Origin of the sequence: Lysinibacillus sp. FJAT-14745 (assembly GCF_001275675.1) — a bacterium.
GTDB lineage: Bacteria > Bacillota > Bacilli > Bacillales_A > Planococcaceae > Lysinibacillus.
Window position 1 is genome coordinate 43,148 of sequence record NZ_LITM01000011.1, and the last position, 57,671, is coordinate 100,818.

A 57,671-nucleotide genomic window follows, 5' to 3' on the forward strand; every position below is an offset into this window, starting at 1 on the left:
CTTCAGCAATGGATTGCCAGCCTTCCTAATTATATCAAGGCTTATTTGTCGATTTCAGTCTGCGAAGTTTGAGTTATTTACTAATCGCTTCAGACAAAAGTTTTTTCGCCCGATTCTTTTCCATATTTTTATATTAAAGGCCGCAACAAAATACCATAAAGGGTATAAAAAGTGAGCTCGTCCGTTTATCAATTTAAATACCTTCCGTGTTCATCAATACAAGACGCCAGCCATCGGGGTCTTCAATTGTGACACCTTTTTCAGCCCAATATTCATTTTCTGGCTCTACCTCAGGGTAACCCATTTGCAATAAGCGTTCTGCAATACGTTGTATGGTTGAACGATTTGGAATATACAATACAAGCAGGTTATCCTTTGTTGGTGCTGGGCAAGGGCTTCCTTCAATATGCTCTGTAAATTCTAAATGATAGTCAGCATTCGGAAGACCAATCATGATACCAGTATAGCCTTGATGTCCTGAAAAAGAGCCGATTTTTTCTAATCCTACGCCTTCACAATAAAATTCTTCAATTTCTGTTAATTTATCAGTAGGCCGTGCAACGCGCACCTGTGCCACCTGTAATTCATCTGACCATTGTTGTCTCATAGTTATTTTCCTCCTTTTCAATCATTGTATAATTGCAAAATAGAGCTAGAGAACAGCCAATAGTCTGAAAAATCACAATCAATCTTCATGCTCATTTGAAATACACGCGGATGAAGGCAAAATACCCGCGATGTTGGCTGAAATACCCGCGAATTGGAGACAAATACCCGCGAAACGACAATACTACTTTCAAAAATCACAAATATATCCTTTGATTGACTCTCCGAATGAAAAATAACCAGCCCTTTCAAAGAACTGGTTACATTCAATCACTTTATCCCGCATTTACGGCAGTAATTGTGTACTGAAAATGAAGCGTCGAGTACAACCTCGAGATTAAGCGGAAGCAATGAAGTTATGGGTGGTTAACTGCCCGTAAACGCCCGATTGGTGAACACTAATAATCAGTGGGCATGAAGAAAATCCCCACTGATTAACGTTTCACTTTATACTGTTAAGGCGACACTAAAGGAAGCAGCTGTCTTCTCTGTTACTTCCTCTAACGTGACACCTTCTGCTAATTCTATAAGCTGCATCCCTTTCTCCGTAAAGTCGAAAACAGCCAAATCTGTAATTAACCTATGCACAACGCCTTTCCCAGTTAACGGTAGCTCACATTGTTTTTTTATTTTTGACTCACCATTTTTATTGACATGTTCCATCACGACGACTACTCTTTTCGCCCCGACTACAAGGTCCATGGCGCCTCCCATACCTTTCACCATTTTCCCTGGAATCATCCAGTTCGCAAGGTCACCCATTTCAGATACTTCCATACCACCTAAAATAGCAAGATCGATATGACCACCACGAATCATGGCAAATGATTCGGCACTATCAAAGAAGGAAGCGCCAGGAACAACCGTTACCGTTTCTTTACCCGCATTAATCAAATCAGGATCGACCGCTTCTTCTGCTGGGTATGGACCAATGCCAAGAAGTCCGTTTTCTGATTGTAAAAGGACGTCATAATCAGCCGGAATTGCATTGGCCACTAGCGTTGGGATACCAATTCCTAAATTGACGTTCATGCCGTTTTGTATTTCTTTTACCGCTCTATTTACGATTCTTTGTCTTGTATCAGCCATCACGCGTCCCCCCTTTTCACCGTCAAACGCTCGATACGCTTCTCATAATGTTCACCTAGTAAAATGCGTTGCACGAACACTCCTGGCGTGTGAATATGATCTGGATCTAACTCTCCTACTTCAACAATTTCCTCTACTTCAGCAATCGTAATTTTCCCTGCCATTGCAGCTAAAGGATTAAAATTACGCGATGTTTTTTTGAAAACTAAATTTCCTAGCTTGTCTGCCTTCCATGCTTTGACAAGGGCAAACTCTGCGACAATACCTTTTTCTAAAATATATTCCTTGCCATCGAAAACCTTTACTTCTTTTCCATCAGCAATTGGTGTTCCAACTCCAGTAGCCGTGTAAAAGCCCGGAATTCCTGCTCCGCCAGCTCGCATACGTTCCGCCAACGTACCTTGTGGTGTCAATTCTACTTCAAGCTCCCCACTTAAAAATTGCTGCTCGAAAATTTTATTTTCACCTACATAGGATGCAATCATTTTTTTGATTTGTTTATTTGCTAATAAAAGCCCTAAACCCCAATCATCCACACCGCAGTTATTGCTGACAACCGTTAAGTCCTTTGTTCCCCTTTGTACTAGCGCTGCAATTGATTTTTCAGGGATACCACATAGACCGAAGCCCCCTACCGCTAACGTATCCCCATCTTTAATATCTGCGACGGCTTCCTCAAACGAATTCCACACTTTCCCCTTCCCCATATCAAAACCCCCTAAAATTGCTCACTTATTAAGAAAAATTCTACCTTAATACCATTTTATAAGTAAAGGAATTAATTAGAATACTATTTATTCTAAAAGTGCATAAATCATTTTTCAGAACGTATTGTATTGAGTAACTGCTTTAAGGCAAAAGATTGATATGTATTTTTCTTCGTAATAACGCCTAAACGCCATGGCATGTCAAAATTAAGTAATGGAATAATTTTGACATTTTTATTCGTCTGCTTTGCGGCTATTGAATATGGTAAAAGTGTCACTCCTAAATTCGAGGATACGAGCTCGACTATTAAATCCCATTGCGAGCTTTTATAGCCGATTATTGGTGTAAATCCTACGCTTTTACACGATTTAATCACATAATCATGCAGTGTGAATTCCTCTGTGAAGATGATGAAAGTCTCATTTTTTAAATCTTGTAATAAAATATGTTCTTGCGTAGCCAATGGATGGGACTCATTAATAAAGACAAAAAATTGGTCTTCCACAAATGATTGGACAGAAAATTTCCTTTCATCCGTAGGTATAACGACAATCCCCATATCAACATCGCCATTTTCTACTAATGTTCCGATCATTTTAGCCCCACGTTCCACAAGCTCTAAATGTACCTTTGGATACTGCTTATGAAACTTTCGAGCGATTTCAGGAAAAAATAGTGTGCCAATGAGCGGGGGAATCCCTAATTTAATCGTACCTGTTTTGATGTTCGATAAATCATCCAGTAACATATGTAAATCGTGTACAGAACGTATTATTTTTTGTCCTTGTTTATAGACAATACTACCTGCGTCTGTTAATTCTATATTGCGTGTAGAGCGGTTTAATAACTCTACATGAAGAGCATTCTCCAACTTTTTAATGCTTTTGCTTAACGAAGGCTGTGATACAAAGGATTCACTAGCTGCCTTTGTAAAGCTTCCATGTTCAACAACATTCATAAAGGCTTTTAAATCTCGCAACTCCATCTAGATACCCCCTATTTATTCTAATTTGTTATAAATAATATTCCAGACTTTCCTATTTAGTAATAAATTCTCCTCATTTCCCACTAATCCTTCTTCTTAATAAATATGTAGACAAATACAATAGCAATAAGGCTTTGTTAGGATTTTAATACTATTTAATTACGCAATATCCGCGATAACAGTCGTAAATTTATTTCTACTTTACGTCGGTTTTATTGTGCTTAATACCACTTTCATCTTCCTTTATTCATTTTTCTATGTACAATTAGCCATAAGGGATGGCAGAAAAGGAAGGGGGATTTCTAACATGAAAACGTTAACAAGAATTTCAAATGCTATCATGGAAAAATATTTACCTGATCCATACATTTTTGTCACTATACTCACAGTTTTAACATTATTATTAGGTGTTTCATTAACAGATTCTTCTCCGCTCGATATGGTGACCTATTGGGGAGATGGTTTTTGGGGTCTATTAGCATTTACAATGCAAATGGTCATTGTCTTGGCTGCAGGTCACATTTTAGCGAACAGTCCCGTCTTTAAAAAAGGATTAGCAGCCATTGCAAGTAAAATAAAAACACCAAGCATGGCAATTATCATTGTGACATTCGTATCATTAATAGCTTGCTGGATTAATTGGGGATTCGGACTTGTCATTGGTGCTCTCTTTGCAAAGGAAATTGCTCGTCATGTTAAAAAGGTAGATTATCGTTTATTAATTGCTAGTGCTTACTCAGGCTTTGTTATTTGGCATGGTGGATTAGCTGGCTCCATTCCATTATCCATTGCGACTGAAGGTCATGCGTTTGCTGACATTATGGGTATCATCCCAACAAATGTTACACTCTTTTCAACATATAACTTATTTATTGTTATTGTTATCGTCTTCACTTTACCGTTATTTAATCGTTGGATGATGCCAAAGGAAGAAGATACGGTTGAGGTTGATCCTTCTTTATTAGTGGAAGAAAAAACAGAGTTGCCTAAGCCCGAAAACAACTTTGCCAGCCGCTCTGAACGTAGTTATATTTTAACGATTTTAATTGCTATTATCGGACTAGTATATTTAGTACATCATTTTATGACGAAAGGCTTTGTTCTTGATTTAAATGTGATTAATACGATTTTTATTGTGTTAGGGATTCTTTTCCACGGGACACCACAGCGTTTCCTTGCTGCTGCACAAGATGCTATTAAAACAACAACAGGCATCGTTTTTCAATTTCCGTTTTATGCAGGGATCATGGGCATGATGACCGCTTCTGGTTTAGCTGCTGTATTCTCAGAATGGTTCGTTAATATTTCCAATGAACATACATTCTATTTGTTTACATTTTACTCAGCGGGACTTGTTAACTTCTTTATACCGTCAGGTGGTGGACAATGGGCGGTACAAGCTCCTATTATGCTAGATGCTGCAACCACTTTAGGTGCCGACTATGCCAAAACCGCTATGGCTATTGCGTGGGGTGACGCTTGGACGAATATGGTTCAACCGTTCTGGGCATTACCAGCTCTTGCAATCGCTGGCTTAAAGGCTAGAGATATAATGGGCTTCTGTTTATTCGTTTTAATCTTTACGGGCATTATTATTAGCATTGGCTTCCTTTTCTTCTAGCTGAATATAGAGTATTTAAGCTTCACGAAGATGTATATGACCATACATTTTCGTGAAGTTTTTTTACCTTTTGAAAACTAAGAGATCTTTTAAATCATGAAAACAAATCTTGGTTCATCACCAAAAGTTGCATTCATCTCACCACCTATAGAGGTAGGAGACTTCTATAGCTGACGCTTTGCTTTCGCTACAGAAAATAATTGTAACTGCCGTTTCACTTTCGTTACATAACACAATTGCTGAAAGAAGTTAAACTTTTACTGAAAGTGCCTGCAAAATTTTTGTATATTCATGTGGTTTAGTATTTGCATTCGAGTGCAAGAGGTTACTCTTCTTCGTTTTCCAGAAAAACGAAACCACCGTTAATAAGATCCTGTAAATACTCATCAAAGCTGTTTGCAATCACTTCATATTGATCAGGGTCGTGCAAAAAGCGAATTATTTGACCGTATTTGCCTTCATCAGAAGGGTTAAAATCAATATAGAGTCTCGATGACCCACCATTGTTCATACAGTCTGAAAAATGAATATACGTACCCGGGAGAAGTCCCTCCGAATTTATCTTAGGATCAACAGCCTCCTCGTCATCTTGGTATTCTAAAAGATAGGAGATGTCTTCTTCTTCTTTTGAACTTTCGAGCATCTGTTGTGTAGACAGTAAATAATATGGATATTTACCTTCTTCAACATCTGATCCTAAAATACAAACCGCAATTTTGTTTTCTCCATATTTCCGCCAATATGTACCATCAATATTTTCAAGTAGACAGATTAGTGATTCTGGACAATTTGGATATTCTGACCTTAGTTTATCAATATCCTCTTTTGTAGCACCGTAAGCTGTATTTAGTTCCTCGAACTCATCTGTTGATAATGCTGCTCTCAAGCCGTTTAAAAATTTGTTTACCAAATCCATTATTTCGTCCCCCAATAATAAAATTTAAAAATTTATTTGTTAGGCAATATACCTAGTAGTATAGAAGAATATTACACTTTTCTCAAAAGCCTTATTGCAGCCTTTTATTCAAGCACATAAAAAAATCACCTCAAGGAAAAACTAAAGAGGTGATTTACATCAAACTTTATATCTTTTTTTACTTTTAATAAAATCTTAGTGAGCCTTTTCTAATGCCAATTTAATGCCAAAGCCAATTAACACTGCACCTGTCAATCCTTCGATAACAGCCTTCGTCGTTGGCTTTTTCATAAATGCGCTGATTTTATCCAACAAATAAACATAAAAGACAAACCAAAATCCTGTTAACGCCGTATAAATAAGCCCCATGATAAGAAACGGCATGAATGTACCACTCTTACCATCTACAAACTGAGGTAAAAATGTTAGAAAAAATACGGCCACCTTTGGGTTTGTTACGTTCGTTAAGAAGCCTTGCTTAAAGCATGATTGCTGCGAATATTTGTGATCAATTTGGGTCTCGTCTTGTAAAACAGGAGGCTGCGTACGTATTGCTCGTAAGGCCCATAAAGTTTTGATACCTAAATAACATAAATAGACCGCTCCGACGTATTTTAAAATGGCAAATACATATGCTGACTTTACAATAATCGCAGAAAGTCCAACAACTGCTGCAAAAGTATGGATCAATAAACCACAGCACGAACCTAGTAAAGTCTGTAAGCCTCCCTTTCTGCTTACGGTAAGTGTATTTTTTGTGGCGATCGCCGTATCAGGGCCAGGCAAAATAATTAATAAAATGCACATTAATAAAAAGACAGATACATTCACCATTTAAAAACCCTCCTTTTAGTCAGAAAATTATAAAAATAATTTTAACATATGTAAGACTATACAAAAAGACTTGATGCAAATTTATCCAAGGAATTAATAATTGACATATAACCTTAAGGTGTTATATATTCATAACACCTTAAGGTTATATTTTTTTTGTAAAGGAGTTCATTTTAAATGACTGAAAAACTAGAGAATATTGTTAAAACCGTTACACTTGATGCACCAATTGAAAAAGTATGGGAAACAGTAACAGACGCTGAAAAGATTGCTTCTTGGCTTATGCCAAACGATTTTAAGGCAATTGAAGGTCATGAATTTACAATACAATCACCGTTCGGTCCTTCACCATGTCGAGTAGAACAAGTAGATGCTCCACATTTTGTTCGTTTTGCATGGGATATAGACGGCTGGTTTATCACATTTGAACTGAAAGAAATTGGTGAGCAAACAGAATTTACGTTGACTCATGGTGGCTGGAAAGAAGCTTCGCATATCATTCCTAAAGCTAACATGCCTGCTGCAGCTATTCGTACAACAATGGATGGCGGCTGGACAATGCTTGTCGGCAAAAAATTAAAAGAAGTTGTGGAATCACAATGACACAGCTTGCTGTAAAGTATGATGTTTTTCAAGCAATCGCTGATCCAACAAGACGTCATGTCCTACAGCTACTTGCCTCAAGTGATAAACCCATCTCACTTATTTCTGAAAATTTTTCTATAAGCCGAACTGCTGTCGTGAAGCATTTAAAAATTTTAGAACAGGCAGAGCTAGTTTCTGCTCAGAAAAAAGGAAGAGAAAAAATATACACATTACATGCTGACAAACTAAAAGAAATTGAAGACTGGTTACAATACTTTGATTTATTTTGGGATAATAATTTGGCACAATTACAAAGTATTTTCGAGGATGATTAAATGACAAGGAGCTGTCCCTACTATTAGGACAGCTCCTTGTTTAATAAAGATAAAATAATCCACCATTAATAATCTCTATTTTAATTTTCGTATCGTATTGTTCCTCTAATGCCTTCTTTTCGATGTCATAGCATTCTGGCTTGTCTTCTTCCTCTTCATAAAAATAATCGAGTACTCGCTGATCACGTTGCCATCGTTTTTTTGCCTCAGTAGCCCATGAATGGTCATCTCGTTCAATGATCTTTTCAATAGTCGCATTTAATCTTTCAAGTGCTCTAACGGGCTTAATGATACACTGTACATGAAAAGCATTGTCTGCTGGAACAGTGTCAAATTCGGATTCACATATCGTCTCGTGAAAATCCTCTTTTATGATCCCAGTTAGCAAGTTTATGCCAAATGAATAAAGCATTTCTTTCGTTCGATCGCAGCAATACGACACTTTAAAATTAACACCAAGCCAAGGAGTAAGGATAACCTGCCCTATTGCGTTATCCACCTTTTCAAAAAGCTGAACATAAGCTCCTAGCTCCCTTGTTGCTAGAAAAAGTTGGTTCATTCTCGGAGAACCGAAATGAATAACTTCGCCATAAAGGCTCCCAGGTGATACTGTTTGATTTGTAATGAAAGTTACTTGGGCTGGATTTGCCTCACTATTTGTAGCTTCTACGTATTGCCAATAAAAGGGTCTATTCATTATTCTTTTATCGATATCAACGGTTAATTGTACTGTAAGATAATGATGGTCTTCTCCTAAAATACGGCAATCATTTTCAATAAAAAATTGTCGTAAATAACTATGAACTTGCTGTGGATACATAGTCCTTCTCCCTTACACTATACAGATTCTTTAAAGTTAGATAGAATCGCATCTAAGTCGCCCACTACCTTTTCGAAAACATCAATTTTCGTATGAAGTAATGCTAATATGTTCTCTTCAATCGTATTGGCAATAGCCAAATTATAAATATGAACATCATGCTCTTGCCCTAATCGATGTACACGACCAATCCGTTGCTCTAGCTTCATAGGGTTCCAGGGCAAATCATAGTTAATGACATGATGACAAAATTGAAGGTTAATCCCCTCTCCACCTGCCTCTGTTGCGATTAGAACCTGTGCCCTTTCCTTAAAAAGATGCTTCATATAATCACGTTTGCTTTTATTGAATTTACCGTTGAACAGGACACTCGTGATACCGTTAGAATGTAAATACCATTGCAAATAAATTTGAGTAGCTCTATACTCTGTAAAAATAATCACTTTATCCTTGGCCTGTTCGATTATTTCAAGTGCCTTTTGCGCCTTTGAATTCACTTCTAAGGCCATTAGCTTTGCTAGTATTTCTTCAATTTCTTGTGATTGTGCATTGTCTTCTAGCATTTTAGACAATGTTAAAGCTGTTGCTTCTTTGCTACTACACATTTCCTTCTGTAATGTAATCATTGAAAAAGAGCCTGTATTTTGCAGTGTTCCGAGTAGGTTATAAACTTCCTCTTCTTCCTTCGTAAATCGGATAGGAACAATTTGAACACGGCGATTTGTCCATTCAATACCCGTGTCCTCTCTCCTATTCCTCACCATCACCTGATTCACTAATTCCTTTAAATAATCATTATGCTCTAAATCATGCTTACTTGCCGAGAATGCAGATTGAAATGTATCATAATTACCAAGATGACCAGGCTTAAGTAAAGAAATAAGATAAAATAATTCAAAGACATCGTTTTGAATCGGTGTTGCCGTTAATAATAAACAAAACTTTTTCTTTAAACCTTGTACGAATTCATAAATTTGAGTTTTATGATTCTTTAGTTTATGAGCCTCATCGATAATAATCATGTCGTAATCCTGCTCATAAATGCGCTCTTTATGAGGACTCTTCTTTGCCGTATCTAGACTCATAATAAGGACATCGTAGCGCTCTATCGGAACATTTCTTTTATAGGCTATTGCCGGAATGTGAAACTTTATATTTAATTCTTCAACCCACTGATTAATAAGAGATGCTGGAGCTAATATTAACGCTCTTTTTACGAGTCCTCGAATCAAATATTCCTTTAAAATTAAACCTGCTTCAATTGTTTTACCCAGACCTACCTCATCAGCCAAAATCGCTTTACCATTCATACGTTCAATCACTGTTTCTGCTGCTTCCAACTGATGCTTAAGCGGTTTTAAATTTGGTAAATACTTTGTCGCCTGTAAACCTGTGAAATCAGTAATTAACTTCATTTTCACAATGTCATAATTCATCTTGTACAATGTCCAACTATCCCATTTTTCAAGTGGATTTAGTTTATTTATAAAGCCTTCTTCCCATTCGGACGACCTTTCTATTTTCATGATCATCACCTCATGCCATTTTTTCTAGTTTAGGTTGTCCAAAAAAGAGAAAGCTATGTTAAGGTTTTGCGAAAGAAAAAACCATTCATGAATTTTTTTTTGCATTCCAAAAGTGAACGCTATGACTTATCACTATATTCGAACGAATAGACTTATAACAGTGACGCGAGTAAAGAGCACTACGCAAAATCCAACCCCATTTAAGCAAATTAAACATAGGACCTTAATTTCGTACAATTTAAAAGGATAATGGTATTAAGATAGTCTTTTTATTTTCTTCCTTTTTTCATACAATTAAAGAAGCATTCCTTTCCAAAAAATTACGTTTTTAGAAGAACGAGATTATGCTCCAATTTAACAGAGCTTACATATACCGAGGAGGTTACAATGAAAATTCTTGAAGCATTAACAATGTCAATGCCTTACATTCATTTAGCTATGAAGGGCGAGTCCATGATTGGATTAGTAGATAAAGAAAGTGAGAGTATTATTGCTTATTTACCTGGGAAACGGATAGATTCTGGTTATAAAATTGGACAAAAAATTCTCCCAGGTGATGCAATTTTACATCTTCCACTTAAAGGAAAAAGCACTGATGAACCTGTACCAAAAGAAATTTATGGTGTGGAATTTAACGCATTTTCTTTTCCTATTCGTGAAAATGGGCATATCGTAGGCGCGCTAGCCTTTGGATTACCTATTGACCATTCTCTCCAAATGGAAAAATATATTTTTACTATGAATGATATTATCCAAAACCTACAGGATAAAGTACATACAATTGCCTCTCATTCGGAGGAGCTAGCTGCAACTAGTGAGGAAATTAATAAACAGACCCAGTTCGCTTTAGAGGACGCTGAAAAAACAAATGGTATTACCGATTTAATAAAAAATATTTCTCGTCAAACAAATCTACTCGGATTAAATGCATCAATTGAGGCAGCACGAGCAGGTCAGCATGGTGCCGGATTTAATATAGTCGCACAAGAAGTTCGCAAGCTTTCTACTGAAACAACGACTGCTACTGATAACATTGAATCCTCACTTCGAAGCATCAATCATAATCTAGAAAATTTAAAGCAAAACATGACTCAAATAAATGGTGCTACAAACGAACAGGCACAACTTGTTCAGGACTTTAGTGAAATTATTGATGAGCTTAATACGCTAAGTATGGAAATGAAAGGTTTTATGTCTAACGTAATGAAATAAAGGCTTATATCAATGGAAAATCCGCCTCGCTTTCTGTGGTCAAATCAAGAGCCACATACGTCTGTGCGGATTTTTTACTTTTGGGCATTTTTTTTGAAATAATTACCGAAACAACGAAATTAATCCCAATAATTTACAAAATAACGATATGATAACTTTTTGGTACACTATTAATAAAAGCAAAAATGAGGTCAACATGAAAAGAAAGATATTTATTTTACATGAGATTTATGGCGTCAATAATTTTATAAAAATGCAAGCTGAGGCATACAGGAACGCCAACACTACCGTTGAGTGCATTTCTTTATATTCAGACAATAGAATATTTCCATATGTACAAGAGCAGGAAGCCTATGAGTATTTCATAAATGAAATTGGCTTTGATGCTCCCCTCGAAGAACTAACAAAAAAAATAGTAGCAGCTATGATACATTATGATGAAGTACTGTTAATCGGATTTAGTGTAGGTGCAACTTTGGCTTGGAAACTATCAACGCTCCCATTACAAGGAGTCGTTTGCGTTTATGGTTCACGCATTCGCCAATACTTGGATGTAATCCCCTCTTGTCCGACACTCGTTATTTTACCAAGTCATGAGAAAAGTTTTGATGTCCATGAATTAAAAGAAACACTCGATACATTACCAGCTGTTCATACGAGACTATATCTAGGTCAGCATGGTTTTATGGACTTCAATAATGCAAACTATTGTTATGAAAGTTATTTACAGTCGCAAGCTGAAATCTCGCAATTTTTTGACATTAAAATAGTCAAGGAGGACTAAGTAATGAACCAAATTGAAAGCATAATTATTGACCCTTACATAGAAGGAGGAAATGTAATTTACCCAAACTTCCACCTACCTATGCAACCTGGCATTATTATTGGTATCTATACGGATGTGTCAAAAATACATACATTAACACAATGGTTTTCAAAGCAAAGTAATACGTATACACATTTTCGTGAAAATGCCTTGTATGAGCGACTGACGGTTCGAGAATATATCAATTTTTGCTTAAAACTTTTCAATGCTTCTACTGAAAAGATGGAGGATCTATTAAAATTATTCGCTTTTACGGACCAAAAAAGCATTAAAATCAGCAAGCTTTCGAATGGAGAAAAGCAACGTTTAAAACTGATTCATACATATCTCAATCAGGCACAGATACATGTTTTAGAAGAGCCATTCCAAAATCTAGATGAGTTTTCCAAGCAAACAGTCATTCAGTTATTGGATACCCTTCAAAAACAGAATAAAACAGTCATTTTATTATCTAACAATCTTGAGGATTTAATTATTTCGAGTACAGAAATACATAGACTGGATACAATGGGCATACATGCATTAGATGTTAAAGAGGATGAAACAGAATCACCTTCCCCCTCTCTAGAAATCGCACCGATTCGACTTGATAAAATCCCTACAAAGAAAAATGATAAGATCATTTTATTTAATCCCCCTGAAATCGATTATATCGAAAGTATTGAGGGTGTTGTTTCACTATATGTTGCGGGTGAAGCCTATCCATGTACATTATCATTAAATGAGCTTGAGCAAAAATTGACACCGTTCGGCTTCTTTAGAAGTCATCGCTCTTATATCGTTAACTTACAAAAGGTACGGGAAATCATTACGTGGACTCGCAATAGCTACAGCCTAGCCTTAAATAGCAATGAAAAGACCGTAGTACCTTTGTCGAAAAATAAGCTCGCAGATTTAAAGGAAATACTCGGAATTTAGTAGATTTCCCAGGAAATAAACGACTCCTGTCAGCTGAAATATTGCTCCGCTAAAGGTCATTTTACTGCCTTTCACCTGTTATTTAATGTTGCGATTCTTATTGTCCCTTATAGTGTAGATATCAACAACAACACAGGGAGGTTTTCAAATGAACGCAGTGATCGATGTTCAGCATTTGAAAAAAACATTTAATAAGGAAGTAGCTTTACAGGATGTTTCATTTACCATTCAAAAAGGAGAAATATTCGGCTTTCTTGGACCTAGCGGCTCCGGAAAAACGACTACTATTAAAATATTAACAGCACAAACTGAAAAAACTGATGGCGACGTTTTATTATTTGGCCGTCCAGCAAATGAGATGAAACAAAGTAACAATCGTAAACGCTTCGGTATTTTAACAGATAATAGCGGACTATATACACGACTTTCAATCGAGGAGAATTTATTACTATTTAGTAATTTATATCAATTACCTAAATCAGCCGTCAAAGAGGCTTTGGATTTTGTTAACCTATACAGTGATCGTAAAAAGAAAATCAGTCAGCTCTCTAAAGGAATGATGCAACGTGTTACGCTAGCACGTGCCATCATGCATAAACCAGAACTATTATTTTTAGATGAACCAACTTCTGCACTTGATCCTGTTAATACACAACATATTTATAATGGCTTGCGCAAATTAAACGAGATGGGTACGACAATATTTTTAACAACCCACGATATGAGTGAAGCAGAAATACTTTGTGATCGTGTAGCCTTCTTACATAAAGGGAAGATTCGAGCAATTGGTTCGCCAAAGGATTTGAAAAAAGAGTTTGGTGATGAATCTATTACAGTTGAATTAAAAAATGGTGCTTGTGAAGTTATTCAAACTGGAGAACAAGATGCTGAAAAACTGTTTCATTGGATGCAATCTAACGAAGTTTCTCGCATTTATACAAACGAGCCAACACTAGGTAATATTTTTATGCAAATAACAGGGAGTGATTTAGTATGAACCTTTCAATGACACGTATTCAGGCTATTTTAATAAAGGATTATAAGGAATTTTCACGTAACTATGCGGTATCTCTTATGGTACTTATGCCACTTTTTTTAGCATTTTTATATAGTAAATCGGGCTCAGCTACTATCGCCACCTATTTCCTTTCAATTAATATAGCATTTTCTATGGTAACTACCTATGTACAATGCTGTCTAATTGCTGAAGAGAAAGAAAAAAATACGCTTCGTAGTCTCATGCTTTCGCCTGCTTCACTTGGTGATATTTTAATTGGTAAAAGCTTGTTTGTCTTTATCATTACAATGGTAATTGTAGCATTGATTATTTTCATTGTTGGCTATAGCCCAGCTAATCTTTTCATCTTAGCTATTGCTTTAATACTTTCGACTGTGTTCTATATTGCAATAGGAACATTATGTGGATTATTCGCTAAAACGGTTATGGAAGGATCTCTTATCATTCTACCTGTTATCCTTATTTTCTCATTCGGTCCTCTTGCACTAGCTTTATCTTCTTCTAGTCCGATTTCAAAGATTGCTGAATGGTTACCAAGTTCACAATTGGTACTATTAGCTGAGGCTTTAGAAGGCACATACACAACAATGGACGTCATTATTCCAATGGTTGCAATCATTGTTTGGTCACTAGTAACTTGGATTGCAGCAGGATTTATTTATAAAAAAAGAATGGTCGACTAATGACCATTCTTTTTTTATACAAGAATGTCTCGCCATCATATTTTGGGGTTGATTTCCACTGCGGCTGAGCGCTTTCCTGGGGGCGTTCAGTCTTCACTCCAATCAACTCATCCACATGGCATACGTTTTAACAAAATGTCATCCTCAACTTTCGGTGATGAACTATAATATGTTCTCCATTAATATTTTTTAGTAAAATCGAATAGCAACTGCTGCAAATGGTTTTTCACTTGTGGCCATTCTTGTAGAGTAATGCTGTACATCACTGTATGACGAATTGTACCATCCTTCCGCACCATATGATTACGTAAGACCCCCTCCTTTGTTGCGCCTAAACGTTCAATTGCCTTTTGAGAACGTAAATTTTCGTGGTCTGTTTTAATTTGAACACGCTGTAATTTGAGTACTTCAAAGCAGTATTGTAATAATAAATATTTGCAATTCGTATTAATGGCCGAACGCCAAAAAGCAGGTGTAATCCATGTAGTACCTATTTCAAGCCGTTTATGCGTTTCATCAATATCCATAAACCGAGTCGAACCGATGATTTGTTCAGACTTTTTATCCACAATTACAAATGGGAACTCAGTTTTCTCATGTTTTTTTTCTAATGCCTTATCCACAAAGTTATTCACATCGTCCATCTTATCAACTGTTGTGGACATATGTGACCAAATCTCTGGATAACTTCCTGCCTCCAATAATCCTTGCGTATCCTCTTGTTGTAATGGCTTAAGTAATACGACCTCATTTTCTAATGCTAAAAAATTCATGTGGATTCACTCCTTTTTTTATATTTAACGGCATTTTTGATATGATAGATAGAACCAATTTTCAAAAAATACACCATACCAGGAGGTGCAATGTTTTGGAGTTATCGATTTCATTTACTGGAAATGCATCGAAATACGTGCAAATTTACGAAGAAATAAAACAAGCAATTTTAAGAAAAAAACTACTGGCCCATGAGCAATTACCTTCTAAACGAACACTTGCTAAAACGCTCGATGTTAGTATCCATACGATTAAGGAAGCTTATGAGCAATTACTAGCTGAAGGCTATATCTATAGCAAGGAACGCTCTGGCTATTTTATAGCACCCTTTGAATTTGAATGGGGACAGCAGCGAAAACAGCACATATCCACAGCTATAACATCAACTACATATACTATAAAATTTGATTTTGATAACGGACATGTGGATAAGGAAGCTTTTCCATTTTCAATCTGGCATAAGCTGTTGAAAAAGCACTCCAATGTGGATAATTTAACGACAAGTCCTTGGCAAGGAGAAGCTCTTTTGCGGACGGAAATCGCTCGCTATGTTGAACGATCAAGGGGAGTTACTTGTGAAGCATCACAAGTATTTGTTTATAGCGGTACACAAAATCAACTTCAAGCTCTATGTCACTTTTTTGGACCAAAAGCAGACGTCGGCTTAGAGGAACCTGGCTTTAAAAGAGTACGTGCAACATTGCAACAATGCGGATTAACAACTCATGCCATTCCTGTTGATAACTCCGGGGTTACCGTACCGGAAAAATCAATCCACATGTTATACACAACACCCGCACACCAATTTCCGCTTGGTATGGTCATGCCGGTTGAACGGCGTGTAGCACTTCTGCAATGGGCTACTTCTGAGAAGGCATATATTATTGAGGATGACTATGACTCAGAATTTCGTTATAAAGGGCTCCCTATTCCCTCTTTAGCGAAGATGGATCAGCTTCAACGTGTTATTTATTTCGGAACCTTTTCTAAAACACTTATCCCATCGTTGCGCATTAGTTATATGATTTTGCCTAAATCGTTAGTCAAAGAATTTACGCTATTTAATCAGGAGCAAAAATCAGTTGTCTCCAAAATAGATCAGCTTGTATTAGCCGATTTCATTGCTCAAGGTTTATTCGATAAGCATTTAGCCAAAATGCGCACTATTTATCGCAAAAAGCAACAGACATTACTAGCAGCTATTAACACCCATTTTTCTAAGGAATTCGAAGTAATCGGTGAAAAATCTGGGCTACACATTGTTATGAAGTTACCAAAAAGGCTTTCTGAGCAGAATGCAATTAGGCTTGCCCAGGAGGTAGGAATCAAAGTCTACCCATGTTCAACCTCCTATCAGCAAGTCTCTAAACATGCTAAGGTCATTATAGGCTACGGTGGGCTAACCCTTGAGCAAATCAATGAAGGCATCGCGTTACTTGCAACAGTTTGGCAAGCATCCACTTTACTTTAATGTCTAAATTTTATAAAAATAACGAAACCTTTTTAAATTCTTCTCGTATATCAATTATGCCTCGGCAAAATTGATGCAAATATAAGGGGAATAGACAAAATGGAGAATGTCGAGCAATTAGAAAAGCATTTACAAGAAATTCAAGCATGGGAAAAAGATCAAAAGGATTTGTGGTTTTTTGATAAATTAGGTCGCATCCCATTTAAAATCTTAGATAAGATGACACCTACCTTCCTTCAAAATAAAATAGCGCTACTAGTTGATGAATTAGGGAGCTATATTCAAACAGGTGGTAAATATTTAATTAATGAACAAGCAATGATGCAGAAAATCCGTAACAATTCTTCGTTTCAAAATATTTTTGCTATATCCGATATTAGTCAAATGCCGCTAGAGGATATGATTGCTCTAAGTGACAAATTACAAAATGAGCGTGTGAAATTAGCAACCGTGCAAGGTGCTTCTACTGGCTTTGGTGGTATTTTCACATTGGCTATTGATATTCCCCTTATTTTAGGGATGGCTTTAAAAACATTGCAAGAGATTGCGATAATTCATGGCTATGATCCAAATGATAAAATGGAGCGTATTTTCATCGTAAAATGTCTACAATTCAGCTCCGCCGATATTGTCGGCAAAGAAGCGATATTGAAGGAACTCTCGTCCATGTATGAGACTAATCATGCAGCAGAAAATATGATTTCACAGCTGCAAGGCTGGAAAGAAGTTTTCTATACGTATCGCGACCAGTTTGGATGGAAAAAGCTGTTCCAAATGATTCCGATTGCTGGAATGATTTTTGGTGCCTACGCAAATAAAGGCATGATTCAAGATGTTGCCGAAGCAGGTATTATGCTCTATCGTAAGCGACGTATTTATGAAAAAATAAATGAACTAAACAAGCAATAATACTTACTATATCGACATAGAAAAAGATGACTCCGACAGTACATATCAGAGTCACCTTTTTATCACTTATTCAATATTCATCCCGCATTAACAGACAGTAATTTCACTTTATATCTACCACTACATTTTTAAGGTACTCATCAAGATTCCCTTCATTTATAGCCTGCATAATAGTTGATCGTTCTTCCCTGTTCTCTAAAGATTTAATGATTAAATCTCCAACGTTTGGATAGTAATGCAACCAGTCGAAAAAGTTGTTCTCATTCGTCGTTACTTCATTCACACTATGGAAGCTATAAACGGTACCAAACACATCTACCATATCGTTCATCCATCTACTATAAGCCTCGTAACGATTATCGTTATGCAAAATTGTTTGGAGCCGTTTGGCAGGCATTAATTCTGTAAAGACTACTAGTTCTGTATTAGGGAATGCATCTTTTATAGCTTGTAGCCTTTTTCGATAGTCGGCATCGTACATAAAAGGCTTAGCTGCCTCTGCTTTAAAGTTATTCTGGAATTCTTGCCATTTCTGGTCCATATCATCATTTGGATACGTAGTTTGTGCAATATTATTACGTGTGTAACTGCGCGGACCATCGTAATGATTTGCTTTTGAAATATCATAATTAAAACGAGCATAATGCATCGTGCTTGCTGAAAATAAGGATTTTATTGCATAAAAAGGTGCCTCTGACGTCTCAATATAAGTTTGTGGAGGATTCAATGTACTCGGTTTGCCAGCATTCGCTGAATCAAAATATAACTCCATAAAAATTCTCTTAAATGGCTTACCATTTTTCTTCTCAGCATATTGCATGTAAGGCAAATATTCTTTTATATGCAGCCCACTCAATGAATAGTTATAAACATTTTCTTTTTTAAAGGCCCTCTCATCAAGATACGTAATCCTGCTCGTTCCAATTAACAAACTATCATAGTTAAAATCATGGCTATTCATATAATTTGTTTTTAATTGTCTTTCATCAAAGCCAAGCTGATAATCGTTAAAGTTATTCGCATGTGTGTAATTCCAAAGAGGGTCAATATAATAATTGAAACCCATAATTCCGAAAACAGGTAATCCAATTACTATGAAAGATGTGGCAAACAATTTTACTAACCATTTTTTCGGATCCAAGTTCATTCACACCTTTATTTAGAAATTAAAATATAAGAATATACTATTTTTTTGCATATAGTAAATCGATACTAGCACTAGTGCAATCATAAATTGCGTGTAAATGATTGCTCCCCAATTAAATTTCATCTTATCCATTAATTGAATAGAATTTAAGGCCGTAAATGCAATAACAAGTGTGATTAAGAGTCCTACAACAATCACTATTGGATCACTTAATGTTAGGCCCAAAATATTAAAGGCTTCTGCTTGAGCAAAGTTCGTGTGCGGCTCCGTAAAGAAATTACTTATAGATGTCATGTTTGGCGTAAACATTTTGGCTATAATCGTATTCGCTTGCTCAATACTTGTTGCACGGAAATATATCCAAGCGATATTAACAAATTGGAAAGTCATAAACCACGAAAGTATATACGGAAGCTTAATACCTGTTTTACTAAAAAGTCTCACAACAACAGACGCAAAGCCATGTAGAAGTCCCCACAAAATAAAATTCCACCCAGCCCCATGCCAAAATCCACTGATGAAGAAAATAATTAATATATTTAAATAGGTTCTAAAAGCCCCTTTACGACTACCACCTAACGGAAAATAAACATATGTAGTTAAAAATCTGTTCAACGTCATATGCCATTTTTTCCAAAACTCCTGAATATTACGTGCTTTATAAGGAGAGTAGAAATTTACTGGCATTTTAATATTAAATAATAATGCCAAACCTATCGCCATATCAGAATATCCACTAAAATCATAATAAAGTTGCACTGTATATGATAATGAGGTAATCCAAGCTTCTATAAAACTTAAGCTACTATAATTAGCAAAGCCTTCATTCGCCCATATGCCAACCGTATCAGCAATAACAATCTTCTTGACTAAACCAATTGCAAAAATAAATAAGCCTCGTGCAATATTTTCATGAATAATTTTACGATTTTCCTTCGTATCATACTGCGGAAGCATTTCATCATGCTGAACAATTGGTCCTGCAATTAACTGCGGGAAAAACAAAATGAACAGCGCATAATGACTAAATTTATAATGAGCTGTTCCAGCACGATAACTATCAACAATAAAAGCAATCTGTTGGAATGTAATAAAACTAAGTCCTAATGGTAGCAATAAGTGCAACAGTGCAAAATTTGTACCAAATAAACTATTTATATTATCAATAAAGAAATCTGTATATTTATAGTAACAAAGAATTAAAATATTGAAGATGACGCCAATAATCATATACGTTTTTCTCGAACGATTATTGGTATTACTAATCACTCGACTTAAAGCAAAGTTCACAACTATTGAGATCGTGATAATTGTTAAATAAGTTAACTTAAAATAGCCATAAAAAAACAAAGAGCTCAGTACCAACCAATAAATCGCATATTGCTGGTTCCTGAAACGATTCAATAAAAAATAGATAATAAATGTTATTGGTAAAAATAGAAAAATAAATTCAAAGGAATTAAAAAGCATTGCACCACTCCCCTAATAGCCATTACTTTATATTCATTTCAAAATTATAGACTCCTCACCATATTTTAGGATTCATTTCCATTCCGTCTGAAGGGTGTCCGATTAGCCGCCACTATACATGGCAAACGTTTTAACAAAGTCATCGCAGCTTTTGGTGAAGAGCTGATCAAATTTAATGTTTTAGTATTATTGACATCAATTAACCATATAACACTTTAACATTGACACGTTCGCAAAATCCAATTGGAATAAATACCATTATTACATTCATTATGTATTTACAAGAGGCCAAATATAATCAAAAATTGAACTAAAACAAATAACGAACAAATAACGAACAAATAACAATATCAAAATAAGGTAAAGAAAGACAAAAACCCATATAATAATGTCTCATTTTAACAAATATTCAAAGGAAATTACTATTTGTTGTCAAAAAAACGAAAGGTCGTTTTAGTTAGGATAAATGCGGTGATTCTTTGAAAAAAACAATAGGATTTTTACTAGTTTTTCAACTCTTTTGACGGATGGACTTGATTCTGGACCTCCCACTCACAACAATACCGTTTTCAAGCTACAGACACTAAAATAAAAGCAACCTCTGTCTAGCGAATTGATCACTATACAGAGGTTGTTCATTTTATATTTTAATTAAAATCTTCCCTTGATGCTGGCGACTTTCTATCAAATCATGCGCTTTCTGCATGTCTTCTAAGGCAAAGATCTTAGCAATTGGTACTTGGAAGCTTTCATCCTTCAACAATGCAAACATCTCCTGTGCAACTTGTTGTAGCATTTCTGGCTTGGAAGCTCGAGTCGTTCCAAGGCTAAAGCCTTTCATATTGCGGCAGCTACTATGTAAATCAGATGTTTTTATATTTCCGGCTTTGCCACCGCTATTCCCAAATTGCACCAACGTACCATACGGAGCTAAACAGTTAAAGCTCTCTTCCGTAATATTTCCTGCAATGGAGTCAAAAATAATGTTAACACCATGACCATCCGTATATTCATTGACTTGTGCACTAAAATTTTCGTATGTCAGTACATGATGAGCACCTAGTTCAAGGACAATTGCCGCTTTCTTCATATCACCAACCGTGCCAATAATCTTCTTGGCGCCTAGCTTTTTCGCCATTTGAATAAGCATTGTCCCTGCACCACCAGATGCAGCATGAATTAATACGCTATCGTTTGTACTAATTGGAGCGATTTGATGTGTTAAAAGATAGGATAAAAACAAAACCGTTGGCACAGCAGCTACCTTTTCCAAAGGGACATCATTCGGAACTTTGAAGACAAGCTCCTCTTTCGCCACCACATATTCTGCATAAGCTCCTTCTTTCGGGAATGCAATAACGACATCTCCAGCTTTAAAAGCACTACTTTCATCAAAAACCTCTTCAACTTCACCAGCTACATCTAAACCGAGTATCATTGGGAAATTTGCTTGTGCTTTATTACCTGTTCTATTTTTTATATCAGCAAAATTCATACTCGTATATGTCGTACGTATTAATACTTCCCCTGCTGAAATAGTAGGCTTTGGACATTCCACGTACTTTAATACATCCGAAGTACCAAACTCATTAATAATCACAGCCTTCATAAATTTCTCCCTCCTTGTTATAGTAATATTATAGAATAAAAAAGAATTAATGGGGGGTATTTCCATGAAAATCAAACTAAAAAAAGAGCAATACAACGATGTTCCATACAATTACTTTGATATAGCAAGTGACAAGGTGTGCTTTATGTTCTCTGGCACAGGCTATACGTATGAAAAACCACTTCTTTATTATTCCACTGAGCTGATGCTAGAGCTTGGCTATGATGTAGTACAAGTATGCTATACATTTAATTCGCAGCAATTTGAACAGGAGCCAGAAGCTATTTCAACAATGGTTTATAAAGTAGCAAATCCTATTGTGGAATATATTTTAAATACAAAATCTTATACAGAAGCTGTTTACATAGGAAAATCACTCGGAACATTGCCTATCACAGATTTTTATATGCAGCAGGCTTCACCTGTTCCTTCTCGTTATGTGCTATTAACACCCCTACTGTCACTTGATCATGTTATGAAAAATTTGCTTGGTAAGCAGGCATTTCTAGCAATCGGTACAGCTGACCCTCACTACTCTAAAGAAAGTTTTGAACGACTCACTTCACATGAGCTTGTTATTGTAGAAAATGCTGACCATTCTCTTGAAATAGCTACTAATACAGTAGAATCAATCATCATTTGCCAGTCACTATTAACAAATCTTAAAACATATCTTCAATAAAATTATCAGAACCTTTTCGTGAAATATCGGTTTGTTTTCAAGATTTATCGGAACGATTTCTTAGTTTATCGGAATGTTTCTCACATTTATCGGAACACTTTTTTAGAAGCGATAAAAAATACAGCTTGAGCCCATTAATATAAGGCTCAAGCCACTTTTAGACTTTTTGAAACTCCCCATTTGAGTATTCGGGGTTTCTCTGATGAACAATCTGTGTTCCTGCTATATCACCAGTAACATTGACAACGGTATTACCCATATCTACAATTGGAGAAACAGCCGCAATGATTGGTATTATCGTAAGCGGAAGACCCATTGTAGAAAGTAATAGTGATGCAGTAACGACATCTGCTCCTTTCACTCCTGCGCATCCCATTGCAAGAACAACCCCTAAAAAAGCAATTTGTAAAATCATACTGAACGTTATAGGGAGACCGTATAGATTTGCTGCGAACACGGATAGAACACCTAATGTTGATGCTAATCCATTCATATTAAGTGTGGCGCCAAGTGGAAGCGTAAAACCATATATATTTTCTGGTATTTTAAGCCCGTCTCTTGAAACGTCCATCGCTGCGGGAAGTGTTGCACTACTTGATGTTGTACTACAAGCTACTAACATAGCCGGACTTATTTGCTTGTAAAAGAATAATGGACTGGTTTTCCCTAATACTTTTAACATAATCGGATAGACAACTAAGAGAATAATAGAAAAACCGATAAAAGCTGATAATACGTATCGACCAACTTCGATGACTACCCCCAACCCAAGTGTACCGATAACGTTTGCGATTAATGCCATAATTCCATAAGGGGCAAAATTAATAACAATTTCAGCAATCTTAATCATTAAATTTGCGCCTTCATGAGCTAATTCCTTCATTCTCTTTACTTTGTCTCCAAGAAGAACCATTGCAATCCCGACAAAAATACCAAAGATTATAATTTGAAGCATATTTGTCTCTGACATTGCTTGAACAACGTTTGACGGAAACCATTGAACAATATTATCAAGAAAACTAAATTCCTCTCGCTCGATGGTTTCTGTTTTACCAAGAAGTCCTATCTCTCCTTTACCGGGCCTAATCAACAGGGCAGTAACGACACCAATAATTGTTGATAATAAAGTGGTAAATATATAAATAAGCATTATTTTACCACCAATAGAGCGTAACATTTTAATATCTTCAAGCTTAGTAATACCTGATACAATACTAAAAAAGGCCAGTGGAACGATGAGCATTTGTAACAAACGAATAAAAATGTCCCCGATAGGTTTTAAAATGGCAACTTTAGGTCCGAAGGTAACACCTAACACAATCCCAACTAATACGCCGATGAAAATCTTTACATATAGCTTTTGCTTCCTCCACCATTTCATGCAAACACCTCCTTATTCTCCAACCATCAAAGTGCGAATATTCAGTCAATTACATTTGCAATATTTAACTATCGATTATCTGTATTAATCTTCATTATTTTTAAGTGTCACTTAAATTTTTTCGTAAAAAAAACAATCCATTACCATAATAAAGGATGCCATTTTTGTTAAAACGTATGCCATAAATACGTCGAATTGGAGTGAAGACTGAGCACCCCCAAGAAAGCGCCCAGTCGGAACGGAAATCAACACAAGTTATAATGATAAGCCAAAAATGGACTCGATTGAAATATTTCAAAATCTTGATAGTTCCATATCAACTTAGTCATTTAAATGACACTTAACTATAACTTAAAGGTTTATACTAGTTCCCATCTTATTTTTAACAGCTTTTTCGTAAAAATATTTTGCAACGACAATGTCTACGATTGCTAATCCTACAGATTTAAATAGAGTAATTTCTTCAGAACTTTCTCTTCCTTTTAATTTTCCGGCTACAATTTGTCCGAGCTCTCCAAAGATATCGTCTGAATTAAAGACTCCTTCATTTATTGGAATTATTATGTCACCAGTCTCTTCTGTGGCCGCTTCTATGGATTCAACTACTACTTTTTGAGCTGAAGAAAGAGCATGAGATGGTAATTCTTGCATTGTAGGTCTGAATGAACCAACCGAATTCACATGAACACCAGGCTTTAACGATTCAGAAAAAACTGGTGTGGAAGAATTGGTTGTCGTAACAATAATATCAGCTTTAAGTACCGCTTCATTCGGATCTGAATAGACTTGTACATGCTTATCGAATTTATTTCTAATGTACTCAGCAAACTCATGTGCTTTTTGTTCTGTTCTATTATAAAGAAGAATTTCTTCAATATTTCGCACAGCTAATATAGCTTCAACTAGACCTTTTGCTTGTTCTCCTGTGCCAATAATGCATAACTTTTTTGAATCTTCACGGGATAAATATTTCGTTGCCACACCTGATAAAGCACCCGTTCTAATCATTGTTAAATAAGAACCTTCTAGAAGTGCAATTGGTTCCCCAGTTTTGAAGTCTGATAGCATTACCACTCCAGTTATCGTTTTCTTACCTACTTCTTTATTATTAGGTGCTACTGTTACTACTTTTAATCCAACACTACTGAGTTCTTCAGCTACAGACGGCATAATCAATGCTGTATTTTGGTCGTTATTAAAAGGCAGAGCGGCGCGGATTGGTGTAATAGTTCTATTTGCCGAAAATTCCCTCAAGGCAACAGCCACGCATTCAATAATCTCATTCATATCTACTAAACTTTTTTGTTCATCAGCACTTATAACTAACATAATTCTCCACCTTTTTTCTAACTTTATTTTAATTTTAGAATACTAAATTGGATGCAATCAGCAGCAAATTCACTTCAATAAAAACCCTCTATTAAGCGGATCATCTGGACTAATTACGAATTGATGAAAACCTGTGATAAAGGCATTCCCAGTAACTTTTGGAATAACAGCTTTAAATTCTTCAACTGTCGTCAATGAAAGTACTTCACCAGCAAATTGTCCATCCGTTATACTTTCATGAATAAAACTTCCCCCTTCCCTTAGTACGCCACGTTCGTATAAAGTAGCTGCTCTTGCAGCAGTACCCGAACCACACGGAGATCGATCAACCTGTTTGTCAGCAAAGATTGTGACATTTCGTAAATCAGCATTGCTGTCTTTTGGTTTATCAGAGAAAATTACACCGTAAATCCCTGTTATATCTTCATATGGATGTTTTACTTCGATCTGACTTTCGATGTAATGTTTAATTTTGTCACCCGATACTTGCAAATCCCATAAATCTTTGTTGTTCACTTGTAGGCCAACTTTCTCACTATTAACCACCGCATAAAAAGCACCGCCGTATGAAATATCTACATCAAATTCGTGACCATCAATGTTAATCGGGAAATCTTTTTTATAGACAAAAGAAGGAACATTTTCAAAGGAAACAGATTCTACTTTCGTTCCGCTACACTTTGCATACGCCGTTACAGGCCCACAAGGACAATCAATGATAAGTTTATCGTTTTTATCTTTTACCTCAATCATGCCTGTTTCAATAGCCATCGTCACTACCGCAATAACGCCATGACCACACATTGTACTCCAGCCCTCATTGTGCATAAACAACACACCTATGTCTGCACCTTGGGTCGCTGGTGGAGTAATGATACAACCATACATGCCATCATGACCTCTTGGCTCATACATTAGTACTTCTCGAATATGATCCAAATGTTCCATACAATAGGCACGTCTTTCTAGCTGCGTTTCTCCTTTAATTTCTGGTAACCCCCCAGTAATTATCCGCAATGGTTCTCCTGACACATGAAGATCAATCGTAGTAAACATTTTTTTGAATTCCATAATTCTTCCCTCCAATATAATTGGTAAACTTGTAAATTAGCGAAGCTTCTATTTAACCCAAAGATTTAAACAGCACTTAAATTATTGTTCAAAAAAAAATTTATTGATTTCCGCTTTGATCGAGCGCTTTCTCAATCAACTTAATACATAGCATACTAACTTTTGGTGATAAATCTAATAAAAGACCAAATACAAATTTAAATGCCACTTAAATTTTTATTTAAAAAAATATGAACCTTTATAAATCTCAATTGAAATTAAGCAATGTAAAGAGTTTACATCTATTATACACCTCATTTTTGAAAATTCAATGTTTTTTGAATATTCATCACTTTGAACTCGTTTGAAATTGAGACTTTTCATCCTTCATTTTCAAATGTCCATTCACCTTTATCTCAAAAACTACAAAACCCAAAATCTTCCACAGCTTTACAAGAACTTAAGTATTTTATATACTTTATCACAATAAAACTATATTTGAGGTAGATAAAATGGATAAAGATATAGGCATTTTAATAAAAAGACTTCGTAAGTCAAAAAAAATGACATTGAAGGAAGTCTCTGAAAAAACAGATTTATCTATAAGCTTTTTATCTCAATTAGAACGATCTCTTTGTTCCGTTACATTACACTCCTTGCGCAAAATATCTGAAGCTCTCGATGTTAGTCCTAGTTATTTCTTTCCCGATTCAATACAAATGGACAAAGATATGATTAGACGTGGGGCTTTTAGACAATCGGAACATACATCATCGTTTATTTATTCGGACCTTTCTGGAGATGTTTCAAATCCTATATTTGTTCCAATTTTAGTAACCTTATTGCCTGGGGACAAACGAGAAACTCCTTTTTCTCATGAAGGACAGGAATTTATTTATGTCACCGATGGAATCTTGACGATCATTCTTGATAATACAGAATATGATCTTTTCCCCGGGGATAGTATTCATATGAATTCAACTATACCCCACAACTGGTTTAATAAAACAGATAAACCTACAAATTTTATATTTGTTTCTTCAACTTCCATCAAAGTCTAAAATAATACCATAAATCCTCTAACTGACGCATAGCTTCATATCCGTGTAGATCTATGCCCACCCATAGAAATTTTGGATAAATTATTATTTTGGCAAAACTTAATAGATGGCAAGAGTCCATTATTCACCTCTTTTAATGAAACAAGCCGTAGCCTATATTGAAATGAAAGGCTACTGGCTTTTTTGTCTTTTTGATTTATCGGAATATTTCTAAAAAGAACGCTTTACTAAAAATACAAACATATGCTACACTATCGAAAATACATTGAAGAGAAGAGTAAATAAGGCTGTTCTTCCCAGAGAGCTCGGGTTGCTGAAAACGAGTAAGAACGAATTATTGAAACAAGCCTCGGAGTAGCGCATTGGATTTCTGTTTGAATGATGGTGCGACGGGAACTCCCGTTACAGAGTAACAGTATAAGCATAAGTATTTATGCCGTACTGAAAAGGCTATTATGGCGACATAATAGTGAACTAGGGTGGCACCACGTGAATATAAATTCCACAATCTCGTCCCTAAGACAAAACGTCTTGGGGGTGGGATTTTTTTGTTTTAGTTACTTGTCATAACTACAAGGAGGGATTTATATGAGCATGAGTAAATTATTAGAAGCGTGGCGTTATCCAGCAATATTATTGTTTAGTATTGGTGTTTCCAGCGTTGGAAGCTGGATATATTTTATAGCGTTAAATCTTATCGTCTTAAACCTTACAGGGTCAGCTATAGCTGTGTCCGGATTGTATATTGTTAGAGCGTCATCTACCCTTTTCTCCAGTTTTTGGTCAGGTAGTATGATAGATCGTTTAAATAAAAAATATCTCATGATTGTTCTCAATCTTTTCGAATCTTTACTAATTGTCATACTACCTTTCTTCTCTACGTTGACTTGGATATATTTCATGGTCTTTGTGATCACAATGGCTAGTTCTATGTATCATCCAACTTCCATGACTTACATTACGAAATTAATACCCACTGAACAAAGAAAACGTTTTAACGCCCTTCGAAGCTTACTTGATTCTGGCGCATTCGTAACCGGCCCAGCCATTGCAGGACTGCTGTTTACGATTGGAACGCCAACTATGGCAATTTACTTGAATGCCATTGCACTATTTTTATCAGCCTGTATTACATTAGGGATGCCTAATGTTGAAGCCCATCAACAGCTGGCTAGTAAAGCAGATGAGAAAATTCCCTACAAGGTATTACTCAATGATTGGAAGCTCGTTATTAGATTTAGCCTTAAAAATCCCTATATTATGATGATCTATTTATTATTTAGTGCGATGCTTGTCATGATGACAGCGACAGATTCTTTAGAGGCTGCCTTTGCTACCCAAGTACTTTCACTATCCGAAGGTGAATACGGTGTTTTAGTGAGCATAGCAGGTGCTGGAATATTAGTTGGTTCTTTAATGAATACAGCCATCGTTGAAAAAGTGCCGACTGCTTGGTTAATAGGAATGGGTTCGTTAATAACAGCATTAGGCTATTTAACTTTCACATCCTCTTACACATTTCTTATCGCTTCTTTAGGATGCTTTATTTTGTCCTTTGCAATGGCATTTGCCAATACCGGCTTCCATACTTTTTATCAAAGCAATATTCCTGTCGATAGCATGGGGAGAATAGGAAGTATTTATGGCTTTGTAGAAGCCTTATTCATTATTATCATAACCGCTATCTTTGGGATTGCAGCTGAAATTATATCTATTCGATATGTTATTGTACCTGCAGCCATCATCATGTTTGTATTAGCAACGATACTGCTAATTTTTAATGTTCAACCTTCAAAGGCCAGATTTTATAGAAATATTTCTGAACTCAATGAGTAGAAGAAATTTTGATGTTGTTGCTTCACTTTCGAAAGCAATAGCGATATAAAAATAGTAGCACCTCCTATTAATGAGGTGCTACGTAAAATGTTGGGATAAGACATAATGATGTTCTACTGTTGTATCGATAGCTCTGTTTGTCGCTTCGGCAATTCGTTCCGCCGCTTTGTCGGGGCTATCCACGATTCTCGGGGTTCTATCCACGACTTTAATGATTCTATCCGTCGCTTCGGCTTTTCTTTCCGTCGCTTTGACTGTTCTTTCCGTCGCTCTGGCTCTTCTTTCCGTCGCTTTGTCTGTTTCTTCCGTCGCTCTGATTCCTTTCCGTCGCTTCGGCTTTTCTTTCCGTCGCTTTGACTGTTCCTTCCGTCGCTCTGGCTCTTCCTTCCGTCGCCCTGATTTCTTTCCGTCGCTTTGACTGTTCTTTCCGTCGCTTTGACTTTTCCTTCCGTCACTTCGGTTCTTCTTTCCGTCGCTTTGTCTGTTTCTTCCGTCGCTCTGGCTCTTCTTTCCGTCGCTTCGGCTTTTCCTTCCGTCGCTCTGGCTCTTCCTTCCGTCACTCTGGCTCTGTTTTCCGTCGCAATTAAATCGTATGTTCTCCCTAACAAAACAAAAAAGGCATGAATTCAATATTACTATTGATTCATGCCTTGAAAATATTAGTATGCTAAGCCGAATAGCGCTTTGATATGTGTAAGATAGCGAATGTTAGACGCTTCTTTCATAAGTGTTGCAGGAAGACCTTTAAGTTCTGTGTTGCTAGCACCAATTGTAGCAACAGCGTCTTTGCGGCCTAAGCTTGCAAGTGTACCAGAGTTAATCGCTGAGAATGACTTCATCTCTTGGTTTTTGTATTGTGCGAATAAGTTGTAGCCAGCGCACTCACCCATTTGCCATGCAACTTGAGCAGTTGGTGCGTATAGTGGACGACCACCATCAGCTGGTAATGCTACAGATGCATCTCCAATTACGAATACATCATTGTGAGATGTAGATTGTAAGAACTCATTAATCGTAGCTTTACCACGGTCTGCTGCAAGACCAGACTCGCCTACGATTGGAAGTGGAGCTACCCCGCCTGTCCAAATAAGTGTATTAGCAACGATTGGTTCACGATCTTTAAGAGAAATGACATTACCATCAACGCCTGTTACAGGAGTACCTGTAATGAATTCAACGCCTCGTTTTGTTAAGCTTTCAGTAGCACGTTGGATAAGTGCATCTGGAAGTACTGGTAAGATTTTTGGACCAGCTTCAACAAGTTTGATTTTAAGATCAGCGAAGTTAACACCGTGTTTTGCTGCGATTTTCGGGAAGTTGTCCACGATTTCACCAACAAGCTCTACACCTGTTAAACCGCCACCACCGATAACGATTGTTGCATCTGCTTCGTCTTTTGATTGTGCATATGCTTTAATACGGTCTTCGATGTGTTTGTTAATTTTGTTTGCTTCGTTCACTGATTTAAGTACCATTGAGTTTTCTTCTAATCCAGGGATACCGAAGAATCCAGTTTGGCTACCTAAAGATACTACTAAAGTATCGTAATTTAATGTATAACCATTGTCTAGGTCCACTTTTTTATTGTCTACATTGAATTTTGTTACTTTAGCAATTTGTAAATCGATATCTAAACCTTTAAAGATTTTTTTAAGTGGTAAAGCAACAGCACCTTCAGCAATAGTACCACCAGCTAAACGGTGAAGTTCAGTGATGATTTGGTGTGTTGGGAATTGGTTAACTACAGTAATTTTAGCTTCATCAGCTGATAGATACTTGCGTGCTGTTAATGCAGTTAAAACGCCAGCGTAACCAGCACCTAAGATGACGATTTCTTTTGACATGATTAATTAATCCTCCGTCCTTACGAATTGAATGTATCTCGAGTCGAGTCTAGTCTTATCTAGCTTTACGTTCAGCGCTTACTTGTAAGAAAGCATTAACAAAACGGAAAACACCTTGAACTTGTGGGTCTTTTAACATTTTCATAAGACCGAATAAACCAATTACTTCTTGGCTTTCAGAAGCACGGTCTTTCGCTTCAATTGCAGTAGCTGCAAGGTTTTTAGCTGAGCCTACTACCGGGCCTGCCATTTCCGTTACCGCACCAACAGTATCATTTTTCAGTACTTCGTCAGTTGCAACAGCTTGAGCAAACTCATATGATTTTGTTAATAACGTCATCATTTCAGTTAACTTAGGTAATTGTTCAACTAAAGTTGTAAGTGATTCCTGAACCTCAGGCTTTAATAATTGATCTAGCACATCCAATTGTTCTTGACTCACAGTTAATTGTTCAGACTGTGTTTGGTTATTCGTTTCTGACATTTTGAACTCTCCTTTGCCATCACTATTACTATTTTAATTTTATTGCTTCCATGTAAAAAAGACTATTAAGGCACTTCTTAACAGTCGTTACAGCGCGTATATCTTACAAATCACCAGTCTCAAGAGCTGGATAGCAATTCGTATAATTTGTTATTACAATGTAAACTTTATTTTGCAAAAAGTGCATCATAATTCCATCCTATCTTGTCTTGGTGACTTTACAACCTCCATTATAAGGTTGTTTGTACATTATTTCAATGAGCTAAATCACAATTTCGACAATCTTTTCAAAATTCATTGATTTTGACAACTATATATCGTATTTAAGCTTGCTCTTTGTCCCAACTGTTAAAAAATGCAATATTTCCGACCTCAAATTTTCAAAATTTCTCTGTAAAACATTTGATTTTCAATAATATTTGGTCTATTTAAACTTCCCCTCAATTGTCCGTGTAATACTAAATAAAAAAGTATATTTTTAAAAAGTTATCGCCTAACTTTTCAAGTTTATCGACAACTAATTACGATTTATTACCCAAATTACCTCATTTATCGATTATCAAAAAAACCTGTTAGTAGAAAAATTCCACTAACAGGTCTAAACATCAAAAATTATTTAGTTGGTTTTTTCAAATCCATAGAAGCCGCTGAGCTTTCAATTTTTACGCGTTTTAGGAAGAACGCAAGCACAAGTGCAAGAACTGTAATACAAGCTGCAATGAAGAATGAGTGTGTAATACCATCTAATAAAGCATTTTGCATAATGTGATCCTGCATTTGTTGCATTTGCTCCGGCGTTGGTGCAACACCTGATTGCGCTGCATTCACTTTTGCTTCTGCAATTAAATCTTTAGCTGTCGCTTTTGTACGGTTATTCATGAACGTTACCATCACAGCACTACCAATCGCCCCTGCCACTTGCTGTACAGTATTGTTAATAGCTGTACCATGTGGGTTCATCATTTGTGGTAATTGATTTAAACCGTTTGTCATAATCGGCATCATAACCATTGATAAACCAAACATACGAATTGTGTACAATGACACAATAAATGTATAGCTTGAGTCTATTTCTAACTTTGATAAACCGAATGTCGCAATTGTTGTAATCGTTAAACCGATGATCGCTAGTATACGCGGTCCAAATTTATCAAACATCTTCCCTGTAATTGGCGACATAATCCCCATTACAAGTGCCCCTGGAAGCATCATTAAGCCCGCTTTAAATGGATCAATTCCTCGAATCGATTGTACATATGCAGGAGTTAAAATCATCCCAGAGAACATAGCCATTGATACGATAACCGAGATAGCTGACCCCAACGCAAACATTGGATATTTGTAAATACGTAATTCTAGTAAAGGCTGATCCATACGTAGTTGTTTAAATATGAAGATAATTAAAGCAAGAAGACCTGCTGAAATTGTGCCATATACCCAAGGACTTGACCAGCCCTTATCCCCTGCAGTACTGAAACCATATAGAATACCACCGAATGCTATTGTTGATAATAGTACTGATGGGAAATCTAAATGAACTTCACGTGTCTCCATTACGTTTTTTAATTTCCAAATACCAAATAATAAACTAATTACAGCAAACGGAATAATCATTTGGAATAGCATACGCCAATCATGATGCTCAACAATATATCCTGATAACGTTGGACCGATCGCCGGTGCTGAAATCATGACTAAACCAAAAATCCCCATTGCTGCCCCACGTTTTTCTTTTGGGAAGCTAATTAACATTACATTCATTAAAAGCGGTGACATACTTGAAGCACCTGCTGCTTGCACCATACGACCAGCAAGTAACGTACTGAAGTTAGGTGCAAAGCCAGCCATAATTGTACCGATTGTAAAGACTGACATCGCTGTAATAAATAAATGTCTATTTTTAAAGCGCGTTACAAAGAATGCTGAAGCAGGTACTAAAATCCCACTTACAAGCATGTAGCCTGTTGATAGCCATTGTACCGTTGAATATGTTATCCCAAAATCTTTCATGATTGTTGGTAATGCAACATTTAACAATGTGTTATTTAAAAAAGCAACAAAAGCACCCACAAATAAAATACCAATCATACCATAGGGTGGCTTTTGCAATATTTGCCCACTATTCATTTATACCCCTCAATTCTTTCTTGTTTTTTTCGATAAAACTTATTTTATACTCGCAGTCTACTTTTTTCAACAATTAAGATTAAAAATTTTTAAAACGTTGATATATAGGCGTTTTTAATGTAGAATAAGAGTATAATATTTTAAAAAAAGGTGAGGTTATGAACAAAAGAAAAAGACAAATCATTACTGCTGCCCGTGCTCTTTTTATTGAAAAAGGATTCGTGGATGCATCGATTAACGACATCATTAGTTCCGCTAAAATTTCAAAGGGTACATTTTACAATCATTTCTCCTCTAAAAATGAATGCTTAATCGCCATATTAGATGAAGGGCGTGAGGAGGCTAGTAATCGCCGCCACGAACTTCTTTACGGCAAAGATCCTACTGATTTGGAAGTATTAACACAGCAAGTTGCGGTACTTATGTATGTCAATCGAGAACATAATTTAATTCAAATTTTTGAATCGGTTTTCCATTCTCGTGATAATGAACTAAAAAAAATCATTTTAAACTATCATTTACAAGAACTTGAGTGGCTTGCTAACCGACTTGTACAAGTTTTTGGAGAAGAAATTAGTCCAATTAGCTATGAATGTGCTGTGCAGACACTTGGTATGATTAACCTTGCATTACGTGCTGTCTTGATAGCTGACTATAAATATATAAATCGCGAAGCCATTGTACGTGTAGCACTACGCAATATTAGCGTCATTATACCCGTTATGCTTGAATCAAAAGAGATCCTCATTAGTACGGAAATGATCAACACGATACAAAACGTCGCGAACTATAGAAATGTAGATAAGGAAACGGTCATCGAGCAATTATCTGGCTTTAAAAAAGGATTGTCTAAGAATGAAACAACGGAAGGCTTAGAGTATGTGGAATTCTTATTAGAGGAACTACAGCGCGAAAAGCCAAAGCTCTTTATCATCGAATCTCTTCTTACACCTTACCGTAAAGCATTCGTTGGGACCGAACACGCAGAAGAGGCACGTGACATTGCTAATAGCTTATGGCGCTATGTAAAAATTGAACGACCATCAGAGCGCTGTATTAAGTAAAACCTATCTTTAGACACATAAAGGGACTATACGGAAAGTGTAGTATCACACTTTTCATATAGCCCCTTTTTTCGTATTTACTCTATTAGAAACAAAAACTACTATTTACGTTTAAATTTCAATACAAAGACTGTACCTTCCGATCCTGATTGGACACTTATGGTACCATCGTGTAAATCAATTAACTGCTTCGTAATAGCCAATCCTAGACCTGTACCCGCCGTATCATCCGTAGTATTTGTACCTCGATAATATCGCTCAAAGAGGTTATCGAGCTTCTCCTGAGGAATTCCTGGACCTTGATCGGTAATTGTCAACATAATCTCCTGGCCTATATTTTGCGCTTCCACATTCACCTTTGTACCGTCAGGCGTATATTTTTTAGCATTGGTTATTAGATTATCTAAAATGCGCTTTAATAAAAGCTCGTCCGCTTCAAGTATGACATCCCCATAAACCTTTACAGACACTTGCTCATCTGCAAATTGAGGTAACCAAACGTTGAGTGGTAACAACACTTTTTCAAGCTGTATCGCTTTATTTTTTATTTGGTACGTATATGTTAAGTCTCGTATAAGGGCATCCATATACGTCGCCTTCTCCTGCATCGTAGTTGCAAAGACGCGCATTTCTTCCTTCGTCCACTCATAGTCCTCAGAAGCAAGCATTGTTGAATAACCATAAATAGAGCTTAACGGTGTCTTTAAATCATGGGATAAGCCTGTTATCCATTCCTCACGTAATTGCTCTACTTGCTTAATTTGCCTTTCATTGGAGGAAAGGCGTTCTGATAAATTATTAATCGATTCATCAACTGGCTGAAATAATTTAAATTTCTTCTTTAACTTCCCTGTCTTCCGATGATGGATACTTTTATCTCTTACTTTACTGTAGTCAAACTGCGTTAGCCGCTCGATACGAGATAATACATAAACAAGCGGACGAACAAATTGACGGGAAATGCTAATCGATAAAAAGAAGACCCCTATTAACAATATAATATGTCCACCAAAGAAGATGGAAACAAATATAACCATCGCTTTATTAAAAGGCTCTTCAAATGGCTTATATGATGGATTGGGCATACGCACAACTAGTGTCGAGCCGTCCTCTAAAGCAACATTTCGCGAAAGCTCTTTATACTCAAAAATATCGTAGTTCTCTTCCAACAATTGAGGCTTATAGAGCTTTTTATAGCGCTTACCAATGACTTCTACACGCTCCCACTGCTTATTATAGATTTCAACTGAGGCCTTCTTATCCTGTAAACGCTGGAGCAGTTCTGAAGAAATCTCTCCTTTTTCCTTCCATTCCCGAACTACTTCCTCAAATAGCGGTTGGACAGGTAAGGCCGGGAGGAATAACAGATGGTATTTAGGAATCTCCCACGTGTGCATTCCCGGCCTTTTAAGAGTCATTATTTCGTTATCTGTCATACTACATAGTTCACATGTATCTCCCGTGTAATCAACAATGTCCATCGAATTATTGAACAAATATAATTGCCCTAAGTTCTCCTTAGCTCGCTTCACTAAATAATCAGCAATCTTAATAGATTCTTCGTTTTCTACGACAGCATCATCTTTAATTTCAGAGGAACTCATTATATGAATATCGTCACCGACATGACGATTGATAAAGATTGCAAAAAACACCAAGCTTATAATAAAGCCTGTAATGATTAATAAATAAAAAACGATGAAATAAGATACAAAACGAAGCGTTAATCTTCTAGCTGGCTTCATGAATGAACATCTCCAACAAGTTTATAACCGATACCCCTTACAGTAATAATGCAGGCTGGTTTACCTGGATTCTTTTCTATTTTTTCTCGCAGTTTTCGAATATGAACCATCACAGTATTATCATCAAACAAACAGTCACCCCATACGCGCTCGTAAATTTGCTCCTTCGATAATACTTGCCCTGCATTTTCACATAAATATTTCAATAAATAAAATAACCTACCGCTAATAATTTCCTTTGTACCATTTGCAGTCACCTCTGCAGCATCGATATCGAATGTAAACCGACTGCATGTAAATAAATGACTTTCTGGCACATCTTTTTTCTTCACATATCTCGCAAGCTGGACCTTCACCCTCGCAACAAGCTCAAGTGGATTAAATGGCTTTGTAACATAATCGTCTGCACCATTCATAAAACCACGAAGCTTATCTGCATCACTACCTTTTGCCGTTAAAAAGAATATAGGTGCTTCACTTTGCTCTCGAATCATATTCGCCATATCAAGTCCACTACCATCCGGGAGCATAATATCTAATAGATAAAAATCGAAAACCTTCGTTTCAATTTTCTTTTTTGCCTCTTGAACAGTGTCGCAGAGTGTAATATTTAAAAACCCTTCTTTTCTTAAGATAATTTCAATCATTTCTGCAATTGCACGTTCGTCCTCTAATACTAAAATTGACGCGTCTTGCATGCTATCACCTTCTTTTAAGATTACTTTAAGGTAGTCATCATTTCACCATAAGCTTTACGAACTACACTATGTATAAGATAACCAATTAAGGAGATAAAACGCAATGACAACTAACCGTGTTACCTTCATAGATACAATGCGTGGGTTTAGCTTATTCGGCATCTTAATGGCGAATCTGTTGATTTTCCAGTTTGGCATGTATGGCAAAGATGAACTAAAAAATCTTTCTGCCCTCGATAACGGGGCCTTGTATTTTGTAAAAATCTTTATAGAGGGATCATTTATGCCGATCTTCACCATTTTATTTGGCTTCTCTCTTATTAAACTTATAGAGTCTATTCGTAGAAAAAAGGATAAGAGTCGATGGTCCATTTTACGCCGAGCAACGGGGCTAATTGCTTTAGGTTGGCTCCATTCATTTTTATGGGATGGCGATATTTTATTTTCATACGGCTGTATGACTTTATATTTAATCCCATTTATTAATCGAAAACCAAAAACATTATTTATTTGGGCAGGCATCTTATTTTTACTTACTACAGCCTTATCGTTTGGTTCCCTAGAAGAAACAAAAAAAGAACAGAAAGAAATAGCAACCTATATAGAGAAAGCCGATGATGTGTATGCGAATGGAAGTTATTTAGAAATACAGGATTTCCGTTCAAATGCCATACCTCCTGGAATGGACGATTCTGCTATTATATTCGTTCTTTTAATTTTGGCACCTATCATGTATGCACCACTATTCCTTTTTGGTATGGGTCTCGCTAAAATGCAAGCCTTTGTAAATATGGAAAGTGAAAAGAAATGGTATTTGATTGGATCAATACTCGTTCCTGTAGGCTTAGCTTGTAAAAGTTTAAGTTTTATAGATAGCTATTTTTCCGGCATGTTGATGATGGGTGGTTCACAGCTACTTTCAATTGGCTATGTCTGCCTTGCAGCTTTAATATACGAAACCCGCCCTGTACAACGTCTCGCTCCTGCCTTTGAGAGTGTCGGTAAACTATCATTAACCAATTATCTAATGCAAACCATTATTTGTACAACAGTATTTTACGGATATGGTCTAGGCTTATACGGCAAGCTCGGTGTATTTGGCGGTATTTTATTCGGAATCGTCGTGTATAGCTTGCAATGTGTTTTCAGCCTTGCCTATTTCAAGAAATTTAAACGCGGACCATTCGAAACTGCACTGCGCGTGTGGACGAATTGGTCTTGGAACGGACAGATTAAAATAAAGCAGAAAGGAAGTACTTTACATGAATAGTGACTCCAAAGAGGACTTTACGGATACATGGTGGTTCTTAGGAATCTGTACTGCTGTAGCTGTAGTTTTAACACTATTTGCTTTTTAATAAAACAAGCAACTTTACTTGGGAACAACTATACAACAACATTTTGGAATTCATTTTCACTTGCCCCCTACTGTATACTATGACTACACATACTATACAGCTTAGGGGGCGTTTTTTTGCTACAGCGAATTATTATTACTGGCTATAGACCACATGAATTGGGCATTTTTAATGACAAGCACCCGGGCATTGCCATCATAAAAAAAGCACTAGAAAACCGTCTACGTATATTGATCGATGAAGGTTTAGAATGGGTAATTATAAGTGGCCAGCAAGGTGTAGAAACATGGGGTACTGAGGTTATTCTAACGCTAAGAAATGAATTTCCTCATTTAAAATATGCTGTGATCACTCCTTTTTTAGAGCAGGAGAAAAATTGGCAGGAACACAAAAAAGAAAAATATCAGGCATTAGTAGCGCAAGCGGACTTTGTAACGAGTGTAACGAAAAAGCCATACGAGGCTCCGTGGCAATTTATCGAAAAAGACAAATTCATTATCCAAAATACAGATGGTCTGCTGCTAATTTATGATGAAGAAAATGAAGGCTCCCCGAAATATATGAAACGTCTAGCAGAAAAATATATGGAAACACACGAATATACACTTTTAATGATTTCCGCTTATGATTTACAAGTAGTAGCAGAAGAAATACAGCAACAAGATTGGTAGGTAAAATATTGCTATAATTTTCTGATAATTATATACTGAAACTATATTAGTTATAGATATGGATCATCACAATAGCGTGTCGTTGATCTCCGTTCCGACTGGGCGCTTTCCTGGGGGCGTCCGATGAGCCGCTTCACTCGCGTTGCTCGCTCCAGGGTCTCATCTGTGACGCTGATCCCCGAGGAGTCGCCCAGTCTCCACTCCAATCAACTTATATAAAAATGGTATTTCTTTTAACGAATATTAAACATTTTCTTTTCTACCCTTTAGTGCTAATTTCTAAAAAGGAGTTGCTAACATTTGAGTAAAAAAATCAAAATGGTTCTTGAGTCGTCGCCGGTGAATGTTTCTCATGATACGTACCGCAGAGAATGCAGATATACACGAGGGATTCATATTGAAGAACAAGAGTTTAAAGCAATTTTGGATGTCATGTGCCACGATTCTCGCTTGTATTTTGATTTCCATAATCCATGTAAAGAGATTAAAAAGGGAACATATTTAAATGGACACTCTGGATTAGCGCGAAATATTTATAATTACTATAAAACAAATCACAACATGGAACTGACCGAGCTTATAAACGGTAAAGATTTTTATGTAAAAATAATATAAAGTGGGTTGTTTCTTACATAACAACCCACTTTTTATCTCCAATAAAAAAGAGCTACCCTCAAAAAATGAGAGTAGCTCCGACTTTTTTAAAGATCCGATACTTGAGCACCTAACTCTTTATTATTGTACATTTCAGTGTCCAATTCTTTTGTAATACGTGCTGTTGTCACACCTGCAGTCATTGAACCACTTACATTAAGAGCAGTACGGCCCATGTCGATTAATGGCTCAACGGAGATTAATACACCCGCAAGTGCAATCGGTAAATTAAGTGCTGATAATACAAGAATTGCTGCAAATGTCGCACCACCGCCGACACCAGCTACACCAAATGAGCTGACTGCTACCACTGCAATAACAGTAATGATAAACACTGGATCAAGCGGATTAATCCCAACTGTCGGTGCAATCATAATCGCTAGCATTGCAGGATAAACACCAGCACAGCCATTTTGACCAATAGATAAGCCAAATGAGCCCGAGAAGTTTGCAATACCCTCAGGTACACCAAGACGACCTGTTTGTGTTTTAATGTTCATTGGCAAAGTACCTGCACTTGAACGTGAAGTGAAGGCAAACAATAATGTTTCCGCAGATTTCTTTAAATACGTAAATGGATTTAAACCACTTAAAGTAAGAATTAGTAAATGTACGAATAACACGATAAATAATGCTACATAAGATGCAATAACAAACTTACCAAGATTATAGATTGCCCCGAAATCAGATGTAGCAACTGTACGTGCCATAATTGCTAAAATACCGTATGGTGTTAAACGTAAGACGATTGTTACAACGCCCATTACTAATGCATAGATGGCATCCAAGCCCTTTTTAATAGTAGCGGCAGTGTCTTCATCCTTACGTGCTATACGTAAGTAAGCAAAACCTAAGAACGCTGAAAAAATTACAACAGCAATTGTTGATGTCGAGCGAGCACCTGTTAAATCTAGGAATGGGTTTGCTGGGAACAACTCAATAATTTGCGTTGGTAAATCCGGTGCAGTTAATCCAGAAGTTTTTTCCTCTAAATATGCTCCACGCTCTGTCTCTGCAGCACCATGTATAATATGTGAAGCATCTAAATGAAACACTGTTGCTGAAAAAATACCAACAGCAGCTGATACTGCAGTTGTACCGATTAAAATGGCTAAAATAAGAGCTGCCATTTTCCCGAAGTTTTTACCAACCTTCATTTTCGTAAAGGCTATTAAGATGGAAATAAAAATTAATGGCATCGCAACCATTTGTAGTAATTTAACATAGCCAGTACCGATAATATTGTACCAATTTGATGTTTTAGCTAACACATCAGAATCAATACCATATATTAAATGCAGTCCAAGACCAAGTACAATCCCTAAGCCTAGACCAGTAAAAACGCGATTTGAAAACTTAACGTGCTTTTTATTCATAAAATATAAAATTCCAACGAATACGAGTAAAACGGCAACGTTAAGAATAATTTGTAATGTAGACACTAGACAGCCTCCTAAGAAGTTTAATTATAATGTAAATCGAATTATATACCTATAATCCCTATAATTCAAGTATGTTTTGTTTAGATTAATAATTTCCTAAAGTGAGCAGTTTATTTCTTTTGATTATGCCCAAAAACTGATTTTAATAAAAATGCCGTTATCTTCTCCATGGATATGTAAAAAAAGACTGTGGGCAAGCTCAAATTATTACGAGCTTGCCCACAGTCTGACCTACTTCGTTTAATGAACGAGGTAAGTTTCTTTTTCATGGTCATTAATAAGGTAACAGCTTCCCGAAATTCTTTTACATTGTTTTTTCACACGTGTCACCGCATCTGACAATTGATCAACAGATTCAAATTGCTGATATTGACTAGTAATAACCGCAATGGATAGCGTAGTACAAGATAAAGGCTCTAGTTTACCAGCCCTATTTTGTACTTGTAAGTTTGTTAAATCCTCTGCATCATAAAAGCTTAAAATACATGCATCAAACTCATCAATAATCCTTTGACAGATTGGCGCAGCCTCATAATGCGGAAGAATTGCAACGAAATCATCTCCACCAATATGCCCTAAAAAATCTTCTGCACAAACGATATTTCTTTTCAAAATATCTGTTAAATACAGTAAAATTTTATCCCCTTTATTAAAACCGTACGTATCATTGTAAGATTTAAAATGGTCTAAATCAAAATACATTAAACTATATTGCGATAGCTGTAATGCTTCCTCTAGCTTTTCATCAATTAATTTATTGCCTGGTAGACTACTTAAAGGATTTAAAAAGCTAGCAAAAGCCACTTGTGTGTCTACGAGCTTTAACAGTAGCTCCCGAATACTCACTACACCATAATATAAGTCATTCTTTGTTACAATCACATCATCATATAAGTCCTCTGGAGGTCTAGACATCGCTAACGTACTGACATCTGTTATAGGTATATTGCGCTCTACCATTAAAGGATTCTCTTTAATAATTAGCTGATTATGCCGATCCATAAATAAATTATAGCCATAGCGTGTACCAATTTTTTGATAGAAATGTGTACGTGTAATATGCCCAATTGGTTTGTCATCTCGAACAACGACCACACTACGTAATAACGGATTACTTGTAAAAAGCAAATCCACTTCTTGATTTTTCACAAATTCATCAATACAAGGAACGTTTACTATGACTTCCCCTATCATCATGGTCATCCATCCTTATTTTCCCCAAATGTATTTCCTTTGCGGGTTTCCCTATCGCATAACCTTGCGCATAGTGGATACCAATATTATGTAAATAATGAAGCTCTTCCTGGCGTTCAATACCCTCTGCAATAATTTTCGTCTCAGCCTGCTCTGCGTATCGCATCAGCAAAGTAACAAGCTGCTGCTGCTCGCTGTTTTTATCAATAAATTGTATTAAGGAACGGTCTAGTTTAATAAATTCTGGCTTTAAATAAATTAGCGTTTTCAAGCTATTATAGCCTGAACCCACATCATCCACTGCAATTCGATAGCCCTGCGATCGATAATGCGATAATACACGTTCAAACTCTACAAAATCTACCACTGCACTACGTTCAGTTAGCTCAAACACTACCTGCTGTGGTTTTATGCCAAGCTCCTTTAATAACTGCAAGGTTTCACCACTATGGTAGTTCTTATCTAGTAAAACATTAGGATGTATATTGACAAATACTAGAAAATCTCTATTTACCCATTCTCCGTGCAGTCGTTCTTTGAAACGCTGTAATGAAAGATTGCGACAAAAGCATTCAAATAAAAATACGCAGTCCGTTTGCCCAACAAATTCATAAAACTGATCAACACTATGAAACAATTCTGAAGGCTCTGGGCGATTCAGTGCCTCAAAACCAACCGTTTGCCTCGTCTGTAAATCGACGATAGGCTGAAAATAAGTATGTAAATTCTTGTCCTGAATAATTTGCTTCAATGCTTTTAAACGTTTTATATAGAGCGTATTGTTTTGATGCTGCCCATATAAAAACTTTAAATAAGAAAATAAATTACTTGTTTTTATGCTTTGTCTTACAACAGACTCCATTCTCGCACCTCTTAAATCGGTTATTAGGATCTATTGTACGCTTTTATTGTAAATGCACTGTGAATTTCATGTAAAAAGAGGTGTCTCTAGTACTAGATTCCCTTATGAAAATAATCTTTTTTGATCAGTTGATCGAGTGGTATAAATTCAGGATGTGGAGAAGGTCGTTCGAACAAAAAATTAGTGGAGATTGGTTGTGCTTTATCAGCGATTTGTGGTGTCTTATCAGCGATTCTTCATGCCTTATCAGCGATTCACCGTGCCTTATCAGCGATTCACCGTGCTTTATCGCGATTTTACTGTGTCCTTTCAGCGATACTATTAGTATTTTACTGACAAGTACTTTTATAATAAGAAATAGAAGCTCAATCACAAGAAAGGGTGCTTGATATCTCAATGAACGTAGAGAACTTTTTACAACTGCCAATTACAAAAGATTTTACAGTCGTTGCTGGTCGCAATGGTTTACATAAACCCGTTCAAAATGTGGAAATTCTAGACTTTGAATTTTCGCCTGATATTCAAACTGTGAGAGAAACGATTTTCACACCGAATAGCGTTGTTTTAAGCAGTTTATTATTCGCAAAGCAGAAGCCAGAATATTTATGGAATGCCGTGAAAAGCCTTATTGAGCTGGGGGCAAGTGCTTTAGCCTATAAGCCTGTCATCTATGAGGATTTACCAGAGGAAGTGCTAGTCTATGCAGATGAACACAATTTCCCGATATTGCGATTTGGCGGAGACGAATTTTTTGAAAAGATTATTTTAGAAACGATGGCCTATGCAAAAACACAGGATTATTCATTCTTTTTAGAAACGATTATGCGACGACTTATGGAGGAAGAAGTAACTGATGAACAAATAAAGTCGATATTACAGCAAATCAATAAGCCCTTTGAAAAATATGTATTTGTAGCAAATATTCAAATGCAAGATCATGCAAATAGCCAGTGGATGCAATCTCTTTTTCAATTAGAGCCTCTATTGAAATCTAGTATGATGTGCACCTTTAAAAAGAGCCTCTTTATTTTAATGACCCATCCATCACAGTCATTTCAATTTGAAAAACTTCTCAATGAATGGTTGACGATGTATGCAATCTCAACTGAATCAATGACCTTTGGCTATAGTCGTTGTCACGTAACACAAACAGAATTTCCTACTGCTGTTCGCGAAGCCTTTTATGCACGTATCATGGCTGAAATAGAAACAGCTCCTATATGTCATTATGAGAACCTCGCTTCTGATTGGTTGTTAATTGAATTACATCGTAAGGACGCTACATTTGCTATGGACTATGTAAATAGCTATCTTGGTCCCCTACTTGAGGAAAAGGTTGATCCGGATTTAATGAATACAGCAATCACCTATGTCGTAAAACAAGGCAATATTAAGGAAGTAGCAGTGGCTCATTTCTGCCATCCAAACACAATCCGTTATCGTCTGTCAAAAATACGTCAGCTAGTAGCACCTTTAGAAAATGATTATGTTTTTTATGAACGTTTAGCTGCAGCCGTTAAATTGTACTTATTACATAGCAAAATGAATGTCGAATGACAGCTTTGGAATAAGTACAAAAAAACGCCTGAATTTTTAGAATTAAAATCAAACTATTTTCTTCCATCTCATGCTATTCTATTGAAGTTAGGAGGACGAATGATGAAACAATACATAGCTGATGGTATGCTATTAGTCACTGCAATCGTTTGGGGTAGCGGTTTTGTCATAACGGCTATTGCATTGGAATATTTAACAGCCTATCAAGTAATGGCAGGTAGATTTTTATTAGCTTCTATAATACTAACAGTCTTATTTGGATATAGATTAAAAAGAGCTTCTAAATCCGTTATCTGGAAAGGTATTTTATTAGGGACCATTTTGTATATTGCCTTTGCCCTTCAGACAGTAGGGTTACAATATACAACACCATCTAAAAATGCATTTTTAACTGCTGTCAATGTCATTATTGTTCCATTAATTGCATTTGCGGTTTACAAGCGTCGGATAGATGGCTATGAAATTATCGGTTCGATAATAGCTATTATTGGTATTGGTTTGCTATCTTTACAGGGCTCACTGACGATGAATATCGGAGATGCGCTTTCCTTAGCTTGTGCTGTCGCCTTTGCCTTTGATATTTTTTGTACGAACCTTTTTGTCCAAAAGGAAGATGCCATTGCTCTGACGATTATTCAATTTATGACAGCATCTTTTTTAGGTGTCTTAGTCGTAGTCAGTCAAGGCGATATCCCAACTACTCTTGAAAAAGAAGCCATCTATTCAATCATTTATTTAGCCATTTTTTCAACTACTCTCGCCTATCTTTTTCAAAATATTGCGAATCAATATACGTCTGCTACAAAAGCAGCTATTATCCTGTCTACAGAATCCTTCTTCGGCATGGTACTATCCGTTATATTCTTACATGAGGTATTAACAAGTCGGATGGTTGTAGGGGCAGTACTGATTTTACTCGCCATATTAATTGCAGAAGTAAAGCCTGCACATCCTAAAAAACGAATGTTGAAGAGCTCTCGATAACGGATTTCAAAATAGTTTCAGTCCTACTGAAGCTATTTTTTTATTAAACACGGCTAGTCATGATACTTGTAGTAATCCCCGCTACCAAAACTGTAATAATAGAAAGCAATAATGTACTAGAAGATAAAAGCAGTCCCCCTATAACGATGACGATTGAATCTATCATAAAAATAAGTATCCCGACATTAATTCCGGTTTTATCACTTAAAAATTGTGCAATCAAATCTGTACCACCAGTGCTTGTCTGAAATCTAAGCATCAAACCAACACCAAAACCCATAAGTATTCCTCCAAATACGGCGCTAAAGATGGCATCTACATGAATAAGATTCCGGACGGGCTTTAGTAAATCGATACTAAGAGAATATGCGAATAATCCATGTATACTATTGTAAAAATACGCTCTGTATTTATACCAAGAAATAACAAAAATAGGAAGACTAATAATGATGATCATTAAACCTATTTTAAGCTTATATATATAGTGTAAAATAAGCGCTATTCCTACAACGCCCCCATCTAAAATTTTATAGGGCGTTAAGAATAAATTAATTCCTAATGATAACGCGGCACTTCCTATAAGAATGACCAAGCCTTTCTTAATAAAATACATAAAACCCCCCTCCGAGACTTAGCATGTTTTTATAATATGAAAAAATCGATTTGAACATGTTATTGTTCACGTCTGTCGGTGTCATAGTATTAATATTTTTTATCGAGCTTGGTCGCTAAATTTCTCATATATCAATTATGCCTCGGCATAATTGCGTCTGGAATTGGAAAAGAGTATCGGGTGTGCAGATACACCAAAAATGCCCTTTTTGCATATAAACAAAAGGGCAATGTTAGAAAAAACTATTTGCGTTTTACCTTCATGCGATCCAGCAAAAATCCGCCTTTAAATGATTTGGGCTCGTACGAAATAATAAAAGCATTCGGTTCATAATGCTCAACAATTTGGAACAATTCTGTCTCGCGATTTCTCTTTGTTAATATTTCATATTTATAGCGATTACTATCTCGCCCCTCACCAATGTAGATCGTGACTGCAAACCCTTCATTACGAAGAAATTTCACAAGTTCCTCATTCTTATTTTGCGTATTAATGGTCGTATAAACATAGCCTATCGCTAGTTTACGTTCAATTTTTGCCCCTAAAAATATTCCTAACCCAAAGCCAACTGCATAAAAGACCATAGCTAACATACTTTGTTTCCCACTAAAAACGAGTGAAAGGCCAAATACATACACTAACATCTCCAGCATACCGAATATGGCGGCAAGGAAAGTAACATTCTTCACTAAAAGTATTGTACGTAACGTTAAAAAAGGCACATAAATTAATTGAAGTATTAAAATCAGAAATATACTTTGCATTTGTAAGAGACCTTTCAAAAAGTAGTTTTATATACTATCAGGTGTGTTGATTAACCATTTTTATACATCCAAAGAGGCTGATTTCCGCTACGGGCTACTCGCTTTCCTGCGGGCGAGCGTCGAGCCGCTTCCTCCGCTTCGCTCCGTGCAGGGTCTCGTCTGTCTCGCTTTCCCGCGGGAGTCGAGTAGCCCTACGCTACAATCAGTTAAAATGGAAATATATTGGCAAAGTGGTAACGGAAAAATCCTTTTATCGCTCAATAATAAACTTATTTTTTCCTAATCAACACGCCTGATATACTATAAATGTATGTTGAGACATCGATTTGCATTCTATTAAAATGTATCTATTTTCTAGATTCCCTAACAATTAAAATTTAAACATCTACTTTTTATAAAAAAATGCCACCTACTATAGAAGTAGATGACATTATTATAGAGATCCTATAAGCAGCTTTCCCATGCATCGGGTCTTCCTTACATTGTGGCCCGCTTAAAATTTACTGAATCAATGTTGTAACAAAGTCTATTTTTTTTGCAACAAAACGAAAAATCATCGTAAGTTCTGAGAAGTGTTGCTACGATTAAAACAGAAAGGAGATCAACATGAAATTCAACTATATTTGGAAAAACAATCAATCATCTTCTGAAATTGAGATTATTAGTAATCCATCGAATAAAAAATTGCTATCGACATTTGAACAGCATTTTTCTCAATCTATAACATTAAGCGCAACAGATTTCAAAACAAATCGTCAGGTTGTGATTGAACTCAATGACATCGAAGCAATTGAAGCATCTGGTCATTTTACCAAAATCTTTTTAATAGATGGTACAGAGCTATTGCTGAATAAGATTTTAAAAGAATTATCTTACTTGGAATCATTCGGATTGGTTAGAATCAACAATTCGACGATTCTGAATTTGAAGCAAATACGCGCATTTGCTTCGGGAAGTCATGCTAGATTGGAAGTTATTACAAAACAACAAAATAAGTATATTGTCAGTAGACATTATGCAAAATCTATTAAGGAGAAATTGATATGATAAAAGACTTAAAAAACAGCTTTTTGTACGTTTCATTTTTGGGATTGATTTGGATTGTTTTTTTAATTACTATTTTTAATCTTCACGAAGAAATAGTCAACTTTCTTTATATTTGGAATTTAATTGGTATTAGCGTTCTGCTGGGGATTGTCTTTGGTATAGCTTATCCTTATTTATGGAACTACTCTACATTAAAAGGAACAACAAAAATTACTATTAGTACTTTTTTGAATTTTTTCTGTGGCATAGGAAGTGTTTATCTTTTTTCACTGAAAGTATTTGAATTTATCAAACCTTATTTGTTGCTAATTTTAGTGATAACGTTGATTGGTCATATCATCGGATTTTATTTTTTCTCAAAATATGAAAATAAAAAAATAGCGGATAGTTTGAATAGATCGCTAGAAAATTAAGGAGACTGAAATGAACCTCAATACTAGCTTACAAGTACTATTAAATGATATTACTCAGAAACAAAAGAAGGGGCTTCCTTTTATAATGGCCTCAATATTTATTTGGGGAGTTATCACAATAATCATGTTGTTGCCTTTAGATTTAATGATAAAAAATATTGGTATTTTATCTTGTGGTGCATTGCTGTTTCCTGTTTCAATTCTTTGTGCCAAAATATTAAATGTTGATTTATTTTATAAAGAAAATCCATTGATTAATGGACTATTAATTGCAACAAACAATCAAGTTTTATATTTAATTATTTGTATTCTTCTATTAATTAAAGCACCTATGTGGGTCTTACCTGTATATGCAATTATTTACGGTGCACATTTGTTACCATATTCATTCTTTTATCAATCAAAAAGTTATCGATATAGTTCAATATTTATTTGTATAGCTATTTTTATAAGTGTAATTTTCATCCATTTAAATATTATTTTTGTCTCGCTAATCGTAGAAATTGGTGTGCTTTTCTTATTTTTAATGCTGAAAAAGGAAATCAAAAACTAGTCTAAAAAAATCAGACTAGCTTTTGATTTCTCTTCACCTTTTTAGTTGAATAAAAATAATCAAATGCTTGTTTAAATGTGAAACTCAATAATGGTTTTTTTCTACAACCCTCCTAACATGTACTCTTTTACGCATACAAAAAAGCCACCTACTTTCAACTAAATTAATAGTTAAGAAACAGGCGACTTTACAACGTTCTTTTCATCAAAATATGCGGGGTATTTAGGATGAAAGTTATTTAATTTTTCCGTTAAGCTTCCCCATGCATCGGGTCTTCCTTATGCTTAGGCCCAATCATGTTGAATAAAATATTAAGGATAATCGCTGTGACAGAACCACAGACGATACCGTTTGAAGTTAGGATAGAAACGCTTTTTGGCAGTGATTCGAAAATCCCTGGAACAACAGATACACCGACACCAAGGCTGACTGCAATTGCAGCAATCATGGCGTTTTCAGCTGACTCATTCATAACAGGTACTAGCATGCCCATACCTTGTGTAATAACCATACCGAACATTGCTAGCATTGCCGCACCAAGTACTGGTGTTGGAATAATCGTTGTTAATGCCGCGATTTTTGGTAGGAAGCCAAGTGCTACTAGTAAACCACCTGTAATGTAAATGACTTTACGGTCTTTTACGCCTGACATACGTGTAAGTCCCACGTTTTGTGAGAAAGTTGTATATGGGAAAGCGTTGAAAATACCACCGATAACAGAGGCAAGACCTTCTGAACGGTACCCACGTGATAAATCTTTTGAATCTAATTTTTTCTTACAAATATCACTTAGCGCAAAATAAACCCCTGTTGATTCTACTAAAGAAACCATTCCTACAAGCGTCATTGTAATAATCGCAGATGCATTAAATGTTGGCATCCCGAAGTAAAATGGCTGAACCATATGTAATACGTCAGCATCTGACACTGGGCTAAAATCAACCTTCCCCATAAATACTCCTAGGATTGTCCCCGCAACTAATCCGATTAAAATGGAAATTGCACGAATGAAGCCTGTAGAAAAACGATAAACGACTAAAATAATAACCAATGTAATAAACGCTAAAGTTACATTAGAGCGAGATGCAAAATCGGCTGCACCTTGTCCACCTGCCATATTATTTAAAGCTACTGGTAATAAAGAGATACCGATAATCGACACGACCGAGCCTGTCACAACTGGTGGGAAGAATTTAACTAACTTACCAAAAAAGCCTGCAATAATCATAATGATTACACCTGATGCAATAATAGATCCATAAATATCAGTAATCCCTTGTTCAGGATTAGTACCGATTGCAATAATCGGACTAACCGCTGTAAATGTACAGCCTAGTACTACCGGCAAACCAATACCGATAAATTTACCTGAATACACTTGTAAAAGCGTTGCGATCCCACACATCATAATGTCAATCGCTACTAAATACGTCATTTGTGCTGAATCAAAACCAATTGCCCCACCGATAATCAATGGCACTAAAATGGCTCCTGCATACATCGCAAGTAAATGTTGAATAGCTAGCGTCGTCGATTTAACTTCTTTCAGCAAAAGTTTCCCTCCTCTATAGGTGATGTGATGAATGCAGATTTAAGCTACTTTTCAGCGGGTGTCCAAACACACGCTGAAAGAAGTTAAAGCCTCCGGCGGATGTCACAGAATCGGAAAGGAGTTCTTTGTGCAAGCACAAAGCCGATTCCGGACGCAATTATGCCGAGGCATAATTGATCGGCATTCATTACGCATTAGCCTCCGCAGCAAATGTTACTTTGCCATCTTCAAGTGAATCTACAATTGCTAATGATTCCACGCGAACCCCTTGCTCACGTAATAATTTTCCGCCATCTTGGAAGCCTTTTTCAATAACAATGCCGACACCCACAACATTTGCACCAGCTTGTGCTGCAATATCAAGCAAGCCTTTGACAGCTTCTCCATTAGCTAAGAAATCATCAACAATTAGAATGTTATCATCTTCATTTAAGAAATTGCGTGATACTGAAATATCATTTGTTTCATTTTTCGTGAAAGAATGTACTTTTGAAGAAAAAAGATTATCTGATAGTGTTAAAGATTTACGTTTACGTGCAAACACTACAGGAGCACCGATTTCAAGCCCTAGCATAACAGATGGTGCGATACCTGAAGATTCGATCGTTAATATTTTTGTAATGACCTGATCAGAGAAGCGATTGGCAAACTCATGACCAATTTCCTTCATAAGCATTGGGTCAATTTGATGATTTAAAAATGAATCTACTTTTAATACAGATGAAGATAATACTTTACCTTCTTGCAAAATTTTGTCGTGCAATAACTTCATTTCCTTTTTATCCTTCTTTCTTATAGTAATAAGTTTTTATGAGCAAATAACTTTCCGTTACAGGCGAGCGTCAAGTCGCCTCTGGGCCATACGATATTGATGTCACGAAGGCCTTATCTCAGAAGAAATGCTCATTCCAAGTAATAAAAAACGCTGAATACCTTGATCCATTCATCTACGAGTGGAGCAAAGCATTCAGCGTAAAAACGTCGAAACAAATAGAAAAAGTCATCATCTTATATGAGATCTTCTAAAACATTGCTACCCATAGTCGATTTATTTACGGTAAATCGGTAGAAACTTGCGAGCCATATTCTCGCCGTTATATGAGTGAAACAGTATGAAGCTGTAATACATAACAATTATTCAAATCAGCACTTCATTCGGTATATGACTATATGACCTACTGAACAAAGATTGATTTTTCGGAATTTACTGATATTCCGATGGATTTTAATTGAAAACGTTCGTGTTTTACAATCAACGTACTGATTATATCAGACAATTTTCCTGCATGCTAGTCATTATTTTAATAAATGGAAAGGCACTGTCATAATAACGACATTTTTGTTAAATAACAGCGTAGCACGAATTAATAAACTCGATTGATTATGTAACATATGATGCCACCCTTTTTTTGGTATAAACTGTGGAATGACAACTGTTACTCGATGTCCTGTTTTCGCGCATTGATGTTCAACCTTATCAATAAATTTCATCAATGGCTGTGTAATACTTCGATATGGTGAATAGTATGTTACAAGCCGTACATCCGGCTGCCAAGCTTGCCATTTCTCTTCAAAAGCTTTTGCGTCAGCTTGATCGAAGGCCACATAAAAGGCGATAATTTTGTCTACCTTTAATGCCTGCGCATAATGCACTGTGTTTTCCACTACTTTCGTAATACCAGCGACAGGGACAATGAAAACATTCCCCTCAATAGTCGCTAGCTCCTCATTATTTAATCTTAACTGCTCACCCACTGCCTGATAATGGTGTTTAATTCGGTGAAACATCAAAATAATCATTGGTAAAAAGATAAATACTGGCCATACTTGAGGTAATTTCGTCACAAAAAACATCATAGCGACAACAAAGGAAATAATCGCTCCAATCGTATTGATTGCAAATTTTGCAACCCAACCTTTTGGCTTTTCACGCCACCATTTTCGCATCATTCCAGCCTGCGCTAACGTAAACGGAATAAAAACGCCAACTGCATAAAGTGGAATTAAATGCTCTGTTGCCCCATCAAATAAAATGATTAAGACAATGGCAGCTAAACCAAGCATCAAGATTCCATTTGAATATCCGAGACGATCCCCACGACTTTGGAATATTCTTGGAATAAAACGGTCCTTCGATAAATTGACTGCTAGTAAAGGGAAGGCTGAATAACCTGTATTTGCAGCGAGTACTAAAATCATCGCTGTTGTTCCTTGTACTATATAATAAAAGAAATTACGACCTACACTTGCCTCCGCAATTTGTGAAACAACTGTTTCTTTTGCATTTGGAGCAACTCCATAAAAATAAGCTAAACTTACAATACCGATAAATAGCACTGCTAAAATACCACCCATTGCAAGTAACGTTTTAGACGCATTTTTTGGTCCTGGATCTCTAAAATTAGGAATAGCATTTGAAATGGCTTCAACACCTGTCAAAGCTGAGCTTCCTGATGCAAATGCCTTTAATAATATAAAAAGACTAATTCCTGCAACTGGTGTACCAACTTTTGGATGCAACTCTGCTGGAACTTGCCCTGTTACTACGTTATAAATCCCTACTCCAATTAATATCAGCATGACTAACACAAACAAATATACTGGGTACGCTAAAATGGATGCAGATTCTGTGATACCACGTAAGTTTAAAAGCGTTAAACATATAACAAAAAATACAGCAATTAGCACGTTATAGGGATGTAGACTTGGAAATGCCGAAGTAATCGCATCTGTCCCAGCTGAAACACTTACCGCAACTGTTAAAATGTAATCGACAAGCAATGAACCACCAGCGACGAGACCGGCATTGACGCCTAAATTTTCCCGAGAAACTACGTATGCACCACCACCATGTGGATACGCATAAATAACTTGACGATACGAAAAAATAAGTGCTGTTAATAACACAACTACCCCAGCGGCAATTGGTAGTGAATACCAAAACGCAACAGTACTTACTGTCATAAGCACAATTAAAATTTGCTCAGGCCCGTACGCCACTGATGACAAAGCATCGGACGATAGTATGGCAAGAGCCTTTGTTTTACTAAGCTTTTGTTCCCCTAACGCATCGGATCTCAATGGTTTTCCGATAACATAACGTTTTAAGGAGGATTTCATATACAACACCTTCTAATTTCATGGGATGTGTTTCGCATTTCTAAATCGATTACACCTTAGCATAATCGGTTTCTGTGTTATCCACTGGGGCTTAATTCCATTTTTAATGAGGATAAAAAAACGTCTACAAGTCATCACTAAATACGACTTGTAGACGCTCATTCGTCTGCCAAGCTCCAACTTTTCTGCTCTTAACGCTTACGAGGTTAGCTGTCGGATTCGGGCCTGAGTAGCCCTACCCTTCCATAAATGAAGAGATTCACCCCAAGGATTATTGTTTAGCAATCCGTAAAAATTGGGTCCCCCGCGTTTAGTTGCTTCAGCGATTTAGAAATTTGAAACTTTTATAATGATGTCATATTACGCTCGTATTAAAAAAAAGTAAAGAAGAAAATTTTTTATTGTTATAAGTGAAAAGCACAAATTTTCTCGCGGGTAGTGTGTAATTACCCGCCGAACTAAAAAGCTATCTTAAAAGTATTTTTCCACTTTTAAGATAGCTTATGCACATTATCCTCAACATCTTATTCAAAGACTTTAATTTCACCTGTAGAGGAATACACATCTACTTCGTATTCATCTATCTGTTTGTGATTTCGATTTCGTAAATTCCATTATCAAGCTTAATTTTAGTCACTGTACCTTTTTCCTTTGAAAGAGATCTTTTCTATAAGAAAAAACGTTGCAAATGTGCTCGAGTACAGATTCTTTGTTAATACTGCATATTCAAACGTGCATACTTTAACTACATAAATATTGAGCTACAAAAATTAGACAAATATCTTCACATTTTTTCGCTAAAGCTATAAAATAGTACTATATATTTTCCTCCAGGAAACTTTATTTCGCTTGCGATACTCTTTGAAATGAGGGAACAACATGGTTTACAAACGAATGACAAAACCGTCCGCTGAGGCGGTTTTAAATGGAGAAATAAATGGTTGGCGACGAATCTTACCGTTTCTCGGCCCAGCATTCATCGCAGCAGTTGCCTATATTGATCCAGGCAACTTCGCAACCAATATTACAGCAGGTTCACAATATGGATATTTACTGCTTTGGGTAATCGCCTTTTCTAATTTAATGGCGGTGTTAATTCAATCTTTGTCAGCAAAGCTTGGTATTGCGACAGGTAAAAATTTACCCGAAGTAGCACGTGAACATTATTCTAAAAAAACTTCTATTTTTTTATGGATACAGGCTGAATTGGTCATTATTGCAACAGACCTAGCAGAATTTATTGGAGCTGCACTAGGGCTGTACTTATTATTCAATATTCCAATGTTACCTGCAGCGCTTATTACAGCAGTCGGCTCATTTGCTATTTTAGAATTACAGCGCAGAGGCTTTAGAGCGTTTGAAGCGGGTATTTCTGGCATGGTGCTTATTGTCGTATTAGCATTTGCATTCCAAACATTTTTAGCACAGCCAAATTGGGGCGAAGTAACAATAGGCATGTTTACACCACGCTTTGATGGAGTAGATTCTATTTTACTGGCAACAGGTATTTTAGGGGCAACTGTCATGCCACACGCTATTTACTTGCACTCTTCATTAACACAAAGTCGTGTCGTTGGCCGCAATGATGCTGAAAAAAAACGTATTTTCCGTTTTGAGTTTATTGATATCATCATCGCGATGATTATCGCCGGTGCCATCAATATGAGTATGCTTGTTATTGCAGCAGCAGTATTCCATACACAAGGCGTAGTAGTGGAAGATTTAGATATCGCTTATACCGGTTTAAAAGAGGCGCTTGGTCCGATGGCGGCAGTGTCCTTTGGTCTTGGACTTCTCATTGCAGGTCTTGCTAGCTCTTCAGTTGGTACACTTGCAGGTGACGTTGTGATGCAAGGCTTTATAAGAAAGAAAATTCCGCTCTATTTACGTCGAGCTATTACAATGTTACCTCCTCTGATTATCATTGCATCTGGAGTTAATGCGACTTATGCGCTTGTCCTAAGTCAGGTTATTTTATCTTTTGGTATTGCATTTGCTCTTGTTCCGCTTGTTATGTTTACAAGTAAGCGTGATATTATGGGAAGCCTTGTTAACCATCGTATTACAACCATATTAGGATGGATTGTCGTGGTAATTGTAGTTGCTTTAAATCTTTATTTATTATGGCAAACAGTATTTGGTTAACAAAAATGCCAGACACAAAGACCTTCATTTGGTTTTGTGTCTGGCATTTCTACATATTAGGGGCTTTTTCCGATACGTTTTAACAAATGTTATCCCCTACTTTTGTGATGGGCTATTTTTTTGTCCTCAAATATCTATCTTCTCTATGTTTCGGAACGATAAATAGGCCACGCTTATACCAATCATAGCTAAAGTGATTGGTATGAAAATAATATCGTACAAGGTGAAGTTACCCGTATTTGATGATACGGCCCCTACAATTAAAATAGATGATATAATTGTTGCCGGAATGGAGTATTTTCTCATCCCGAAATACAATGGTATTAATGCGATACATGATGCTGCAACTGCATTCATGATCACAACGGGAATTCGTTGTATGATGAAAGAGCTCGTTAATGTATCTGAAACCAACTGGAAATTCTCACTAACAATACAAAAAATCGCTGTTACAAAAGCAGTTGAGATAATAATTGCACTAAAGGTGAAAAGAACAACAATAGCTAGCTTTGAAGCAATTAGTTTTTTCCTATTGATTGGGTACATAAATGCTACAGTGATCGTTTTATATTTGAATTCACCAATAATAAGCTTGGCGATTAATGCACTAGCAAAAATAATAAACACTGCTCTTACAGCTGAATCAATAATACTTAATGCTGCCTGGTAATTATCAAATCCTGGATCCCCTTCTATTTTAGTAATAAATAAAAGCATAAACATAATACCTAATATCACAAAATTTGCAAAAACAGCTTTTTTTATATATGAACCAATATGATATTTTTTCATTTCCAGACGCATTAAATTAAGCACTAGCTACACCTCCATTGATTAACTTCAAGAAATAATCCTCTAATGAGCTTGTTTTTTTGCTAATGCCCTCAATTTCAATATCATGCTCAATCAATGTTTTAGATAGTACCTTTTGTGAGGCTGTCGATTCATAAATTCGAATACAGTTGTCATCTATTAGTTTGAAATTAGTAATATTTAATTTACTTTCTATAATAAAGGCAGCCTTTTTCCCATCATTGACAATCACTTCAATATAATCTGCCTGACTACGATTGACAGTGTCCATTGATACTTCCTTAATTAATCTTCCATCTTTAATAACCCCAACTGTATCTGCTAATTGTTCAATTTCACCCAAAATATGACTAGAGATAATAATCGTAATTCCATACTCATTACAAAGCATTTTGAATAGTTCTCGAAGCTCTTTAATGCCAACTGGATCTAGTCCATTGATTGGCTCGTCTAAAATAAGTAATTCCGGCTTAGTAATAATTGCACGTGCAATACCCAACCGTTGTTTCATCCCAAGAGAAAAGTCTTTTACACGTTTCTTCTCCGTGTTTGTTAGTTTCACTAGA

General features: G+C 36.2%; 55 protein-coding genes, 2 riboswitches and 1 other annotated feature (1 of these 58 cut by a window edge). Of the genes, 25 read left to right on the forward strand and 30 right to left on the reverse strand.

Annotation, left to right across the window (positions count from 1 at the left end; all coding sequences use genetic code 11):
- Positions 1 to 193: 193 nt before the first annotated feature.
- The 4 genes from AMS59_RS18620 to AMS59_RS18635 all read right to left on the reverse strand — a co-directional run bounded on the left by AMS59_RS18620 (position 194) and on the right by AMS59_RS18635 (position 3,388).
- On the reverse strand, positions 194 to 607 hold the full coding sequence (locus tag AMS59_RS18620; RefSeq protein WP_053485239.1) for a VOC family protein: 414 nt from the start codon (positions 605 to 607) through the stop codon (positions 194 to 196).
- Positions 608 to 1,053: 446 nt separating this feature from the next.
- Positions 1,054 to 1,695: a 3-oxoacid CoA-transferase subunit B gene (locus AMS59_RS18625; RefSeq protein WP_053485240.1), complete on the reverse strand. Its 642-nt coding sequence runs from the start codon at positions 1,693 to 1,695 to the stop codon at positions 1,054 to 1,056.
- Positions 1,695 to 2,402: a CoA transferase subunit A gene (locus AMS59_RS18630; RefSeq protein WP_053485241.1), complete on the reverse strand. Its 708-nt coding sequence runs from the start codon at positions 2,400 to 2,402 to the stop codon at positions 1,695 to 1,697. The genes AMS59_RS18625 and AMS59_RS18630 overlap by 1 nt, the downstream gene beginning before the upstream one ends.
- 107 nt (positions 2,403 to 2,509) lie before the next feature.
- On the reverse strand, positions 2,510 to 3,388 hold the full coding sequence (locus AMS59_RS18635) for a LysR family transcriptional regulator (RefSeq protein ID WP_053485242.1): 879 nt from the start codon (positions 3,386 to 3,388) through the stop codon (positions 2,510 to 2,512).
- Positions 3,389 to 3,695: 307 nt separating this feature from the next.
- On the opposite strand from AMS59_RS18635, the gene AMS59_RS18640 reads away from it, so the two are divergent.
- Positions 3,696 to 5,009: a short-chain fatty acid transporter gene (locus tag AMS59_RS18640; protein ID WP_053485243.1), complete on the forward strand. Its 1,314-nt coding sequence runs from the start codon at positions 3,696 to 3,698 to the stop codon at positions 5,007 to 5,009.
- 325 nt (positions 5,010 to 5,334) lie between these two features.
- Here the strand turns inward: AMS59_RS18640 and AMS59_RS18645 are convergent, their stop codons facing one another.
- Positions 5,335 to 5,925 (reverse strand): SMI1/KNR4 family protein, encoded by a 591-nt coding sequence (locus tag AMS59_RS18645; protein WP_053485244.1) that lies wholly within the window; start codon positions 5,923 to 5,925, stop codon positions 5,335 to 5,337.
- Between the two features lie 195 nt (positions 5,926 to 6,120).
- Positions 6,121 to 6,759, reverse strand: coding sequence for a LysE family translocator (locus tag AMS59_RS18650; protein ID WP_053485245.1), 639 nt, complete (start codon positions 6,757 to 6,759; stop codon positions 6,121 to 6,123).
- 177 nt (positions 6,760 to 6,936) lie between these two features.
- Here AMS59_RS18650 and AMS59_RS18655 point away from each other — a divergent pair, with 177 nt between their 5' ends.
- Positions 6,937 to 7,362, forward strand: a complete 426-nt coding sequence (locus AMS59_RS18655) for an SRPBCC domain-containing protein (RefSeq protein ID WP_053485246.1) — start codon at positions 6,937 to 6,939, stop codon at positions 7,360 to 7,362.
- A complete protein-coding gene (locus tag AMS59_RS18660; RefSeq protein WP_053485247.1) occupies positions 7,359 to 7,679 on the forward strand; it encodes a helix-turn-helix transcriptional regulator in 321 nt (106 codons plus the stop codon). The genes AMS59_RS18655 and AMS59_RS18660 overlap by 4 nt, the downstream gene beginning before the upstream one ends.
- Before the next feature lie 40 nt (positions 7,680 to 7,719).
- Here the strand turns inward: AMS59_RS18660 and AMS59_RS18665 are convergent, their stop codons facing one another.
- Complete coding sequence (locus AMS59_RS18665; protein WP_053485248.1) at positions 7,720 to 8,499, reverse strand: YqhG family protein; 780 nt, start codon at positions 8,497 to 8,499, stop codon at positions 7,720 to 7,722.
- Between the two features lie 17 nt (positions 8,500 to 8,516).
- Positions 8,517 to 10,031 carry a DEAD/DEAH box helicase gene (locus AMS59_RS18670; RefSeq protein WP_053485249.1) on the reverse strand — a complete coding sequence of 505 codons (1,515 nt, stop codon included), beginning with the start codon at positions 10,029 to 10,031 and terminating at the stop codon, positions 8,517 to 8,519.
- Between the two features lie 381 nt (positions 10,032 to 10,412).
- On the opposite strand from AMS59_RS18670, the gene AMS59_RS26810 reads away from it, so the two are divergent.
- The 5 genes from AMS59_RS26810 to AMS59_RS18695 all read left to right on the forward strand — a co-directional run bounded on the left by AMS59_RS26810 (position 10,413) and on the right by AMS59_RS18695 (position 14,682).
- Complete coding sequence (locus tag AMS59_RS26810) at positions 10,413 to 11,237, forward strand: methyl-accepting chemotaxis protein (RefSeq protein WP_053485250.1); 825 nt, start codon at positions 10,413 to 10,415, stop codon at positions 11,235 to 11,237.
- 196 nt (positions 11,238 to 11,433) lie between these two features.
- Entirely contained in the window at positions 11,434 to 12,021 is a 588-nt protein-coding gene (locus AMS59_RS18680) for a dienelactone hydrolase family protein (RefSeq protein WP_053485251.1), read from the forward strand.
- Between the two features lie 3 nt (positions 12,022 to 12,024).
- On the forward strand, positions 12,025 to 12,981 hold the full coding sequence (locus AMS59_RS18685) for a LytTR family transcriptional regulator DNA-binding domain-containing protein (RefSeq protein ID WP_053485252.1): 957 nt from the start codon (positions 12,025 to 12,027) through the stop codon (positions 12,979 to 12,981).
- Between the two features lie 148 nt (positions 12,982 to 13,129).
- The gene (locus tag AMS59_RS18690; RefSeq protein ID WP_053485253.1) at positions 13,130 to 13,978 is read left to right on the forward strand and encodes an ABC transporter ATP-binding protein; all 849 of its coding nucleotides are present in this window, start codon (positions 13,130 to 13,132) and stop codon (positions 13,976 to 13,978) included.
- Positions 13,975 to 14,682 (forward strand): ABC transporter permease, encoded by a 708-nt coding sequence (locus AMS59_RS18695; RefSeq protein ID WP_053485254.1) that lies wholly within the window; start codon positions 13,975 to 13,977, stop codon positions 14,680 to 14,682. The genes AMS59_RS18690 and AMS59_RS18695 overlap by 4 nt, the downstream gene beginning before the upstream one ends.
- Before the next feature lie 179 nt (positions 14,683 to 14,861).
- Here AMS59_RS18695 and AMS59_RS18700 read toward each other — a convergent pair whose 3' ends face one another.
- Positions 14,862 to 15,455 carry a GNAT family N-acetyltransferase gene (locus AMS59_RS18700; protein ID WP_053485255.1) on the reverse strand — a complete coding sequence of 198 codons (594 nt, stop codon included), beginning with the start codon at positions 15,453 to 15,455 and terminating at the stop codon, positions 14,862 to 14,864.
- 95 nt (positions 15,456 to 15,550) lie between these two features.
- Here AMS59_RS18700 and AMS59_RS18705 point away from each other — a divergent pair, with 95 nt between their 5' ends.
- Both AMS59_RS18705 and AMS59_RS18710 read left to right on the forward strand, forming a co-directional pair.
- Positions 15,551 to 16,927, forward strand: a complete 1,377-nt coding sequence (locus AMS59_RS18705; protein ID WP_053485256.1) for a PLP-dependent aminotransferase family protein — start codon at positions 15,551 to 15,553, stop codon at positions 16,925 to 16,927.
- A gap of 99 nt (positions 16,928 to 17,026) precedes the next feature.
- A complete protein-coding gene (locus AMS59_RS18710; protein ID WP_053485257.1) occupies positions 17,027 to 17,836 on the forward strand; it encodes an EcsC family protein in 810 nt (269 codons plus the stop codon).
- Between the two features lie 103 nt (positions 17,837 to 17,939).
- Here the strand turns inward: AMS59_RS18710 and AMS59_RS18715 are convergent, their stop codons facing one another.
- The 3 genes from AMS59_RS18715 to AMS59_RS18725 all read right to left on the reverse strand — a co-directional run bounded on the left by AMS59_RS18715 (position 17,940) and on the right by AMS59_RS18725 (position 22,062).
- Positions 17,940 to 18,977, reverse strand: coding sequence for a hypothetical protein (locus AMS59_RS18715; RefSeq protein WP_053485258.1), 1,038 nt, complete (start codon positions 18,975 to 18,977; stop codon positions 17,940 to 17,942).
- 18 nt (positions 18,978 to 18,995) lie between these two features.
- Positions 18,996 to 20,453: an MBOAT family protein gene (locus tag AMS59_RS18720; RefSeq protein WP_053485259.1), complete on the reverse strand. Its 1,458-nt coding sequence runs from the start codon at positions 20,451 to 20,453 to the stop codon at positions 18,996 to 18,998.
- A gap of 640 nt (positions 20,454 to 21,093) precedes the next feature.
- Complete coding sequence (locus AMS59_RS18725) at positions 21,094 to 22,062, reverse strand: zinc-binding dehydrogenase (protein WP_053485260.1); 969 nt, start codon at positions 22,060 to 22,062, stop codon at positions 21,094 to 21,096.
- A 64-nt stretch (positions 22,063 to 22,126) separates the two neighbouring features.
- Between AMS59_RS18725 and AMS59_RS18730 the strand changes: the two genes are divergently transcribed.
- Complete coding sequence (locus tag AMS59_RS18730; protein ID WP_053485261.1) at positions 22,127 to 22,744, forward strand: alpha/beta hydrolase; 618 nt, start codon at positions 22,127 to 22,129, stop codon at positions 22,742 to 22,744.
- Between the two features lie 157 nt (positions 22,745 to 22,901).
- Here AMS59_RS18730 and AMS59_RS18735 read toward each other — a convergent pair whose 3' ends face one another.
- The 3 genes from AMS59_RS18735 to AMS59_RS18745 all read right to left on the reverse strand — a co-directional run bounded on the left by AMS59_RS18735 (position 22,902) and on the right by AMS59_RS18745 (position 26,525).
- Positions 22,902 to 24,125: a dicarboxylate/amino acid:cation symporter gene (locus AMS59_RS18735; protein WP_053485262.1), complete on the reverse strand. Its 1,224-nt coding sequence runs from the start codon at positions 24,123 to 24,125 to the stop codon at positions 22,902 to 22,904.
- A gap of 351 nt (positions 24,126 to 24,476) precedes the next feature.
- Positions 24,477 to 25,454 (reverse strand): ornithine cyclodeaminase family protein, encoded by a 978-nt coding sequence (locus AMS59_RS18740; RefSeq protein ID WP_053485263.1) that lies wholly within the window; start codon positions 25,452 to 25,454, stop codon positions 24,477 to 24,479.
- A gap of 69 nt (positions 25,455 to 25,523) precedes the next feature.
- Positions 25,524 to 26,525, reverse strand: a complete 1,002-nt coding sequence (locus AMS59_RS18745) for a proline racemase family protein (protein ID WP_053485264.1) — start codon at positions 26,523 to 26,525, stop codon at positions 25,524 to 25,526.
- A gap of 491 nt (positions 26,526 to 27,016) precedes the next feature.
- Between AMS59_RS18745 and AMS59_RS18750 the strand changes: the two genes are divergently transcribed.
- From AMS59_RS18750 to AMS59_RS25460, 4 genes are all read left to right on the forward strand, one after another.
- A complete protein-coding gene (locus AMS59_RS18750) occupies positions 27,017 to 27,565 on the forward strand; it encodes a helix-turn-helix domain-containing protein (RefSeq protein ID WP_053485265.1) in 549 nt (182 codons plus the stop codon).
- Positions 27,566 to 27,821: 256 nt separating this feature from the next.
- Positions 27,822 to 28,086: a binding site (T-box leader), on the forward strand.
- A gap of 67 nt (positions 28,087 to 28,153) precedes the next feature.
- A complete protein-coding gene (locus tag AMS59_RS18755) occupies positions 28,154 to 29,401 on the forward strand; it encodes an MFS transporter (RefSeq protein ID WP_199777795.1) in 1,248 nt (415 codons plus the stop codon).
- A 105-nt stretch (positions 29,402 to 29,506) separates the two neighbouring features.
- Positions 29,507 to 29,758, forward strand: coding sequence for a hypothetical protein (locus AMS59_RS25455; RefSeq protein WP_156304715.1), 252 nt, complete (start codon positions 29,507 to 29,509; stop codon positions 29,756 to 29,758).
- On the forward strand, positions 29,755 to 29,988 hold the full coding sequence (locus AMS59_RS25460) for a hypothetical protein (protein ID WP_156304716.1): 234 nt from the start codon (positions 29,755 to 29,757) through the stop codon (positions 29,986 to 29,988). Before AMS59_RS25455 ends, AMS59_RS25460 begins: the two co-directional genes overlap by 4 nt.
- 72 nt (positions 29,989 to 30,060) lie before the next feature.
- Here the strand turns inward: AMS59_RS25460 and AMS59_RS18765 are convergent, their stop codons facing one another.
- The 3 genes from AMS59_RS18765 to AMS59_RS18775 all read right to left on the reverse strand — a co-directional run bounded on the left by AMS59_RS18765 (position 30,061) and on the right by AMS59_RS18775 (position 33,856).
- The gene (locus tag AMS59_RS18765) at positions 30,061 to 31,245 is read right to left on the reverse strand and encodes an NAD(P)/FAD-dependent oxidoreductase (RefSeq protein ID WP_053485267.1); all 1,185 of its coding nucleotides are present in this window, start codon (positions 31,243 to 31,245) and stop codon (positions 30,061 to 30,063) included.
- A gap of 55 nt (positions 31,246 to 31,300) precedes the next feature.
- Complete coding sequence (locus tag AMS59_RS18770; protein WP_053485268.1) at positions 31,301 to 31,729, reverse strand: DUF1641 domain-containing protein; 429 nt, start codon at positions 31,727 to 31,729, stop codon at positions 31,301 to 31,303.
- A gap of 612 nt (positions 31,730 to 32,341) precedes the next feature.
- Positions 32,342 to 33,856 (reverse strand): DHA2 family efflux MFS transporter permease subunit, encoded by a 1,515-nt coding sequence (locus AMS59_RS18775; protein WP_053485269.1) that lies wholly within the window; start codon positions 33,854 to 33,856, stop codon positions 32,342 to 32,344.
- A gap of 158 nt (positions 33,857 to 34,014) precedes the next feature.
- Here AMS59_RS18775 and AMS59_RS18780 point away from each other — a divergent pair, with 158 nt between their 5' ends.
- Complete coding sequence (locus AMS59_RS18780; protein WP_053485270.1) at positions 34,015 to 34,920, forward strand: TetR/AcrR family transcriptional regulator; 906 nt, start codon at positions 34,015 to 34,017, stop codon at positions 34,918 to 34,920.
- A gap of 101 nt (positions 34,921 to 35,021) precedes the next feature.
- Here AMS59_RS18780 and AMS59_RS18785 read toward each other — a convergent pair whose 3' ends face one another.
- The gene (locus AMS59_RS18785; RefSeq protein ID WP_053485271.1) at positions 35,022 to 36,665 is read right to left on the reverse strand and encodes a sensor histidine kinase KdpD; all 1,644 of its coding nucleotides are present in this window, start codon (positions 36,663 to 36,665) and stop codon (positions 35,022 to 35,024) included.
- Positions 36,662 to 37,363, reverse strand: coding sequence for a response regulator transcription factor (locus AMS59_RS18790; protein ID WP_053485272.1), 702 nt, complete (start codon positions 37,361 to 37,363; stop codon positions 36,662 to 36,664). The genes AMS59_RS18785 and AMS59_RS18790 overlap by 4 nt, the downstream gene beginning before the upstream one ends.
- A gap of 103 nt (positions 37,364 to 37,466) precedes the next feature.
- Here AMS59_RS18790 and AMS59_RS18795 point away from each other — a divergent pair, with 103 nt between their 5' ends.
- From AMS59_RS18795 to AMS59_RS18805, 3 genes are all read left to right on the forward strand, one after another.
- Positions 37,467 to 38,633 carry a DUF418 domain-containing protein gene (locus AMS59_RS18795; RefSeq protein WP_053485273.1) on the forward strand — a complete coding sequence of 389 codons (1,167 nt, stop codon included), beginning with the start codon at positions 37,467 to 37,469 and terminating at the stop codon, positions 38,631 to 38,633.
- A 204-nt stretch (positions 38,634 to 38,837) separates the two neighbouring features.
- Positions 38,838 to 39,392: an SLOG family protein gene (locus tag AMS59_RS18800; protein ID WP_053485274.1), complete on the forward strand. Its 555-nt coding sequence runs from the start codon at positions 38,838 to 38,840 to the stop codon at positions 39,390 to 39,392.
- 300 nt (positions 39,393 to 39,692) lie between these two features.
- Positions 39,693 to 40,007: a hypothetical protein gene (locus AMS59_RS18805; protein ID WP_053485275.1), complete on the forward strand. Its 315-nt coding sequence runs from the start codon at positions 39,693 to 39,695 to the stop codon at positions 40,005 to 40,007.
- An 86-nt stretch (positions 40,008 to 40,093) separates the two neighbouring features.
- On the opposite strand, the gene AMS59_RS18810 is transcribed toward AMS59_RS18805, so the two are convergent.
- The 3 genes from AMS59_RS18810 to AMS59_RS18820 form a co-directional block, all read right to left on the reverse strand.
- Positions 40,094 to 41,488, reverse strand: coding sequence for an L-cystine transporter (locus AMS59_RS18810; RefSeq protein ID WP_053485276.1), 1,395 nt, complete (start codon positions 41,486 to 41,488; stop codon positions 40,094 to 40,096).
- A 240-nt stretch (positions 41,489 to 41,728) separates the two neighbouring features.
- Positions 41,729 to 42,685, reverse strand: a complete 957-nt coding sequence (locus AMS59_RS18815) for a GGDEF domain-containing protein (protein WP_053485277.1) — start codon at positions 42,683 to 42,685, stop codon at positions 41,729 to 41,731.
- Positions 42,645 to 43,544 carry an EAL domain-containing protein gene (locus tag AMS59_RS18820; protein WP_053485278.1) on the reverse strand — a complete coding sequence of 300 codons (900 nt, stop codon included), beginning with the start codon at positions 43,542 to 43,544 and terminating at the stop codon, positions 42,645 to 42,647. The genes AMS59_RS18815 and AMS59_RS18820 overlap by 41 nt, the downstream gene beginning before the upstream one ends.
- A gap of 396 nt (positions 43,545 to 43,940) precedes the next feature.
- Between AMS59_RS18820 and AMS59_RS18825 the strand changes: the two genes are divergently transcribed.
- Positions 43,941 to 45,101 carry a PucR family transcriptional regulator gene (locus AMS59_RS18825; RefSeq protein ID WP_053485279.1) on the forward strand — a complete coding sequence of 387 codons (1,161 nt, stop codon included), beginning with the start codon at positions 43,941 to 43,943 and terminating at the stop codon, positions 45,099 to 45,101.
- Positions 45,102 to 45,203: 102 nt separating this feature from the next.
- A complete protein-coding gene (locus AMS59_RS18830) occupies positions 45,204 to 46,085 on the forward strand; it encodes a DMT family transporter (protein ID WP_053485280.1) in 882 nt (293 codons plus the stop codon).
- 43 nt (positions 46,086 to 46,128) lie between these two features.
- Here AMS59_RS18830 and AMS59_RS18835 read toward each other — a convergent pair whose 3' ends face one another.
- Both AMS59_RS18835 and AMS59_RS18840 read right to left on the reverse strand, forming a co-directional pair.
- A complete protein-coding gene (locus tag AMS59_RS18835) occupies positions 46,129 to 46,698 on the reverse strand; it encodes a YitT family protein (RefSeq protein WP_053485281.1) in 570 nt (189 codons plus the stop codon).
- Between the two features lie 242 nt (positions 46,699 to 46,940).
- The gene (locus AMS59_RS18840) at positions 46,941 to 47,462 is read right to left on the reverse strand and encodes a DUF2179 domain-containing protein (RefSeq protein ID WP_053485282.1); all 522 of its coding nucleotides are present in this window, start codon (positions 47,460 to 47,462) and stop codon (positions 46,941 to 46,943) included.
- 606 nt (positions 47,463 to 48,068) lie between these two features.
- On the opposite strand from AMS59_RS18840, the gene AMS59_RS18845 reads away from it, so the two are divergent.
- The 3 genes from AMS59_RS18845 to AMS59_RS18855 are packed head-to-tail and all read left to right on the forward strand — an operon-like array spanning position 48,069 to position 49,475.
- Positions 48,069 to 48,509: a LytTR family DNA-binding domain-containing protein gene (locus tag AMS59_RS18845; RefSeq protein ID WP_053485283.1), complete on the forward strand. Its 441-nt coding sequence runs from the start codon at positions 48,069 to 48,071 to the stop codon at positions 48,507 to 48,509.
- A complete protein-coding gene (locus AMS59_RS18850) occupies positions 48,506 to 48,922 on the forward strand; it encodes a hypothetical protein (protein ID WP_053485284.1) in 417 nt (138 codons plus the stop codon). Before AMS59_RS18845 ends, AMS59_RS18850 begins: the two co-directional genes overlap by 4 nt.
- A gap of 10 nt (positions 48,923 to 48,932) precedes the next feature.
- Positions 48,933 to 49,475: a hypothetical protein gene (locus AMS59_RS18855; protein WP_053485285.1), complete on the forward strand. Its 543-nt coding sequence runs from the start codon at positions 48,933 to 48,935 to the stop codon at positions 49,473 to 49,475.
- A gap of 250 nt (positions 49,476 to 49,725) precedes the next feature.
- Here AMS59_RS18855 and AMS59_RS18860 read toward each other — a convergent pair whose 3' ends face one another.
- The 3 genes from AMS59_RS18860 to AMS59_RS18870 all read right to left on the reverse strand — a co-directional run bounded on the left by AMS59_RS18860 (position 49,726) and on the right by AMS59_RS18870 (position 54,147).
- Positions 49,726 to 51,024, reverse strand: coding sequence for a nucleobase:cation symporter-2 family protein (locus tag AMS59_RS18860; RefSeq protein WP_156304718.1), 1,299 nt, complete (start codon positions 51,022 to 51,024; stop codon positions 49,726 to 49,728).
- Between the two features lie 190 nt (positions 51,025 to 51,214).
- The gene (locus tag AMS59_RS18865) at positions 51,215 to 51,799 is read right to left on the reverse strand and encodes a xanthine phosphoribosyltransferase (protein WP_053485286.1); all 585 of its coding nucleotides are present in this window, start codon (positions 51,797 to 51,799) and stop codon (positions 51,215 to 51,217) included.
- Positions 51,800 to 52,047: 248 nt separating this feature from the next.
- Positions 52,048 to 52,149: riboswitch (purine riboswitch) on the reverse strand.
- A 174-nt stretch (positions 52,150 to 52,323) separates the two neighbouring features.
- Positions 52,324 to 54,147, reverse strand: coding sequence for an APC family permease (locus AMS59_RS18870; RefSeq protein ID WP_053485287.1), 1,824 nt, complete (start codon positions 54,145 to 54,147; stop codon positions 52,324 to 52,326).
- A 181-nt stretch (positions 54,148 to 54,328) separates the two neighbouring features.
- Positions 54,329 to 54,482, reverse strand: a riboswitch (cyclic di-AMP (ydaO/yuaA leader).
- A 544-nt stretch (positions 54,483 to 55,026) separates the two neighbouring features.
- Between AMS59_RS18870 and AMS59_RS18875 the strand changes: the two genes are divergently transcribed.
- Complete coding sequence (locus AMS59_RS18875) at positions 55,027 to 56,292, forward strand: Nramp family divalent metal transporter (protein WP_053485288.1); 1,266 nt, start codon at positions 55,027 to 55,029, stop codon at positions 56,290 to 56,292.
- A 126-nt stretch (positions 56,293 to 56,418) separates the two neighbouring features.
- On the opposite strand, the gene AMS59_RS18880 is transcribed toward AMS59_RS18875, so the two are convergent.
- Together AMS59_RS18880 and AMS59_RS18885 are read right to left on the reverse strand one after the other, a co-directional pair.
- Entirely contained in the window at positions 56,419 to 57,108 is a 690-nt protein-coding gene (locus AMS59_RS18880; protein WP_053485289.1) for an ABC transporter permease, read from the reverse strand.
- Positions 57,101 to 57,671, reverse strand: partial view of an ABC transporter ATP-binding protein gene (locus AMS59_RS18885; protein ID WP_053485290.1) — the 3' portion only. Its footprint extends 353 nt past the window's final position; the window shows 571 of its 924 coding nt (coding positions 354-924); its start codon lies beyond the right edge, outside the window; the stop codon is at positions 57,101 to 57,103. The genes AMS59_RS18880 and AMS59_RS18885 overlap by 8 nt, the downstream gene beginning before the upstream one ends.

Bases quoted from the DNA above. Each gene is read 5' to 3' on its own strand.
- AMS59_RS18620 (WP_053485239.1), bottom strand. From the start codon at position 607: ATGAGACAACAATGGTCAGATGAATTACAGGTGGCACAGGTGCGCGTT.
- AMS59_RS18625 (WP_053485240.1), bottom strand. From the start codon at position 1,695: ATGGCTGATACAAGACAAAGAATCGTAAATAGAGCGGTAAAAGAAATA.
- AMS59_RS18630 (WP_053485241.1), bottom strand. From the start codon at position 2,402: ATGGGGAAGGGGAAAGTGTGGAATTCGTTTGAGGAAGCCGTCGCAGAT.
- AMS59_RS18635 (WP_053485242.1), bottom strand. From the start codon at position 3,388: ATGGAGTTGCGAGATTTAAAAGCCTTTATGAATGTTGTTGAACATGGA.
- AMS59_RS18640 (WP_053485243.1), top strand. From the start codon at position 3,696: ATGAAAACGTTAACAAGAATTTCAAATGCTATCATGGAAAAATATTTA.
- AMS59_RS18645 (WP_053485244.1), bottom strand. From the start codon at position 5,925: ATGGATTTGGTAAACAAATTTTTAAACGGCTTGAGAGCAGCATTATCA.
- AMS59_RS18650 (WP_053485245.1), bottom strand. From the start codon at position 6,759: ATGGTGAATGTATCTGTCTTTTTATTAATGTGCATTTTATTAATTATT.
- AMS59_RS18655 (WP_053485246.1), top strand. From the start codon at position 6,937: ATGACTGAAAAACTAGAGAATATTGTTAAAACCGTTACACTTGATGCA.
- AMS59_RS18660 (WP_053485247.1), top strand. From the start codon at position 7,359: ATGACACAGCTTGCTGTAAAGTATGATGTTTTTCAAGCAATCGCTGAT.
- AMS59_RS18665 (WP_053485248.1), bottom strand. From the start codon at position 8,499: ATGTATCCACAGCAAGTTCATAGTTATTTACGACAATTTTTTATTGAA.
- AMS59_RS18670 (WP_053485249.1), bottom strand. From the start codon at position 10,031: ATGATCATGAAAATAGAAAGGTCGTCCGAATGGGAAGAAGGCTTTATA.
- AMS59_RS26810 (WP_053485250.1), top strand. From the start codon at position 10,413: ATGAAAATTCTTGAAGCATTAACAATGTCAATGCCTTACATTCATTTA.
- AMS59_RS18680 (WP_053485251.1), top strand. From the start codon at position 11,434: ATGAAAAGAAAGATATTTATTTTACATGAGATTTATGGCGTCAATAAT.
- AMS59_RS18685 (WP_053485252.1), top strand. From the start codon at position 12,025: ATGAACCAAATTGAAAGCATAATTATTGACCCTTACATAGAAGGAGGA.
- AMS59_RS18690 (WP_053485253.1), top strand. From the start codon at position 13,130: ATGAACGCAGTGATCGATGTTCAGCATTTGAAAAAAACATTTAATAAG.
- AMS59_RS18695 (WP_053485254.1), top strand. From the start codon at position 13,975: ATGAACCTTTCAATGACACGTATTCAGGCTATTTTAATAAAGGATTAT.
- AMS59_RS18700 (WP_053485255.1), bottom strand. From the start codon at position 15,455: ATGAATTTTTTAGCATTAGAAAATGAGGTCGTATTACTTAAGCCATTA.
- AMS59_RS18710 (WP_053485257.1), top strand. From the start codon at position 17,027: ATGGAGAATGTCGAGCAATTAGAAAAGCATTTACAAGAAATTCAAGCA.
- AMS59_RS18720 (WP_053485259.1), bottom strand. From the start codon at position 20,453: ATGCTTTTTAATTCCTTTGAATTTATTTTTCTATTTTTACCAATAACA.
- AMS59_RS18725 (WP_053485260.1), bottom strand. From the start codon at position 22,062: ATGAAGGCTGTGATTATTAATGAGTTTGGTACTTCGGATGTATTAAAG.
- AMS59_RS18730 (WP_053485261.1), top strand. From the start codon at position 22,127: ATGAAAATCAAACTAAAAAAAGAGCAATACAACGATGTTCCATACAAT.
- AMS59_RS18735 (WP_053485262.1), bottom strand. From the start codon at position 24,125: ATGAAATGGTGGAGGAAGCAAAAGCTATATGTAAAGATTTTCATCGGC.
- AMS59_RS18740 (WP_053485263.1), bottom strand. From the start codon at position 25,454: ATGTTAGTTATAAGTGCTGATGAACAAAAAAGTTTAGTAGATATGAAT.
- AMS59_RS18745 (WP_053485264.1), bottom strand. From the start codon at position 26,525: ATGGAATTCAAAAAAATGTTTACTACGATTGATCTTCATGTGTCAGGA.
- AMS59_RS18750 (WP_053485265.1), top strand. From the start codon at position 27,017: ATGGATAAAGATATAGGCATTTTAATAAAAAGACTTCGTAAGTCAAAA.
- AMS59_RS18755 (WP_199777795.1), top strand. From the start codon at position 28,154: ATGAGCATGAGTAAATTATTAGAAGCGTGGCGTTATCCAGCAATATTA.
- AMS59_RS25455 (WP_156304715.1), top strand. From the start codon at position 29,507: ATGATGTTCTACTGTTGTATCGATAGCTCTGTTTGTCGCTTCGGCAAT.
- AMS59_RS18765 (WP_053485267.1), bottom strand. From the start codon at position 31,245: ATGTCAAAAGAAATCGTCATCTTAGGTGCTGGTTACGCTGGCGTTTTA.
- AMS59_RS18770 (WP_053485268.1), bottom strand. From the start codon at position 31,729: ATGTCAGAAACGAATAACCAAACACAGTCTGAACAATTAACTGTGAGT.
- AMS59_RS18775 (WP_053485269.1), bottom strand. From the start codon at position 33,856: ATGAATAGTGGGCAAATATTGCAAAAGCCACCCTATGGTATGATTGGT.
- AMS59_RS18780 (WP_053485270.1), top strand. From the start codon at position 34,015: ATGAACAAAAGAAAAAGACAAATCATTACTGCTGCCCGTGCTCTTTTT.
- AMS59_RS18785 (WP_053485271.1), bottom strand. From the start codon at position 36,665: ATGAAGCCAGCTAGAAGATTAACGCTTCGTTTTGTATCTTATTTCATC.
- AMS59_RS18790 (WP_053485272.1), bottom strand. From the start codon at position 37,363: ATGCAAGACGCGTCAATTTTAGTATTAGAGGACGAACGTGCAATTGCA.
- AMS59_RS18795 (WP_053485273.1), top strand. From the start codon at position 37,467: ATGACAACTAACCGTGTTACCTTCATAGATACAATGCGTGGGTTTAGC.
- AMS59_RS18815 (WP_053485277.1), bottom strand. From the start codon at position 42,685: ATGATGATAGGGGAAGTCATAGTAAACGTTCCTTGTATTGATGAATTT.
- AMS59_RS18820 (WP_053485278.1), bottom strand. From the start codon at position 43,544: ATGGAGTCTGTTGTAAGACAAAGCATAAAAACAAGTAATTTATTTTCT.
- AMS59_RS18825 (WP_053485279.1), top strand. From the start codon at position 43,941: ATGAACGTAGAGAACTTTTTACAACTGCCAATTACAAAAGATTTTACA.
- AMS59_RS18830 (WP_053485280.1), top strand. From the start codon at position 45,204: ATGAAACAATACATAGCTGATGGTATGCTATTAGTCACTGCAATCGTT.
- AMS59_RS18835 (WP_053485281.1), bottom strand. From the start codon at position 46,698: ATGTATTTTATTAAGAAAGGCTTGGTCATTCTTATAGGAAGTGCCGCG.
- AMS59_RS18840 (WP_053485282.1), bottom strand. From the start codon at position 47,462: ATGCAAAGTATATTTCTGATTTTAATACTTCAATTAATTTATGTGCCT.
- AMS59_RS18845 (WP_053485283.1), top strand. From the start codon at position 48,069: ATGAAATTCAACTATATTTGGAAAAACAATCAATCATCTTCTGAAATT.
- AMS59_RS18850 (WP_053485284.1), top strand. From the start codon at position 48,506: ATGATAAAAGACTTAAAAAACAGCTTTTTGTACGTTTCATTTTTGGGA.
- AMS59_RS18855 (WP_053485285.1), top strand. From the start codon at position 48,933: ATGAACCTCAATACTAGCTTACAAGTACTATTAAATGATATTACTCAG.
- AMS59_RS18865 (WP_053485286.1), bottom strand. From the start codon at position 51,799: ATGAAGTTATTGCACGACAAAATTTTGCAAGAAGGTAAAGTATTATCT.
- AMS59_RS18870 (WP_053485287.1), bottom strand. From the start codon at position 54,147: ATGAAATCCTCCTTAAAACGTTATGTTATCGGAAAACCATTGAGATCC.
- AMS59_RS18875 (WP_053485288.1), top strand. From the start codon at position 55,027: ATGGTTTACAAACGAATGACAAAACCGTCCGCTGAGGCGGTTTTAAAT.